Origin of the sequence: Burkholderia sp. A2, assembly GCF_001729305.1 — a bacterium.
Taxonomy (GTDB): domain Bacteria; phylum Pseudomonadota; class Gammaproteobacteria; order Burkholderiales; family Burkholderiaceae; genus Burkholderia; species Burkholderia sola.
In genome coordinates this window covers 1-56,417 of record NZ_LZXX01000126.1, presented here as the reverse complement: position 1 = coordinate 56,417, position 56,417 = coordinate 1, and the positions used below count along the sequence as shown (strand labels likewise).

53 protein-coding genes are annotated in these 56,417 nt (G+C 68.5%); 18 read left to right on the top strand and 35 right to left on the bottom strand.

Annotation, left to right across the window (positions count from 1 at the left end):
- Positions 1-426 precede the first annotated feature (426 nt).
- The 13 genes from A9Z05_RS28375 to flgB all read right to left on the bottom strand — a co-directional run bounded on the left by A9Z05_RS28375 (position 427) and on the right by flgB (position 14,253).
- Positions 427-1,734 carry a solute carrier family 23 protein gene (locus A9Z05_RS28375; protein WP_069621012.1) on the bottom strand — a complete coding sequence of 436 codons (1,308 nt, stop codon included), beginning with the start codon at positions 1,732-1,734 and terminating at the stop codon, positions 427-429.
- 270 nt (positions 1,735-2,004) lie between these two features.
- Entirely contained in the window at positions 2,005-3,246 is a 1,242-nt protein-coding gene (gene flgL, locus A9Z05_RS28370) for a flagellar hook-associated protein FlgL (RefSeq protein ID WP_069621011.1), read from the bottom strand.
- 22 nt (positions 3,247-3,268) lie between these two features.
- A complete protein-coding gene (flgK, locus tag A9Z05_RS28365; protein ID WP_069621010.1) occupies positions 3,269-5,269 on the bottom strand; it encodes a flagellar hook-associated protein FlgK in 2,001 nt (666 codons plus the stop codon).
- A 192-nt stretch (positions 5,270-5,461) separates the two neighbouring features.
- Complete coding sequence (locus tag A9Z05_RS28360) at positions 5,462-6,217, bottom strand: flagellar brake protein (protein ID WP_069621009.1); 756 nt, start codon at positions 6,215-6,217, stop codon at positions 5,462-5,464.
- 220 nt (positions 6,218-6,437) lie between these two features.
- Positions 6,438-7,430 (bottom strand): flagellar assembly peptidoglycan hydrolase FlgJ, encoded by a 993-nt coding sequence (gene flgJ / locus A9Z05_RS28355; RefSeq protein ID WP_069621008.1) that lies wholly within the window; start codon positions 7,428-7,430, stop codon positions 6,438-6,440.
- On the bottom strand, positions 7,431-8,606 hold the full coding sequence (locus tag A9Z05_RS28350; protein WP_069621034.1) for a flagellar basal body P-ring protein FlgI: 1,176 nt from the start codon (positions 8,604-8,606) through the stop codon (positions 7,431-7,433). It lies immediately after the preceding gene.
- Positions 8,607-8,611: 5 nt separating this feature from the next.
- Entirely contained in the window at positions 8,612-9,301 is a 690-nt protein-coding gene (flgH, locus tag A9Z05_RS28345) for a flagellar basal body L-ring protein FlgH (RefSeq protein WP_069621007.1), read from the bottom strand.
- 21 nt (positions 9,302-9,322) lie between these two features.
- Entirely contained in the window at positions 9,323-10,111 is a 789-nt protein-coding gene (gene flgG, locus A9Z05_RS28340) for a flagellar basal-body rod protein FlgG (RefSeq protein ID WP_006477564.1), read from the bottom strand.
- Between the two features lie 317 nt (positions 10,112-10,428).
- The gene (gene flgF / locus A9Z05_RS28335; RefSeq protein ID WP_050014265.1) at positions 10,429-11,187 is read right to left on the bottom strand and encodes a flagellar basal-body rod protein FlgF; all 759 of its coding nucleotides are present in this window, start codon (positions 11,185-11,187) and stop codon (positions 10,429-10,431) included.
- Between the two features lie 19 nt (positions 11,188-11,206).
- Entirely contained in the window at positions 11,207-12,448 is a 1,242-nt protein-coding gene (gene flgE, locus A9Z05_RS28330) for a flagellar hook protein FlgE (protein ID WP_069621006.1), read from the bottom strand.
- Positions 12,449-12,475: 27 nt separating this feature from the next.
- Positions 12,476-13,222: a flagellar hook assembly protein FlgD gene (locus A9Z05_RS28325; protein ID WP_069621005.1), complete on the bottom strand. Its 747-nt coding sequence runs from the start codon at positions 13,220-13,222 to the stop codon at positions 12,476-12,478.
- A 65-nt stretch (positions 13,223-13,287) separates the two neighbouring features.
- A complete protein-coding gene (gene flgC / locus A9Z05_RS28320; protein WP_027785673.1) occupies positions 13,288-13,713 on the bottom strand; it encodes a flagellar basal body rod protein FlgC in 426 nt (141 codons plus the stop codon).
- Positions 13,714-13,764: 51 nt separating this feature from the next.
- Positions 13,765-14,253 (bottom strand): flagellar basal body rod protein FlgB, encoded by a 489-nt coding sequence (gene flgB / locus A9Z05_RS28315; RefSeq protein WP_069621004.1) that lies wholly within the window; start codon positions 14,251-14,253, stop codon positions 13,765-13,767.
- A gap of 204 nt (positions 14,254-14,457) precedes the next feature.
- Here flgB and flgA point away from each other — a divergent pair, with 204 nt between their 5' ends.
- The 3 genes from flgA to A9Z05_RS28300 all read left to right on the top strand — a co-directional run bounded on the left by flgA (position 14,458) and on the right by A9Z05_RS28300 (position 16,641).
- Positions 14,458-15,678, top strand: coding sequence for a flagellar basal body P-ring formation chaperone FlgA (gene flgA / locus A9Z05_RS28310; protein ID WP_069621033.1), 1,221 nt, complete (start codon positions 14,458-14,460; stop codon positions 15,676-15,678).
- Between the two features lie 117 nt (positions 15,679-15,795).
- Positions 15,796-16,122, top strand: a complete 327-nt coding sequence (gene flgM, locus A9Z05_RS28305) for a flagellar biosynthesis anti-sigma factor FlgM (RefSeq protein WP_069621003.1) — start codon at positions 15,796-15,798, stop codon at positions 16,120-16,122.
- Positions 16,123-16,200: 78 nt separating this feature from the next.
- Positions 16,201-16,641, top strand: coding sequence for a flagella synthesis protein FlgN (locus A9Z05_RS28300; protein WP_069621002.1), 441 nt, complete (start codon positions 16,201-16,203; stop codon positions 16,639-16,641).
- Between the two features lie 49 nt (positions 16,642-16,690).
- On the opposite strand, the gene A9Z05_RS28295 is transcribed toward A9Z05_RS28300, so the two are convergent.
- Complete coding sequence (locus A9Z05_RS28295) at positions 16,691-18,541, bottom strand: M24 family metallopeptidase (protein ID WP_069621001.1); 1,851 nt, start codon at positions 18,539-18,541, stop codon at positions 16,691-16,693.
- Positions 18,542-18,913: 372 nt separating this feature from the next.
- Here A9Z05_RS28295 and A9Z05_RS28290 point away from each other — a divergent pair, with 372 nt between their 5' ends.
- Complete coding sequence (locus A9Z05_RS28290) at positions 18,914-19,693, top strand: helix-turn-helix domain-containing protein (RefSeq protein ID WP_069621000.1); 780 nt, start codon at positions 18,914-18,916, stop codon at positions 19,691-19,693.
- A gap of 53 nt (positions 19,694-19,746) precedes the next feature.
- Here the strand turns inward: A9Z05_RS28290 and A9Z05_RS28285 are convergent, their stop codons facing one another.
- The 4 genes from A9Z05_RS28285 to A9Z05_RS28270 form a co-directional block, all read right to left on the bottom strand.
- Entirely contained in the window at positions 19,747-20,988 is a 1,242-nt protein-coding gene (locus tag A9Z05_RS28285) for a multifunctional CCA addition/repair protein (RefSeq protein WP_069620999.1), read from the bottom strand.
- Positions 20,988-21,632: a glutathione S-transferase family protein gene (locus A9Z05_RS28280; protein ID WP_069620998.1), complete on the bottom strand. Its 645-nt coding sequence runs from the start codon at positions 21,630-21,632 to the stop codon at positions 20,988-20,990. The genes A9Z05_RS28285 and A9Z05_RS28280 overlap by 1 nt, the downstream gene beginning before the upstream one ends.
- 65 nt (positions 21,633-21,697) lie before the next feature.
- Positions 21,698-22,657 (bottom strand): complex I NDUFA9 subunit family protein, encoded by a 960-nt coding sequence (locus A9Z05_RS28275; protein ID WP_069620997.1) that lies wholly within the window; start codon positions 22,655-22,657, stop codon positions 21,698-21,700.
- Between the two features lie 338 nt (positions 22,658-22,995).
- Positions 22,996-24,948, bottom strand: coding sequence for a lytic transglycosylase domain-containing protein (locus tag A9Z05_RS28270; RefSeq protein WP_069620996.1), 1,953 nt, complete (start codon positions 24,946-24,948; stop codon positions 22,996-22,998).
- 8 nt (positions 24,949-24,956) lie between these two features.
- On the opposite strand from A9Z05_RS28270, the gene A9Z05_RS28265 reads away from it, so the two are divergent.
- Entirely contained in the window at positions 24,957-25,565 is a 609-nt protein-coding gene (locus A9Z05_RS28265; RefSeq protein ID WP_069620995.1) for a 5-formyltetrahydrofolate cyclo-ligase, read from the top strand.
- Between the two features lie 75 nt (positions 25,566-25,640).
- On the opposite strand, the gene A9Z05_RS35440 is transcribed toward A9Z05_RS28265, so the two are convergent.
- Entirely contained in the window at positions 25,641-26,153 is a 513-nt protein-coding gene (locus A9Z05_RS35440) for a winged helix DNA-binding protein (protein WP_044847863.1), read from the bottom strand.
- A gap of 149 nt (positions 26,154-26,302) precedes the next feature.
- Between A9Z05_RS35440 and pxpB the strand changes: the two genes are divergently transcribed.
- Genes pxpB through pxpA form a run of 3 tightly spaced genes read left to right on the top strand, consistent with a single transcriptional unit; the run spans position 26,303 to position 28,844 of the window.
- Positions 26,303-26,959, top strand: coding sequence for a 5-oxoprolinase subunit PxpB (pxpB, locus tag A9Z05_RS28260; RefSeq protein WP_069620994.1), 657 nt, complete (start codon positions 26,303-26,305; stop codon positions 26,957-26,959).
- The gene (locus A9Z05_RS28255) at positions 26,956-28,023 is read left to right on the top strand and encodes a biotin-dependent carboxyltransferase family protein (RefSeq protein ID WP_069620993.1); all 1,068 of its coding nucleotides are present in this window, start codon (positions 26,956-26,958) and stop codon (positions 28,021-28,023) included. The genes pxpB and A9Z05_RS28255 overlap by 4 nt, the downstream gene beginning before the upstream one ends.
- A 56-nt stretch (positions 28,024-28,079) precedes the next feature.
- Positions 28,080-28,844 (top strand): 5-oxoprolinase subunit PxpA, encoded by a 765-nt coding sequence (gene pxpA, locus A9Z05_RS28250; protein ID WP_069620992.1) that lies wholly within the window; start codon positions 28,080-28,082, stop codon positions 28,842-28,844.
- A 561-nt stretch (positions 28,845-29,405) separates the two neighbouring features.
- Here pxpA and A9Z05_RS28245 read toward each other — a convergent pair.
- The 10 genes from A9Z05_RS28245 to A9Z05_RS28200 all read right to left on the bottom strand — a co-directional run bounded on the left by A9Z05_RS28245 (position 29,406) and on the right by A9Z05_RS28200 (position 40,831).
- Positions 29,406-30,551 carry a TraB/GumN family protein gene (locus A9Z05_RS28245; protein WP_069620991.1) on the bottom strand — a complete coding sequence of 382 codons (1,146 nt, stop codon included), beginning with the start codon at positions 30,549-30,551 and terminating at the stop codon, positions 29,406-29,408.
- Entirely contained in the window at positions 30,544-31,560 is a 1,017-nt protein-coding gene (locus tag A9Z05_RS28240; RefSeq protein WP_069620990.1) for a peptide ABC transporter ATP-binding protein, read from the bottom strand. The genes A9Z05_RS28245 and A9Z05_RS28240 overlap by 8 nt, the downstream gene beginning before the upstream one ends.
- Complete coding sequence (locus tag A9Z05_RS28235) at positions 31,557-32,603, bottom strand: ABC transporter ATP-binding protein (protein ID WP_069620989.1); 1,047 nt, start codon at positions 32,601-32,603, stop codon at positions 31,557-31,559. Before A9Z05_RS28235 ends, A9Z05_RS28240 begins: the two co-directional genes overlap by 4 nt.
- 1 nt (position 32,604) lies before the next feature.
- Entirely contained in the window at positions 32,605-33,522 is a 918-nt protein-coding gene (locus A9Z05_RS28230) for an ABC transporter permease subunit (protein WP_069620988.1), read from the bottom strand.
- A 4-nt stretch (positions 33,523-33,526) separates the two neighbouring features.
- Positions 33,527-34,537 carry an ABC transporter permease subunit gene (locus A9Z05_RS28225; RefSeq protein ID WP_069620987.1) on the bottom strand — a complete coding sequence of 337 codons (1,011 nt, stop codon included), beginning with the start codon at positions 34,535-34,537 and terminating at the stop codon, positions 33,527-33,529.
- Positions 34,538-34,655: 118 nt separating this feature from the next.
- Positions 34,656-36,284, bottom strand: coding sequence for an ABC transporter substrate-binding protein (locus tag A9Z05_RS28220; protein ID WP_069620986.1), 1,629 nt, complete (start codon positions 36,282-36,284; stop codon positions 34,656-34,658).
- 320 nt (positions 36,285-36,604) lie between these two features.
- Positions 36,605-37,912 carry an MFS transporter gene (locus A9Z05_RS28215; RefSeq protein WP_069620985.1) on the bottom strand — a complete coding sequence of 436 codons (1,308 nt, stop codon included), beginning with the start codon at positions 37,910-37,912 and terminating at the stop codon, positions 36,605-36,607.
- Between the two features lie 190 nt (positions 37,913-38,102).
- Positions 38,103-38,414: a high-potential iron-sulfur protein gene (locus tag A9Z05_RS28210; protein ID WP_021163765.1), complete on the bottom strand. Its 312-nt coding sequence runs from the start codon at positions 38,412-38,414 to the stop codon at positions 38,103-38,105.
- 157 nt (positions 38,415-38,571) lie between these two features.
- Positions 38,572-39,681, bottom strand: coding sequence for an NAD(P)/FAD-dependent oxidoreductase (locus A9Z05_RS28205; RefSeq protein ID WP_069620984.1), 1,110 nt, complete (start codon positions 39,679-39,681; stop codon positions 38,572-38,574).
- 169 nt (positions 39,682-39,850) lie between these two features.
- Entirely contained in the window at positions 39,851-40,831 is a 981-nt protein-coding gene (locus A9Z05_RS28200) for an AAA family ATPase (protein WP_069620983.1), read from the bottom strand.
- Between the two features lie 252 nt (positions 40,832-41,083).
- On the opposite strand from A9Z05_RS28200, the gene A9Z05_RS28195 reads away from it, so the two are divergent.
- The 8 genes from A9Z05_RS28195 (at position 41,084) to A9Z05_RS28160 (ending at position 49,163) form a co-directional block, all read left to right on the top strand.
- Positions 41,084-41,803, top strand: coding sequence for a nitroreductase (locus A9Z05_RS28195; RefSeq protein ID WP_069621032.1), 720 nt, complete (start codon positions 41,084-41,086; stop codon positions 41,801-41,803).
- Between the two features lie 146 nt (positions 41,804-41,949).
- Positions 41,950-42,438: a hypothetical protein gene (locus tag A9Z05_RS28190; RefSeq protein WP_069620982.1), complete on the top strand. Its 489-nt coding sequence runs from the start codon at positions 41,950-41,952 to the stop codon at positions 42,436-42,438.
- Positions 42,439-42,443: 5 nt separating this feature from the next.
- Positions 42,444-43,259, top strand: a complete 816-nt coding sequence (locus A9Z05_RS28185) for an endonuclease/exonuclease/phosphatase family protein (RefSeq protein WP_069620981.1) — start codon at positions 42,444-42,446, stop codon at positions 43,257-43,259.
- A gap of 306 nt (positions 43,260-43,565) precedes the next feature.
- A complete protein-coding gene (locus A9Z05_RS28180) occupies positions 43,566-44,336 on the top strand; it encodes a ferredoxin--NADP reductase (protein ID WP_050014236.1) in 771 nt (256 codons plus the stop codon).
- 443 nt (positions 44,337-44,779) lie between these two features.
- Positions 44,780-45,595, top strand: a complete 816-nt coding sequence (rqpS, locus tag A9Z05_RS28175) for a quorum system sensor histidine kinase RqpS (RefSeq protein WP_069620980.1) — start codon at positions 44,780-44,782, stop codon at positions 45,593-45,595.
- A gap of 7 nt (positions 45,596-45,602) precedes the next feature.
- Positions 45,603-46,259, top strand: coding sequence for a response regulator transcription factor RqpR (rqpR, locus tag A9Z05_RS28170; RefSeq protein WP_069620979.1), 657 nt, complete (start codon positions 45,603-45,605; stop codon positions 46,257-46,259).
- Positions 46,260-46,474: 215 nt separating this feature from the next.
- Positions 46,475-47,881 (top strand): amino acid permease, encoded by a 1,407-nt coding sequence (locus A9Z05_RS28165; RefSeq protein ID WP_069620978.1) that lies wholly within the window; start codon positions 46,475-46,477, stop codon positions 47,879-47,881.
- A gap of 256 nt (positions 47,882-48,137) precedes the next feature.
- On the top strand, positions 48,138-49,163 hold the full coding sequence (locus A9Z05_RS28160; protein ID WP_069620977.1) for an XdhC family protein: 1,026 nt from the start codon (positions 48,138-48,140) through the stop codon (positions 49,161-49,163).
- Positions 49,164-49,220: 57 nt separating this feature from the next.
- Here A9Z05_RS28160 and A9Z05_RS28155 read toward each other — a convergent pair whose 3' ends face one another.
- The 6 genes from A9Z05_RS28155 to fliE form a co-directional block, all read right to left on the bottom strand.
- Positions 49,221-49,955, bottom strand: a complete 735-nt coding sequence (locus A9Z05_RS28155) for a PepSY-associated TM helix domain-containing protein (protein ID WP_069620976.1) — start codon at positions 49,953-49,955, stop codon at positions 49,221-49,223.
- Positions 49,956-50,225: 270 nt separating this feature from the next.
- A complete protein-coding gene (locus A9Z05_RS28150; RefSeq protein ID WP_069620975.1) occupies positions 50,226-50,543 on the bottom strand; it encodes an EscU/YscU/HrcU family type III secretion system export apparatus switch protein in 318 nt (105 codons plus the stop codon).
- On the bottom strand, positions 50,540-51,889 hold the full coding sequence (locus A9Z05_RS28145) for a flagellar hook-length control protein FliK (protein ID WP_069620974.1): 1,350 nt from the start codon (positions 51,887-51,889) through the stop codon (positions 50,540-50,542). Before A9Z05_RS28145 ends, A9Z05_RS28150 begins: the two co-directional genes overlap by 4 nt.
- A 132-nt stretch (positions 51,890-52,021) precedes the next feature.
- Positions 52,022-52,354, bottom strand: a complete 333-nt coding sequence (locus A9Z05_RS28140; RefSeq protein WP_069620973.1) for a flagellar protein FliT — start codon at positions 52,352-52,354, stop codon at positions 52,022-52,024.
- Positions 52,351-52,785 carry a flagellar export chaperone FliS gene (gene fliS, locus A9Z05_RS28135; RefSeq protein WP_069620972.1) on the bottom strand — a complete coding sequence of 145 codons (435 nt, stop codon included), beginning with the start codon at positions 52,783-52,785 and terminating at the stop codon, positions 52,351-52,353. The genes A9Z05_RS28140 and fliS overlap by 4 nt, the downstream gene beginning before the upstream one ends.
- 239 nt (positions 52,786-53,024) lie before the next feature.
- Positions 53,025-53,369, bottom strand: coding sequence for a flagellar hook-basal body complex protein FliE (gene fliE / locus A9Z05_RS28130; RefSeq protein ID WP_006486991.1), 345 nt, complete (start codon positions 53,367-53,369; stop codon positions 53,025-53,027).
- A 248-nt stretch (positions 53,370-53,617) separates the two neighbouring features.
- Between fliE and fliF the strand changes: the two genes are divergently transcribed.
- Together fliF and fliG are read left to right on the top strand one after the other, a co-directional pair.
- On the top strand, positions 53,618-55,381 hold the full coding sequence (fliF, locus tag A9Z05_RS28125) for a flagellar basal-body MS-ring/collar protein FliF (protein WP_069620971.1): 1,764 nt from the start codon (positions 53,618-53,620) through the stop codon (positions 55,379-55,381).
- Positions 55,371-56,366 carry a flagellar motor switch protein FliG gene (gene fliG, locus A9Z05_RS28120; protein ID WP_050014223.1) on the top strand — a complete coding sequence of 332 codons (996 nt, stop codon included), beginning with the start codon at positions 55,371-55,373 and terminating at the stop codon, positions 56,364-56,366. Before fliF ends, fliG begins: the two co-directional genes overlap by 11 nt.
- Positions 56,367-56,417: the final 51 nt, after the last annotated feature.

Genomic DNA, 56,417 nt, shown 5'->3' with positions numbered 1-56,417 from the left:
GCGATAAGCTCAGACGTATACCACAAAGCCTCGCGGAGGCGCACGGGGAAAACTGTCAGGAATATTGAACGGACGGCGGTCGCGTACAGTGCAAGCGAACGCCATATGAGCCGACATCGGATCCTTTATTGAGGTAAGGCCCGACGACCGTGCCTCCGGCACGGTTACTAATTGTGAAGTTGCACACGGGGCTCACGAGAGCCGCTGAAGTATTTTCAGCCGACCTGACAGCATACGAAACGTCGCGAGGCCAAATCGATTCCAACCCAATGGCGCCCTCAAGAGCCGCTGCGTCCGTTTGCAGCGAATCAGGGGCATCTATTTCGAGATACCGGGCTATGGGTGTCCCGGCGAACGCCCGCACTCCCCACGGGTTTACCGTTCACACGTGCGCCCGCAGGCGGCATCGCACCGCCCGCTCCCGCATCACACCACCGGCCCCGGCTCCTTCTCCTTGCGCAGGATCGCATACAGGATGATCGCGCCGAACGTCGCCGTGCCGATCCCGCCGAGCCCGAAGCCGCCGATCTTCAGCGAGAAGTCGCCGGCGCCGAGCACCAGCGTGACAGCCGCGACGATCAGATTGCGGTTGTCGGAGAAGTCGACCTTGTTGACGACCCAGATTCGCGCGCCCGTCACCGCAATCAGCCCGAACACGACGATCGACACGCCGCCGAGCACCGGCCCCGGGATCGTCTGGATCACCGCGCCGAACTTCGGCGAGAAACCGAGCCCGATCGCGATCAGCGCGGCGATCGCGAATACCAGCGTCGAATAGATCCGCGTGACGGCCATCACGCCGATGTTCTCCGCGTAGGTGGTCACGCCCGTGCCGCCGACGCTGCCCGACACGATCGTCGCGAGCCCGTCGCCGATGAACGCGCGGCCGACGTAGCGGTCGAGGTTGGTCCCCGTCATCGCGCTGACGGCCTTGATGTGGCCGAGGTTCTCCGCGACCAGGATCACCGCGATCGGCGCGAGCATCAGCATCGCGTGCGGATCGAACACCGGCGCGCGGAAGCTCGGCACACCGAACCAAGCGGCATGCGCGACGATCGCGAAATCGATCGGCTTGCCGAGGCCCATCCCGTTGGTCGCGATCGCATAGATTACGTATGCGATCACGAGCCCGACGAGGATCAAGAGGCGCTGCATCATCCCGCGCGCGAACACCGCGACGCCGCCGACGCACAGCACCGTGACGAGCGCCATCACCGATTCGAAGGTCGAGCCCGACACGCCCTTGACCGCGATCGGCGCAAGATTCAGCCCGATCACCGCGACCACCGCGCCGGTCACGACGGGCGGCATCAGCGTCTCGATCCAGCGCGTGCCGACCGCCTGCACCAGCGCGCCGAGCGCGACGTACACGACGCCGCACGCGACGATCCCGCCGAGCGCGACCGGAATGTTCGGGTTCGGGCCGCTGCCGCCGTAGCCCGTCACCGCGATCACGAGGCCGATGAACGCGAAGCTCGAGCCGAGATAGCTCGGCACGCGCCCGCCGACCAGCACGAAGAACAGCAGCGTGCCGATGCCCGACATGAAGATGCACAGGTTCGGGTCGAAGCCCATCAGCAGCGGCGCGAGCACGGTCGAACCGAACATCGCGACGACGTGCTGCACGCCCATCGCGACCATTTGCGGCCACGCGAGGCGCTCGTCGGGGCCGACCACGCGCGAGGCCGCGCCGGTCGGTTGGACCCGCCAGCGCGGGAAGTAGGAATCGGACATGGGAAAAGCGCTCCTGTCGGTCGTCGGTCGCCGGCTGCGAAGGATGCGCCGGTCTGGAATCTGGCGCGAGTTTACGGAGCGGAAATGGGGCTGGCAAGCGAACCGGCAGGCAGGGTCGGCCAAACGAGAACGCGGCAGGCCGCGCGCGAGAACCGGTGCGCGACCGCGCGGCCCGGCGAAGCGCCCGTCCGCGCATGATGTGCGGCTGGCGGCGGCACGCGCCGGCCGCGAAGTAAGCATGCGCTCACATCGCGGCCGGCGCGTCGTGCATCACGGATTGATGTACTGGAACAGCGACAGGTTCTGCAGTTGCACGTACGCCTTCTGCGCGCCGGTCAGCGCGTTCTGCACCTGCAGGTACTGGCTGATCGTCGTGACCATGTTGGTACTGGTCAGGTCCGTCAGGTTGCTGGTCGTCTGCAGCGACGCGGTCTGCGTGACGGCCTGCATCGCCTTCACTTCCTGCTCGCGGCCGCCGACGGATGCCTGGATCGTCGTCACGTTGCGCATCGTGTTGCCGACCTTGATCGACCCGGTCATCAGCGCGTTCTTCAGCGACACGGCCGCGACAGGGTTGCCGGTCACCGGCGTCTTCAGCGCCGCGATCATCGAGTCGAGCGTCGAGAAGATGTCGGCGCCGCCGCTCGCCTGCGGGCCGGGCGTCACGGCGAACGTATCGCCGGTGCTCGGCGTGCCCGATACGGCCACCGTCATCCCGCTACCGAGCGCGATCGACGCACCCGACGTGTAGGCCTGCGCGGGCGTCGTGGTCGGCGGCTTGGCCGAGCTGTCGGTCACCGTGTAGGTCGGCGCGGCGGGCGTGCCGCCGAACGTGATCGTGAAATGGTGATCGTTGGTCGCGGCGGACGGGTCCGTCACCGTCACCGCGCTGATCGCGCCGGTGCCGACGTTGCCGGCGCCGGCCGACGGAACCTGCGCGCTGCCGAGCGACGGCACGGACATGAACACCGCCGAACCGGCGTCGCCCTGCGACACGCTGCTCGAATCGGCGATCTGCACCTGGCGCGTGCCCGAGTCGCCGACGTAGCTGATGCTGCCGTTCGGGCTGGCCGTAAACGGCGCCGTCGAATTGTTCAGGCCGGCGAACAGGTAATTGCCGGCACCGTCGTTCGAGTTCGCGAGCGTCACCAGCTGGTCGCGATAGCCTTGCAGCTGCGTCGCGAGCGCCGAGCGGTCGCTGTCGGCCAGCGAGCCGTCGCCGGCACGCACGACCAGCGTCTGCACGCCGGTCAGCACGCTGCTCACGCTCTGCAGCGCCTGGTCCTCGGCCTGCAGCGACGCGAGCGCGGTGGTCTGGTTGGTCGCGTACTGCGACAGCGTCGCCGAGGTCATCGACAGCTGCACGGCCTGCGCCGCGCCGACCGGGTTGTCGGCCGGCGTCTGCAGGCTCGTGCCGCTCGAAATCTGCTGATACAGCTGCGCGAGCTGCGCCTGCTGATCGTTCATCTGTGAAACGTTCAGCTGGAAGAACTGGGCGCTGGAAATTCGCATCGCTTCTATCCCTCGAATCCGGTCAGTTGAACAGGCCGAGCACGGTCTGGAACAGCGTCGCCGCCGTCTGGATTACTTTCGCGTTCGCCTGGTAAAGCTGCTGGTACTGCATCAGGTTCGCCGCTTCCTCGTTCTGGTTCACGCCCGACACCGACTGCTGCGCGGTCGTGATCTGGCCGACGAGCGAAGTCTGCGCGGCGCTCGACGACTTCAGCTGGCTCGCCGTGTTGCCGATCGCGTTCACGTAGTTGGCATACGCGCCGGTCAGCGTCGTCGTGCCGCCGCCGAGCGCCTTCGCGGTGACGAGCTGCGACAACGCTTGTGCGTTGGAGCCGTCGCTCGTGCCGCCCGCGTACGGTCCGATCGTGAACGTGTCGCCATCCGACGGCGCGCCGGACAGCGTGACGGTCACGCCGTTCATCACGCCCGCCGGAGCCGGCTGCGTGGTGCTGTTGATCGTCAGCTTCGCGCCGGCCGTCGCGTTGTACGGCACGCTGTCGGTCGGGCTCGTGATCGTCACCGAGGTCGGCGGGGTGCCCGCGATCGTCACCGTGGTCCCGGCCGGGAAGCCCGACAGCGACTGCGACGCCGCGTCGTAGGTCAGCTTGGTCGGCGTCGTCGGCACCTGGTAGCCGGCGCTCACCGCGCCCTGCGTGATCTTTGCCGTGCCGATGTTGGTTTTCGATGCCGCAGCGACCACCGGCGACGCGGCCGCGATCGCCGAGCCGCTCGTGGTCGCGAGGCCGAAGCCGGTCAGCGCGCCGCGCGTCGGCAGCACGGTGAACTGGTCGCCGGCATTCATCGCGCCGGACGAGAACGAGAAGTTCAGCCCGCCGAGCGAGACCGGCATCGGACCCGCCTTCTGGTCGACCACCGACCCGCTCGCGCGGTCGGTCAGCGTGTAGTTCGTGCCGTCGTACGACAGCGTGTAGTCGCTCGTCGTCGGCTGCGACGCACTGGCGAACGACACGGACAGCGACGCGTTGCCGGTGTTGCCCTGATTCGAATAGACGGTCGGGTTCGCCACCGTGAACAGGTTGCCGCCCGGCTTGCCCGCCAGATCGACGCCGAGCGCGTTCTGCGCGTTGACCTGCGCGGCGAAGCTGGTCGCGAGCGCGCCGAGCTGCGCCTGCGCCGGGTCGAGCGTCTGACGGCGGAACGCGAGCAGGCCGCCGAGCGCGCCGCCCGACAGCGACGCATCCGGCAGCGCCTGGTTCGGCCCCTGCGGATTCGCGCCGGCGATGCCCTGCGACACGACGGTCAGCTCGCTCGGATCGGACGACGACGTGACGGTCGCAAGCTGGTAGCTCTTGTCGGCGACGACGAGCGGCTGGCCGCCCGCGAGGAATACGCTGTAGCCGCTGTCATTGCGCACGACCTGCACGCCGGCGAGGCTCGACAGGTTCGACACCGCGAGGTCGCGCTGGTCCATCAGCTGGTTCGGCGGCTGCCCCTGGCTGCTCGCCGCCGAGATCTGCTGGTTCAGCTGCGCGATCTGCGCGGTGTACGTGTTGATCTGCGACACGGTGCTGGTGAGCTGCGTGTTCACGCTCTGGCGCAACGCGTCGTATTGCTGGCCCGCCGCCTTCAGCTGGTCGCCGAGAATCTGCGCGTTGCTGATCGCGGTCTGCCGCACCGACGGATCGGACGCATTGTTCGCGACGTTCTGCAGCCCGGTGAAATAGCTCGTGATCGCGGTCGAGATGCCGGCCGTCGGGCTGCCGACGTAGTTGTTCAGCTGCGCGACGAGCGAGTACCACGTCGACAGCGCGCCGCCCTGCGTCTGCGCGCCGTTCAGCTGGTCGCTCAGGTACTGGCTGTACTGCCGCTGGACGGTGACGGTGTTCACGCCCTGCGGCATGTAGCCGCTGCTGGTGTACTGCCCGCTCGCCTCGGCATAGACGGGGCGTTCGACCGAATAGCCGGGCGTCGCGGCGTTGCTGATGTTCTGGCCGGTCGTCGTGAGGCCCCAGAGCGCGGCATTCAGGCCGCTGACGCCGAGGTTCATGAGTGTGTTGGACATGCGCGATCCTGATGAGCGGGCCGCGCTGCGGCCGCCGGGTTGCGTGACTCCCGGTATAACGGCCGCGGATCGAAAAAATTGAGGAAAAAATGCACGCGCGGCGCACGGGCGTGCGTCGCCGCTGAACGCGGCCGACCGAGTGCGCCGGAAGCGCTGCGCGGGCGGCCCGCGGGGCCTCCCGCCGGATGCGCGTCAGGCCCGCGCGAGCGAGCGGCGCTTCATTTCGAGCTGCGTGATCAACCGCTGCAGCGTGTTCTCCGCGCTGCCCGGCAGCGACATGTAGCGAAAACCGAGCTGGTAGCGGCGCGACCCGTTCGGCATCTGCGTCGAGCGCTGCGACACCAGTTGCAGGTCGAGCGACAGCTTGCCGTGGCCGGTCAGCTCGAGCTCGACGTCCGGCAGCAGCGTGCCGACCTCGAGCGCCTCGACGCGCTCGTCGGCCGTGCGCAGCCCCACGCCGCCGAGCGACAGGTTGTGCACCTCGAACAGGAAGCTTTCGCCGTCCGGCAGCTTGCCGCGGCACAGAAACGGATCGACGATCGGCGCGTCGACGCGGAAATATTCGCGGCGCTGGATGCACACCAGCACGTCGGGGAAATCGGCGACGAACGCGGGCAGCCCCTCGTAGCGCGTCTCGCGCGGCGTGCCCGTGGTGAATTCGACGCGCACGCCCTCCGGCGCGGCCGCGAACGTGCAGTGCGACGCGCCGAGGATGCCGGCGTTCTGCTCGGACAGCGCGCCCCAGTCGAACGTGAACGTCCGCGCGCCGACATCGACCTCCAGCAGACGCGTGACGAGCTGGCCGCCCGGATACTGGACGGTCAGGAAATCGCCGCGGTTCACCAGGTTGCGCAGCTGCACGCCGATTTCCAGCGGATTGCGGCGGGCATAGTCGGGCCCGGAGTGGCCTGCATCCAGGCTGGGGTCCGTCGACGTTTCGATATTCATGGCTAGCCGGTCTTTCTTGTCATGGGCGCCCGGGGCAACCGGTGCGCAATAAAACCGGGCCAGAACGGGGGCCCGGTCGCAGGTCTCTCACACTTAGCGGCAGTGCTGACCGAAAGTTTAGATCGAAACGGCGATTTATTTCTCGCAAACGTTGAAACCGCGCGCGGCAAGGTGCCGGGCGCGGTCCGAAAGGGGGGCGAACCGGGAGCGGGCGGGCCCGTCAGCCGATCTGCTGCATGATCGAGATCAGCTTCTTCGCGTAATTCGGGTCGGTGGCATAGCCGGCCTTCTGCATCCCGTGCGCGAAGCCTTCGACGCTGCGGCTCGCGCTCAGCACGCCCGCATAGCGCGGGTTGTTCTTCAGCAGGTTCGCGTAATCGGTCATCGCGTGCTCGTACGAGTCGTACGCACGGAACTTCGCGACCACGCGGCGCGGCGCGCCGTTCACGTATTCGGTGGTCAGCGCCGACACGGTGCGGCCGGTCCAGCCCTTGTTCGCCTTGATGCCGAACACGTTGTAGCTGGTCGAGCCGTCCGTCGCGCGGATCTCGCGCTTGCCCCAGCCCGATTCGAGCGCGGCCTGGCCGACGATGAAACGCGCCGGGATGCCGGTCGTCGCGCTGGCCGCCTGCGCGGGGGCCGCGAGCCGGTCGACGAACGCGTCCGCGTCCTGCACGCCGCTCGCGCCCTTGAGCGGCGGCGTCAGCGCGCTGCCGGCCGAGTAGCCGCGCGCGCCGGCGAGCCCGCCGTTGTTCGCCGCGTTCGCATAGGCCTTCGCCATCGCGTTCATCGCGGCGAGGCTGCCTTCGTTGCCGGCCGTGCCGAGGCCGCCGGCACCCATGCCGCCCAGGCCGCGCGCACCGACGTCGGCCGCCGTGTCGCCGCCCGCGCCGGCGCCCGCATTGCGCAGCAACTGCTTCATCAGCGCGTCGGCGACGCCGATGCCGCGCGTCGACATCTGCTGCGCGAGCTGCTGGTCGAGCATCGACGTGTACATCTTCGACGTGTGCGAATCGAACAGGCCGCCGTCGGGCGACGCGTCGCGCATGCTCTTGAGCATCATCTGCGTGAACATCGCGTCGAACTGGCCGGCGACCGCCTTCGCGCCGGCCTGCGGCGACTGCTTCGCCTGCGCGCGCAGCGCGTCGAAACCCTGCACGTCGAGCGCGAAGCGCTGCGTGAGGTCGTTTGCGTTGGGGAGCGTGGCTGCCATTTAGATCACCTCCAGGTCGGCGCGCAGCGCGCCGGCCGCCTTCATCGCCTGCAGGATCGACATCAGGTCCGCGGGCGTCGCGCCGAGCGTGTTCAGCGCCTTCACGACGTCGGCGAGATTCGCGCCGGCCGTCACCATCTTCAGCGCGCCGTTGTCCTGCTTCAGCTGGATCTGCGACTGCTGCGCGACCACCGTCTGCCCGTTCGAGAACGGCCCCGGCTGCGACACCACCGGCTGCGTGTTGACGACCACCGACAGGTTGCCGTGCGCGACCGCGCAGCTTTGCAGCGTGACCATCTGGTTCATCACGATCGAGCCGGTGCGCGCGTTCAGGATCACCTTCGCGGCGGCCTTGTCCGGACTCACGTCGAGGTTCTGCAGGCGCGCCATGAACGCGACCTGCTGCGCGGAATCCGCCGGCGCGGCGAGCTGGATCGTGCGGCCGTCGAGCGCCGTCGCGGTGCCCGGGCCGAAGCTCGCGTTGACCGCGGACACGATCCGCTGCGCGGTGCCGTAATCCATGTCGTTCAGTTGCAGCTGCAGCACGCCGTTCATCTGCGCGACCGCGTTCGGCACCGCGCGCTCGACGATCGCGCCGCCGACGATCCGGCCGGCCGCGAGCTGGTTCACCTGCACGCGGCTGCCGTTCGCGCTGGCGCCCGCGCCGCCGACCGCCATGTTGCCCTGCGCGAGCGCGTACACCTGCCCGTCCGCGCCCTTCAGCGGCGTGAGCAGCAGCGTGCCGCCGCGCAGGCTCTTCGCGTTGCCGAGCGACGACACGGTCACGTCGAGCGCCTCGCCGGGCCGTGCGAACGGCGGCAGCGTGGCCGTCACCATCACGGCCGCGACGTTCTTCAGCTGCATGTTGTTCAGCGACGACGGGCCGCCGTTGGCCGAACCATTGTTGATCGAGATGCCGAGGTTCGCGAGCATGTTCGCGAGCGTCTGCGTCGTGAACGGCGTCTGCATCGTCTGGTCGCCCGTGCCGTCGAGGCCGACGACGAGGCCATAGCCGATCAGCGGGTTGTCGCGCACGCCCTGGATCTGCGCGAGGTCCTTCAGGCGCTCCGCGTGCGCGGGCGCGGCGCCGAGCACGCACGCGGCCAGCACGAAGGCGGCAAACCGCGCGACGGCGAGTGCACGGAACGACAGGCGGCGGGAAAGAGGCAGCTGCATCGTCATCACCACGGCGCGATGTTGAGGAAGAAGCGCTGCAGCCAGCCCATCGTCTCGGCTTCGTTGATGTAGCCCTTCGACGAGTATTCGATCTTCGCGTCGGCGACCTGCGTCGAATAGACGGAGTTCGCGCCCGAGATCGTGTTCGGGTTGACGACCCCCGAGAAGCGCACGTATTCGTTGCCCTGGTTGATCAGCATCTGCTTCTCGCCGCTGACCACGAGGTTGCCGTTCGGCAGCACGCTGGTGACGGTCACCGTGATCGTGCCGTTGAACGTGTTCGCCGCGCTCGCGCCGCCGGTGGCCGCGAACTTGTTCGCGCCGGTCGCCGACAGGTTCGCCTTCGCGAACAGCCCGCCGAGGAACGCGGCCGTCGGCACGTTGAAGTCGGTGTTGCCCTGCCGGTTGGTGTTCGCGCCGGACGACTTGGTCGCGTTGATGTTCTCCGCGATCATGATCGTCAGGATGTCGCCGACGTTGCGCGGGCGCTGATCCTCGAACAGCGGCCGCCCCGCGTAGCCGGGGTTGTAGATCGAGCCGGGCGCCTGCATCGACATCGGCATCGGCGGCTGCGCCGTCATCGGCTGCTGGATGATCGGATCGCGCGGAATCTGCGCGCAACCGGCGAGCGCCGCCACCGCGACCGCGCATACGGCGCGGACGGTGGCTGACGAGGGGAGGCGAACCTGCTTCATGGCTGCGACGGGACGTTCCGGTTAGCTCTTCATCTGCGTGACGGTCTGCAGCATCTGGTCGGACGTCGTCACGGCCTTGCTGTTGATCTCGTAGGCACGCTGCGTCTGGATCATGTTGACGAGTTCCTGCACGACGTTCACGTTCGACGCCTCGACGTAGCCCTGGTTGAGCACGCCCGCGCCGTTCAGCCCCGGCTGCGACACGTTCGGCGCGCCCGACGACGTCGTTTCCGCGAACAGGTTCTCGCCCTTCGCCTCGAGGCCGGTCGGGTTGATGAAGGTCGCGATCTGCAGCGAGCCGATCTGCACCGCGTTGCTCGAGCCCGGCTGCGTGACCGACACGACGCCGTCCTTGCCGATCGTCAGCGACTGCGCGTTCTGCGGCACGGTGATCGCCGGCAGCACCTGGTAGCCGCTCGACGTGACGAGCTGGCCCTGCGCGTTGGTCTGGAACGAGCCGTCGCGCGTGTACGCGTTGGTGCCGTCCGGCATCAGCACCTGGAAGAAGCCCGCGCCGTTGATCGCGACGTCCTTCGAGTTGCCGGTCTGCGTGAGGCCGCCCTGCGTGTACAGGCGCTCGGTCGCGACCTGCTGCACGCCGGTGCCGAGCTGCAGGCCCGACGGCAGTTCGGTCTGCTGCGTCGAGTTCGCGCCGGGCTGGCGGATGGTCTGGTACAGCAGATCCTCGAACACCGCGCGCGACGCCTTGAAGCCGTTCGTGCTGGTGTTCGCCAGGTTGTTCGAAATCACGTCCATCTGCGCCTGCTGCGCATTCATGCCGGTCGCGGCGATGTAGAGCGAACGATTCATTTGTCAGGTCTCCTGCGTAGGGTGGCATAGGGTCTGTTTACCTATGGAACGCGCATGCGTTGCCACGAGAACGGCCGCTCGCGAGGCGCGCGACGCCGCGAATACTGGACGTATTCGCAAGGAGCGCAACGCGGCGAGCGGCCGTTCTCGTGGCAACCCCAAATTAAAAATCATGTCACGGGAATGCCCGAAATCGCCCGTATGGCGGCGTCGCTCGTCGCTTGTTTGGCGCGGCCAAACGGCGCTCCTCACTTCTTGCCCTACGAGCGATTTCGGGCATTCGCATGTGCGTTCCATAGGTAAACAGACCCTATCGCTCAGCTGAAGTTGAGCAGCTGGTTCGCCGTCTGCTCGTTCTGGTCGGCCGTCTGGATCAGCTTCGACTGCAGCTGGAACGCCCGCGCGTTGTCGATCATCGCGACCATCGCGGTCACCGGGTTCACGTTGCTGCCTTCGATCGAATTCGGCGTGACGACCACGTTCGGGTCGGCGTCGGCCGGATTGCCGTCGGCGGTGCGGAACAGCCCGTCGTTGCCGCGCGTGAGCGTGGCCGGATCGGGATTGACGAGCTTCATCTGGTCGACGATCGCGACCGCGGTCGGCGGGTCGCCCGGCATCAGCGCGGACACCGTGCCGTCCTTGCCGATCGTCACTTCCGCGTTCGGCGGGACCGAGATCGGGCCGCCGTTGCCGACCACCGGCAGGTTGCTCGCGTTGACGAGCTGGCCGTTCTCGTCGACGTGCAGGTTGCCGGCGCGCGTGTACGCCTCGCCGCCGTCGGCCGTCTGCACCGACAGCCAGCCCGCGCCCTGCACCGCGACGTCGAGCGGATTGCCGGTGCGCGTGATCGGACCCGGCGCGTAATCGGCGCCGGGCGTCGACGCGAGCACGTAGGTGCGCGTCGTCGTCGGGTCGATGTTGCTGCCGTCGCCGAAATTCATCGGCACCGCGCGATACGTCGCGAGCTGCGCGCGAAAACCCGTCGTCGACGCGTTCGCGAGGTTGTTCGCGACGATCGCCTGCTGGTCGAGCGACTGCGACGCGCCCGTCATCGCCGTATAGATCAGTCGGTCCATGGCTGCCGGTTGTCCGCGCTTACAGGTTGATGAGCGTCTGGTCGACGGTCTGCTGCGTCTTGATCGTCTGCGCGTTCGCCTGGTAGTTGCGCTGCGCGGTGATCAGGTTGACGAGCTGCGAGGTCAGGTCGACGTTCGAGTTCTCGAGCGCGCTGCCCTGCAGCGTGCCGTGGTTCGTGCTGCCCGGCGCCGACACCTGCGGCACGCCCGACGCCGACGATTCGGCGTACTGGTTGCCGCCGAGGTTCACCAGCCCGTTCGGGTTGTTGAAGTTCGCGAGCGCGATCTGGCCGAGCACGGCGGTCTGGCCGTTCGAGTAGTTGCCGGTCAGCTTGCCGTCGGCGCCGATCGAGTAAGTGGTGAGCCTGCCGCTCGCGTAGCCGTCCTGCGCGAGATTGTTCACGCCGTCCTTGCCGCCGTACTGCGTCGTGCCGGTCAGGTCGAGCGTCAGCGCCTGCGGCGTCGCCGAGCCGTCGGTGTTCGGCACGGTGAACTGGAACTGGCCGAGCGACGCGGTCGGCGCGGCCGGCGTGCCCGTCGTCGTGCTCTTGATCGCGCCCGACGTATCGAACGTGATCGTGCCGAGATCGGTCGTCGCGCCGCCCTGGACGCCCGCGTACGCTTCCCACGTGCCGGCCGCCGACTTCACGAAGTACATGTTGACCGCCTGCGAGCCGCCGAGCGAGTCGTACACCTGGATCGCGGTCGAGTAGTTGTACGTCGTGTTGTCGGTCGCGCTGAACGGCGTCTTGGTCGGCACCGTGTCCTGCGAGTTCAGGTTGAACTGGCCGATGATCTTGGTCGTCGCGGTCGGCGCAATGTTGTTGGTCGGCGCCTGCAGCGGCACGGTCTGCGCGGTGTTGATCACGCCGCCCGCGTTGGCCGCGTAGCCCATCAGGTTACGGCCCTGCGCGTCGACGATGAAGCCGTTCTTGTCGCGCTGGAACGTGCCGTCGCGCGAGTACGTCGTCACGCCGTTGTTCGACATCTGGAAGAAGCCGTTGCCGTTGATCGCGACGTCGAGCGACGAGTTCGTCGTATTGATCGTGCCCTGCCCGAAGTTCTGCTGCACCGAGTTCAGCGACGTGCCGATGCCGATCTGCGTGTTGACCGACGTCGCGACCGAGTTCGCGTACATGTCGGCGAACTGCGCGGTGCTCGACTTGAAGCCGACCGTGTTCGCGTTCGCGATGTTGTTGCCGATCACGTCCAGCGCGTTCGATGCGCCGGCGAGGCCGCTCAGACCCTGTTGATAACCCATTTCGTTCTCCGTGACGAGAAAGCTCGATCAGTTGGTGGTGGTGTCGCCGGACGACGACGACTTCGTGTTCGGGAAGATCGACGCAACCTGGGTGAGCCCCACCGTCGTGCCGTTCGACAACACGAGCCCCGCGGTGCCGTCCGCCTGCTTGACCACGCTCTGCACCGTCGCGGCCGCGAGCGTCGTGGCCGCGTGCGGCGTGCCGGTGCTGTCGGTGTACGACGCACTGACCGTGTACTTGCCGTCCGGCAGCGCGTTGCCGGCCGCGTCGGTCGGCGTCCAGTTGAACGGCACCGTGCCGGCCGACTGCGCGCCCGCGTTGATCGTGTTCACGACGGCGCCCGCCGAGTTCTTCACGGTGATCGTCAGGTTCGACACCGAGCTCGCGAGCGACACGCCGAACGGCGACGCCGCGCCGCTCTTCACCGCGACCGCATTGCCCGGCGCGAGCACGTTCGTGCCGATCAGCAGCGCGGCCTGCGTCTGCTGGCCGGCCGCGAGCTGCGTCGACAGCGACGTGAGCGACGTGTTCAGCTGCGCGATGCCGCTCACCGTGTTGATCTGCGCGAGCTGCGACGTCATCTGCGAGCTGTCCACCGGGCTGGTCGGATCCTGGTTCTGCAACTGCGTGACGAGCAGCTTCAGGAACGTCGCCTGGAGGTCGCTCGCCGACGTGCCGTTGGTCGACGACACGTTGTTGGTGTTCATCGTGTCGGTCGGCAGCGTCGACACGTTGGTGCCGTTGCCGCCGATCGTCGTGTTGGAGGAAGTCATCCTGTTGGCCTTCTGTCGGAACTGTCGGTTCGGGTCTCGGTAGGGAAAGGCGGGCGGCGCGCGGCTTACGAGCCGATCGTCAGCGTCTTGAGCATCAGCGTCTTCGCGGTGTTCAGCGTCTCGACGTTGGCCTGGTACGAGCGCGACGCCGAGATCATGTTCACCATCTCCTGCACTGGGTCGACGTTCGGCATCTGCACGTAGCCGTTCGCGTCGGCGGCCGGGTTCGCCGGGTCGTAGGTCGATTTCATCGGCGACGGGTCGTCCATCACCTTGGTCACGCGCACGCCGCCCACGCCCTGGCCGGACGCACTGCGCGCGCCGCCGAGCGGATCGGTCGCGAACACGACCTGCTTGGCCTTGTACGGCTTGCCGTCGGGGCCGGTCGCGCTGTCGGCGTTCGCGAGGTTCGACGCGGTCACGTTCAGGCGCTGCGATTGTGCGGACAGCGCCGAACCGGCGACGCCGAAGATGTTCATCAACGAAGGCATGGAGGCTCCTTGTGCTGGGTTCCGGATTCGGAAGCGGCGCTTACGAGTTCGTTACGAGTTCGTCGTGATCGCGGCGATCATCGCCTTGATCTGCTGGGTCATCACGGTCATCCCGGTTTCGTAGTGCAGCGCGTTGTTCGCGAACTGCACGCGCTCGACGTCGAGATCGACCGTGTTGCCGTCGAGCGACGGCTGCAGCGGCATCCGGTATTGCGCGCGGCCGTAGTCGTCCGACGGGCCGCCGGTCGGGATCAGCTTCGCGGTGCCGGCCATGTGGCCCGCCGCCGTCGACACCATCGACATGCCGCTCGTCACGCCGGCCGGCTGCGCCATCGGCAATTGCGCGGCGTTGCTGGGCGCGAGGGCGCCGCTCGTCTGCTTCAGCGAGCGCGCGAGCGTCGACGCGAAATCGACGTCGCGGGCCTGGTAGCCGGGCGTGTCGGCGTTCGCGATGTTCGACGACAGCAGTTCCTGCCGATAGGCGCGCACGTCGAGCGCCTGTCGGCCGAACGCGAATTCCGCATCGAGTTTGTCCAGCATGTGTGCGTCTCTCCGTATGAAGCGCTGCACGCCCCTCGCACCGGATGGCGACCCGAGAGGCTTTTTTCCATGACAGCGATGGTAGGCGCGGGACGCAACCGGCAATCGGGCGAATAACGCGGCAAAGGCCCCCTCTATTCATCGTTTGCGCGACGCCCCGGCTCCCTAGAATGCGAAGCGGAACAACGGATCGGGGGCATGGCGATGACGGGCGGCGCACTTCGCGACAGGAACGGGCGGCTCACGCACGTCCGGCGTGCGTTCGCGCTCGCCGCGGCGCTGTGGATCGCCGCGCCCGCCGTGCGCGCCGACGACGGGATGATCGTGATTCCCGGGCGCGGCGAGACGGCCGAAACCGCGCTCGCGCACGCCAATGCGGCGAGCGGCGGGCAGTTCGGCGGGAATGCGGGGATCGCGTCGACTTCGGGTGCGCCGCGTGCGGCCGGCGCGACGAGCGCCGCGGTCGGCGGCGGCTACACAGCGCAATCGACCGGCGCGATGGTCGTGACGAGCGTCCCGCCGCCGGCTTCCGCGCCGCTGCCCGTCTACGCAGCCGCTCGCGCGAACGCCGGGTACGGCGCGCTGCCGCGCGCGGCGGACCCCGCCGCCGTCGCGACGGTCGTCGCCGGCACGGCCGAGCCTGCATCGGCTTTCGCGCGGCCGGCGCCGCAATCGGCAGCCTCGGCCCGCCTCGCGGCGGCCCGTGCCGCGTCGGTCGCCGCGGCGGCACGCACGGCGGCCGCTTCCGCCAACCCGACGCCGGCCCCGGCTGCCGCCTCGCCCCAGCCCGTGACGCCGCCCGGCCAGCAAGACCCCGAAACGATCCGGCGCGCGGCGCTCGCGTTCCTGCAGCAGCAGATCGCCGGGCTGCCCGGCAAGAGCACCGCGACGGTCACGACCGCCTTTCCGCGCGGGCTCGCCGCCTGCACGACGCTCGAACCGTTCTTGCCGACCGGCGCACGCCTGTGGGGCCGCACGACGGTCGGCGTGCGCTGCGCGGGCGAGCGGCCGTGGACCGTCTACCTGCAGGCGAAGGTCGCCGTGCAGGCCACTTATTACGTCGCCGCGCGCCAGATCGCGCCCGGCGAGCCGCTCTCCGCCGCCGACCTGGTCGCCCGCGACGGCGACCTGACGGTGCTGCCGCTCGCGGTGATCACCGATCCGGCGCAGGCCGTCGGCGCGACCGCGCTCGCGCGCATCTCGGCCGGGCTGCCGCTGCGGCAGGACATGCTGAAGAGCGCGGCGTCGGTGTCGGCCGGCCAGACCGTGCGGGTCGTCGCGGCCGGCCCCGGCTTCACGATTTCGGCCGAGGGCAGCGTGCTCGCGAATGCGGCGCCCGGCCAGTCGGTACGGGTGCGGATGGCGGCCGGGCAGATCGTCACGGCGATCGTCAAGGACGCCGGCACCGTCGAAATTCCGCTGTAGGGACGGATCTGCCGCAAAAATGTAAAGAATTGTTTATTCGGAGCATTTCGGGCTCGCGATGCTAAAGTTCGGGCCGACCCGGCCGTTATCTGGGTCAAACCGTACAGGAAACCCATCGTGAAGATCGATTCCACTCCGAAACCGAGCCCCCTCGCGCCGACCGGCAACGGCGCGGCCCGTGCGCCGTCCGGCACGGCCCAGTCGTCCGCGCAGGCCGCCGACGCAGGATCGACCGGCGGCGACACGAACGTGAACCTGTCGGGTCTGTCCGGCCAGTTGCGGTCGGTATCCGCGTCGGGCGACGCCGATATCGACACGGGTCTCGTCCAGTCGATCAAGGACGCGCTGAAGGACGGCACGCTGACGATCGACGCGAACAAGATTGCCGACGGCGTATTGAACACCGCCCGCGAACTGCTGCAGCAGCAGCGCCCGCAGGGCTAAGCCCCGGCCTCGTGGCCGGGTCACCCGGTTTGCCGGCGCGCGCGACACCGCACGCACCGGCGCGACGAGCATGACGCGATGAGAGAAGAGCTGCTGGCCACGGTCAACGACGAACACGCGACGATCGAGGCGTTCGCGTCCCTGCTCGTCTACGAGGAAAAGGCGCTGACGACGGCCGAGCCGCTCGAGATGCTGCCCGGCATCGTCGAGAAGAAAAGCGAACTGATCGACCGGCTCGCGCAACTCGAACGCACGCGCGACACGCAGCTTTCCGCGCTCGGCTTCCCGGCCGGCAAGAAAGGCATGGATCAGGCGGCCGAGCGCGATGCGCGCCTCGCGAGCCGCTGGCAACTGCTGCAACAGGCCGCCGAACGCGCGCGCCAGGCCAATGCGAACAACGGGATGCTGATCCGGATCCGGATGGACTACAACGAGCGCGCGCTCGCGGTGCTGCGCTCGGCGCCCGCGCCGGCCGGCGTGTACGGCCCCGACGGACGCGTGTCGGCGCTCGCGCGCTGACGTCGCGCCGCGCGGCCGCCCGGCGGCCGCGCCCCTTTCCTTCCCTTCGTTACAGCAGCGGACACGCGGTGACCTGCGTGCCGCGCTCCACGCACAGCCGCTCGTAGTCGCGCAGGTACGCGCGCTCGGCGTCGTCCAGCAGATCCAGATCGATCAGGTCCCAGTCGTAGCCGACCGTCACGATGTTCTCGAACGTCACGGTGTCGGGCTGCGCGTCGTCCGGCCGCACGATCACGATGTTCTCGATCCGCACGCCGCCCTTGCCCGGCAGGTAGATGCCCGGCTCGACCGAAATCACCGCATTCGGCACCAGCCCGTACCGCGCGCCCGGCGCGAACCGCACGCCGCCCTCGTGCACGTGAATCCCGACGCCGTGCCCGGTGCCGTGGCCGAAATCGTGGCCATGATCGCGGCACACCTGCCGCACCAGCGCATCGACGTCGCCGCCCGTCGCGGTCGCCGGAAAGCGCGTGACGAGCCCCTTGATACAGGCCTTCAGCGCGACCGTGTAGATCTCGCGCTGCCACGGCTGCGCGACCGTGTCCGGCTGCGTGCGGCGCAGCACGACGCGCGTGCAGTCCGTCGCGAAGCCCGCTTCGTAGTACGCGCCGCTGTCGAGCAGCACGAGTTCGCCTTCGGTCAACTCGACGTCGGCGCTCGCCGCCGTGTAATGCGCGAATGCGCTGTTCGCGCCGTTCGCCGCGATCGACGGAAACGACAGCGCGACCGCCGAACGGGCGCCGTATGCGTCGTTGATCGTGCGCGCGAGGTCGTACTCGGTGTGGCGCACGCCCGGTTCACCGGTCTTCGCCCAGCGCATCGTCTCGGCGATCGCCGCGGAGCTGCGCGCGAACGCGTGGCGGAACTGGTCGAGCACCGCCGGCGTCTTGCTCGCCCGCATCGCCTCGACCGGGTTGAAATCGGCATGCCGCGCGTGCGGCCACACGCGGCTCACCGCGTCGACGAGCGCGCAATTCACCGATTCGAAGCCGTAGCACACGTGCTCGATCGCGAACTGCGCGAGGAAGCGCTCGAGCGCCGCGACGTCGCGCCGGATCACGTGCAGCGCCGGATACGAATCGAGCGCGACCTCGCAGCGATCGCAGCCTTCCGGCAAGAACAACACCACCTGAGCGCCGATCGCGAACAGGAAGCCGAGGTGCGACGACGCATTCGGGATGTGATAGCCGCGGCTGTTCAGCAGATACGCGAGATCGTCCGACGCGCAGGTGAAGAACGCGGTCTTGCCGTCGGCCGCGCCGGTATGCGCGGCGAGCCGGCGGTTCAGCGCGTCGAGGTTCTGCGCGACGCTCAGGCCGGTCATCGTTGCCGGAATCTCGAAGATCGGCCGCTCGACGTTCCAGCCCGGCAGCGCGAGCGCGCGGTCGATCTCGCGATCGGCGAGGCTCGCCCAGTCGAGCGTCGCGGCCTGCGTCCGCTCGAACAGCCGGTTGCGCTGCGCGACGCTGATCCGCCGCGCGTCGTAGCCGACCCGCGCGAGCCGGCTCGCGTGCGCGACCAGCCAGTCGGCCATCGCCTGCCAGATCGTCACGTCGATGCCGAGCTTCTCGACGCGCACACGCGCCGGATCGCACTGCTCGTCGGCCTGGAAGTGATAGCGGCCGTCGACGAACAGCACGAACGGCGGCACGCCGAGCGCCTGCGCGGTCGCCGCGCTCAGGAAGATCCCGCAGCCGGCCGAACCGTCGAAGCCGGACACCGCGTAGCGCGGGTTGTTGCCGCGCGGCAGGTACTCGGTCACGTACTCGTCCTGCGACGTGATCACCACCGCGTCGAGTCGCGCGGCATCGAGCAGGCGCGACAGGCCGGCCTGGGTCTCGGCGACGGACGCGTCGTACGGGGGAAGGCCGGAGAAGCTGTATTTCAGTCGATCGATCATCGGATGCCCGTTATTCATTGTTGTCGGCGGCTAGCGGCGTGTCGCGGCATCGCGCCGGCCGATACCACACGTCGCCGCGGCGCAGGTCGCACATGGCGCGACGCGCGGCCGGGCCGCGCCGCGGTTTCAGCGGCCGCCCTCGGGAAATTTTCGTCTCACTTAACTTTGTTTGATGCGCGACAGAATCTAGAGCAGGCCGAAATCGAGGTCAAGCCAAAATTTTCGTAGGACTAAAATCGGCACGCGGCCTGCGGATCCCGGCACAGCGCCGATTCGTCCGGCGATGCTGCGCGGTACAATGCGCCGGCCTCCGCCCCGGCGACCGCACCGCCGTTGCGCCCGCGCCCCGACTCGTTGCCACGAAAGAGATTCATGGATTCAGACCTCATGCGTATCGGCCAGCGCATTCGCCGCCTGCGCCGGGAAGCGAAGAAGACGCTGCTGGAAGTGGCGACCGAAGCGAAACTGTCGGTCGGATTCCTGTCGCAGGTCGAGCGTCATCTGACGGGCATCTCGCTGTCGTCGCTCGTCAACGTCGCGAAGGCGCTGGGCGTGCCGCTCGGCACGCTGATCGAGCAGCCGCGCCAGCCGCAGCCCGATTCGCACGAGGGCAGCCGCAAGCCGTATGCGCTCGACGCCGCGTCGCAGTGGTACGAGCGGCTGTCCACCACGTTCGACGGTAGCCAGATCAACGCGCTGAAGGTGCAGATGATGGGAGGCTACCGGTCGGAATGGGTCGCGCACGGCGGCGACGAGTTCGTGTACGTGCTGGCCGGCCGCGTCTGCTACACGGTCGGCAAGAAGAATTACCCGCTGGCGCCGGGCGACTCGCTGCACTTCGACGCGCGCAAGCGGCATCGCGTGGTCAATGTCGGCGACGGGCCGGCCGAGCTGATCACCGTCAGCACGCTGCCGCTGTTCGACGACAGTTCGGCGGAGTTCGCGCCCGCGACGACGGAAATCAGGCCGTCGAAGCCCGCCGGGCCGCGCGTGAGCCGCCGCGCGCCGCGGCCCGAACGGGATGGTCGCGACGCCGCCGCGACGCGGCCGTCGAAGGGTGACGCAGCCGAAAAGAAGGATTCGGCGAAACCGCGCGCCGCCGCCGGCAAACGCCCGGCGACCGCGACTCCGGCACGCAAGAAGAAACCGTAACGGCCGACGGGCGCACATGCCGCGCGCCCGGTTCCGTGCCGACTACTCGCCGACTATTCGCCGATCGCGAGCGCCTGCGCGACGGCCTGGATCCGCGCGCGATGCACGGCTTCCTTGATCTTCTCCGTGTCGTTGCCGATGCCGCGCGCGATTGCGCCGGCATCGACGCTGCGCGCGGCCGCGAGTGCGACGCGCAGCCGCTCGGCCTGCGGATACGGCTGCGCATCGAGCCCGAGCCGGCCGCGCGCGTCCGACTCGCACGCCTGCAGCAACTCGGCGAAGCGCGCCGGCTTGCGCAGCGCGTCGCTGCGCTCGAAGAGCCGCACCAGCGCGGCCGCGCCCATCTCCATCACGCGATGCAGGTTGCCGTGCTCGCGCGCGACCACCAGCGCGAGATCGCGGCATTCGTTCGGCACGCGCAGCCGCTCGCACAACGGCTTGAGCAGTTCGACGCTGCGGCTTTCGTGGCCGACGTGGCGCGGCAGCACGTCCGCGGGCGTGGTCCCCTTGCCGAGATCGTGCGTGAGCGCCGCGAAGCGCACCGCCAGCGAATAGCCCTGCTTCGCCGCGTAGTCGACGACCATCATCACGTGCACGCCGGTATCGACTTCCGGGTGGTAATCGGCGCGCTGCGGCACGCCCCACAGCGCATCGACCTCGGGCAGGATGCGCGCGAGCGCGCCGCAATCGCGCAGCACCGCGAACATCCGCGACGGCTTCGCCTCCATCAGTCCGCGCGCGATTTCCTGCCACACGCGCTCGGGCACGAGCGCGTCGACCTCGCCCGCGTCGACCATCCGCCGCATCAGCGCGAGCGTGTCGTCCGCGACCGTGAAATCCGCGAACCGTGCGGCGAAGCGCGCGATGCGCAGGATCCGCACCGGATCCTCGACGAACGCGTCGCTCACGTGCCGGAACACGCGCGCGCGCAGGTCGGCCTGCCCGTCGAACGGATCGATCACCGGGCCGACCAGCGCGCCTTCCGGGCTCACCTCGCGCGCCATCGCGTTGATCGTCAGGTCGCGCCGCGCGAGATCCTCGTCGAGCGTCACGTCCGGCGCGTAATGGAACTGGAAGCCGTGATAGCCGGCCGCCGTCTTGCGTTCGGTGCGCGCGAGCGCGTATTCCTCCTGCGTCTGCGGATGCAGGAACACCGGGAAATCCTTGCCCACCGGCCGGAAGCCCTGCGCGATCATCTGCTCCGGCGTCGCACCCACCACCACGTAGTCGCGGTCCTGCACCGGCACGCCGAGCAATTCGTCGCGGATCGCTCCGCCTACTGCGTAGATGTTCATCACTGCGGCTCGTATTCGGCGATCACGTTGGTTTCGCGGCGCGCGGCATCGATCCACCGCTGCACGGCCGGCAGCGCCGTCACGCGCGCCGCATAGCCGGCCGCCTCCGGCGACAGCGCCGGCGCATACGTGTTGAAGCGCATCACGACGGGCGCATACATCGCATCGGCGATCCCGAATTCGCCGAACAGGAACGGCCCGCCCGAGGCCTCGATGCATTCGCTCCACAGCGCGTCGATGCGCGCGACGTCGGCGAGCGCCTCGGGCGTCGCGCCGCGCCCCGGCATCGATGCGCGGATGCTCATGCCCATCTGCGTGCGCAGCGCCATGAAGCCCGAATGCATCTCGGCGGACACGCAGCGCGCATGCGCACGCGCGAGCGGGTCGGCCGGCCACATCGGGAATTGCGGATAGCGCTCGGCGAGCGTCTCGGCGATCGCGAGCGAATCCCAGATCGCCGCGCCGTGATCGTCGACCAGACACGGCACCTTGCCGGTCGGCGAGTATTCGCGGATGCGCGCGGCCGTGTCGTCGCGGCGCAGCTCGACCACGATCTCGTCGAACGGGATGCCGAAATGCGCGAGCAGCAGCCACGGCCGCATCGACCACGACGAGTAGTTCTTGTCTCCAATGACGAGTTTCATGACAGGGTTCCGGAAAACGCGAAACAGGAAAAGAACGGGGGCCGGCCGGCGGCGCCCCGCGGGTATTAGCGACGCGAGCGGAACCAGTCGAACCGCGAGCGCGTCGCCGCTTCGCCGAGATAAGCGGGCGCAATGCTTTCGAGACTCGCGGGCGAGAGTCCGAGTTCCGGCGCGAGCGGCCCTGACAGCACGTTCGGCACCGACATCGTCGCGAGATTGTCGCGCGTGAGCACCGGCTCGCCCGGCAAGCATTCGAACACGCTCGCCTGCAGCCGCGCAAGCGCGTCGGGCAGCCGCACGATGCGTGCCTGCCGGCCGACCAGCGTGCCGCAGTAGCGCACCAGTTGCTCGAGCGTGTAGACGGTCGGGCCGCCGAGTTCGTAGGTCTTGCCGTGCGCGCCGACGAGATCGAGCGTGTTGACGAACGCGCGCACGACGTCGCCGACGAACACCGGCTGGAAGCGCGCGTCGGGCATCGCGAGCGGCAGCACGGGCACCGTGCGCTGCAGGTTCGCGAACGTATTGAGGAACGCGTCGCCGGGGCCGAACACGACCGACGGACGGAAGATCGTCAGCGCGAGCGAATCGGTGGCCGCGATCGCATGCAGCGCGGCTTCGCCGTCGCCCTTCGAGCGCTGGTACATGCTCGCGCCGTGCGAATCGGCGCCGAGCGCGCTCATGTGCAGTAGGCGCCGCACGCCGACCTCGGTGCAGGCGGTTGCGAGCGCAGCCGGCAGCGCGACGTGCGCGCGCTCGAAGCCGGGCCCGTACGGCGTGCCGCGGCCGCCGTGCAGCACGCCGATCAGGTTGATCGCCGCGTGCGCGCCGGCGACGAAGCGCGCGAGCGTGCGCGTATCGAGCGCGTCGAGTTCGACGATGTCGACCGGCAGCATCTGCAGGTGGCGCGCGTGGTCGCGCCGCCGCGTGCCGATCCGCACCTGCTTGCCGGCGTCGATCAGCGCATTGACGAGCCGGCTGCCGATGAAGCCGGTGCCGCCCAGCAGCGCGACGGTCTGGCGATCCATGTTCGGAACCTCTAAGGGGCTGTTCACGCTAATAACGGGCTTGCGCTGGCCGCCAGAAGGGCCGAGCGCAAGGATTGCGACGCAGCGAATACTCGGCGTATTCGCAAGGAGCATGACGCAGCGATCGGTCCTTCCGGCGGCCAGCCCCATTCATGATTTTTTCCAGTCAGGGGAACGAGGCTGGCCGGCCGCATTGCGGCGTCGCGCGTCGCTTGTTCGGCTCGGCCAAACGGCGCTCCTTGCTTCTTGCACTGCAGCCGGCCAGCCTCGTTCGCAAGCCCGTTATTAGCGTGAACAGCCCCTTAAACACTGCCGCGTCTCGCGTGGCAGTTCGTGTATCAGGGCGAGATCATGCCTAGACGTTTCTTCAACGACTGCGGTTTGCCCTCGAAGAGCGCCGCATAGTAGACGGTGTTCGACAGCACGTTCTTCACGTAGTCGCGCGTCTCGTTGAACGGAATCGTCTCCGCGAAGATCGCGCCTTCGACCGGCTGCGTCAACACCTGGCGCCACTGGCGCGGCCGGCCCGGGCCCGCGTTGTAGCCGGCGGTGGCGAGCACCGGCGAGCTGTCGAAGTTGTTGTAGATGTCCGCGAGATACCAGGTGCCGAGCTGGATGTTGGTGTCGATGTCGTGCATCTGCGCGCGCGAGATCGCGCCCATGCCGAGCTTCTTCGCGACCATCTGGGCCGTCGCCGGCATCAGCTGCATCAGGCCGCCCGCGCCCACCGACGAACGCGCGCTGATGATGAAGCGCGATTCCTGGCGGATCAGCCCGTACGCCCACTCGACGTCGAGGCCCGTCGATTGCGCATAGCGCTCGACGGTCGTGCGGTACGGCGACGGATAGCGCAGCGTGAAGTCGTGCTCGGCTTTCGTGCGGTCGGCCGTGTTGACCGTGCGGTCGAGCAGCTCGACGCGCTTGCCGTATTCGGCGGCCGCGAGCAACTGGCGATCGGTCATCCCGCGCAGCGGCCAGTTCCATTCGCGATTGCCTTCGAGACGCAGGTTCAGCGCGTAGAAGCGTTGCGCGAGCGCGAAGCCCGGAATCTTGCCCATCGCGTCGACCTCTGCGTCGCTCACCTTCGTGCGCGGCGGAATCGTCGTGCGCTGGCCGAGTTCTTCGCCGGCCAGCTGACCGTAGAAGTTGAACTGGCCGGCGACCTGCTCGAATTCCTGGTTCGCCTGCAGCGTGTCGCCGCTCTGCTTGAGCGCGCGCGCATGCCAGTAGATCCACGCCGGATCGTTGCGCAGCGACGGCGGCATCTGCTCGATCGACCAGCGCACCATCGGCCAGTTGCCGGCGAGCAGCGCGGCGCGCGTGCGCCATTCGTAGCCCGGGTTCGACAGCGGCGCGTTCGCCGATTTCGCATACCAGACCGATGCCATCGGCGAGCGCTTGATCGCGCCCTGGTAGCCGATCGCGCCCCACGCGATCGCCTGCTCCTGCTTGGTCAGCGAAGGCGCGACCGTCGTCAGCATCCCGGCGGCGGCGTCCGGATCGTTGCGCGCCATGCGGCTGAGCGCGATCAGCGCGATCTGATGCGACGCGGCGTCGGCGCCGACCCCGCGCGCGAGGTACAGCGGCGGCGCGCTCGTCGCCTGGTCGAAGCCAACGGGGCGCGGGCCGAGCGCGTCGACGATCTTGCCGCCGAGCGTCGTGTAGTTCTGCTCGTACGCGAGGCGCGCCTGCTGCCACACGTCGTCGCTCGTGAACTGCTGGTTGACGGTGAGCGCGGTGATCAGGTCGACGCACGCATCGCCGTAGTTCTTCGGCTCGACGAGCAGCGCGCGCGCCGCGTCGGCGACGTTCTCGTTGCGCGCCGCGCGCGATTCGAGCGCATAGCACTTGACCTGCGTGTCGTCGTCGAGCACGAAGCGCTTGTACTGGTCGTCGAAATTGCGCCAGTCGTGGCGCGCGCCGAGCACGAGCAGGTAGTCGTTGCGCAGGCGATCGGCGATCGCCTGGCCATCGTAGCGCTGCAGGAACGACTGCACGGGCGCGTCCGGCGCATCGACGCGCGCGCGGCCCGTCGAATCGAACAGCTGCGGCTTGATCTGGAAATACTCGACGTAGGACGGCACCGGATAGTTCGGGATCATCGACGCGAGCTGCGCGGCCTTCGCGGCGTCGTTGCGGCGTGCGGCTTCGCGAAGCTGCACGAAGATCTGGTCGTCCCCGGCGAGCGTGTCGTCGTTCGGTGCGGCGCAGGCGGCCGTGCTCGCGACGAGCGCGGCGGCCGAAAGCGCGAGCGCGACCGCGCGATATACTCGGAAAAGGCTGTTCGACATCGTTTTGAATGGAGCACGAAGTGACCGAAAGCATAGCACGCAACCCTGTGCCGAACCCGAAGGTTGCACTGCGCAAAACGCTGTCCGGCGCCCGTCGCGACGCCGCGTCGCAACCCGCCGCGAACGCCGCGCTCGACGCGCGGCTACGCACGCTGCTCGACCGTCTGGCGCCGCGCACGGTCGGGTTCTACTGGCCGCTGCCGGGCGAATTCGATGCGCGCGAGGCGGTGCTCGCATGGTGCGCGGCGGGGCCGGGCCGGTGCGCCGCGTTGCCGGTGATCGGCGAGCGTCACACGCCGCTCGCGTTCCACGCGTGGGACACGCACACGCCGATGCGTGAAGGCCATCACCGGATTCCCGAACCGGCGTCGGGAATCGTCGTCGTACCCGATCTTTTGCTGATTCCGTGCGTGGGATTCGATCCGCAGCGCTACCGGCTCGGCTACGGCGGCGGCTACTACGATCGCACGCTCGCCGCATGGCCGGGCGACACGCTGCCCGTGACGGTCGGCATCGCGTACGAAGCGTGCCGCGTCGATGCGCTGCCGGCCGAAGCGCACGATCTCGCGCTGCGCTGGATCGTCACCGACGGTGCGCTTTATCCGGCCGCCGGATGATGGCGCGAGTGGCGCCGAGACCGTCGCCGGCCGTCGGCGCGGCGCCGCGCCCCGACCGTTTCCGCCATCGTCTTTTTACAGCGACGCCGCCGCGCGCGCGGCCGTGTCGTAGAGGCCCGATGCGTGGCGCAGCAACTGCGCCGCGTCGCCGATCTGCTCGTTGGTGAGGCCGCTGTCCTTCAGCGTCTCGATCAGGCAATGCTCGCGCACCTCGCGATACTTCAGGCACAGCTCGCGGCCCGCGTCGGTCGCGAAGAAGAACACTTCCTTGCCGCTCTTTTCGCTTTTCACATAGCCGCGGGCGATCAGTTTTTTCAGCGCATAGGTCGCGACGTGCGTATCCTCGATATTGAGCACGAAGCAGATGTCGGCGAGCTTCTTCTTGCGTTCGCGATGGCTGACGTGATGCAGCAGCGAAACCTCGACCGCCGTCATGTCCTTCGCGCCCGCCGCCGACATGCAGCGCACCATCCAGCGATTGAACGCGTTGCCGGCCATGATGAGCCCGTATTCGAGCTCCGACAGCTCCGCGCTCGAATCGGAAACGAGGTGTTCGGATGACACGATCTTGGTCGCAGGACGCTTCATGGAAAGGCGGCGCAAGCCGGATGACAGGATGTGCCCGAGTGTACGCCAGAAGCCCCGGCCTACGAGCTAGGCGAAAACGCTTATTGAGAAGTTGTCGATATTTTATTGACAATGTGCGCTAACATTGCCGTCCGAACCGTGCCAGTCCGATGACGCCACCCCGCATTTATCCGCTCGGCGATGCCGCCCTCGTCTGCGAGGTGCCGCCGCCCGCCACGCTCGATTGCCAGCGCCGCGTCTGGGCCGTGGCGGAGGCCGCGCGCGCGTGGCCCGACGTGGTCGACGTCGTCCCCGGCATGAACAACCTGACCATCGTGTTCGACCCGCTCGCCGCGACGGCCGATTCGCTCACGCCCGCGTTGCGCGATGCGTGGGAGACGGCCGACGTCGAGCACGCGGACGGCCGCGAGGTCGAGATCCCGGTCGAGTACGGCGGGGCCGCCGGCCCCGACCTGGCCGCCGTCGCCGCGCACACGGGCCTGTCGGCCGACGAGGTCGTCGCGCGCCACGCGGCCGGCGCCTATGTCGTGTTCTTCGTCGGATTCCAGCCGGGCTTCGCGTATCTGGGCGGCCTCGACGCGTCGCTGCATACGCCGCGCCGCGCGGCGCCGCGCCTCGAGGTGCCGGCCGGCTCGGTCGGCATCGGCGGCGCGCAGACGGGCATCTACCCGGCCACGTCGCCCGGCGGCTGGCAACTAATCGGCCGCACGTCGCAGCAGCTGTTCGATCCGGCGCGGCCGCAGCCGACGCTGCTGCTGCCCGGCGACCGCGTACGCTTCACCATTGCGGGAGTCGACGCACGATGACCCAGAGCAACGCACCGGGCACCGTCGAGGTCGTGCGGGCCGGCCCGCTGTCGACCGTGCAGGATCTCGGGCGCCGCGGCACGCGCCATCTCGGCGTCGCGCAAGGCGGCGCGCTCGACGGTCTCGCGCTCGAAGTCGGCAACCGGCTGGTCGGCAACCGCCCCGACGCGGCGGCCGTCGAAATCACGATCGGCCCCGCCACGTTCCGCTTCACGCGCGCCACGCGCATCGCGATCACCGGCACCGAGTTCGGCGCGACGCTCGACGGCAAGCCCGTGTATTCGTGGTGGAGCCTGCCGGTCGACGCCGGCCAGACGCTCGTGCTGCCGGCCGCGAAGCGCGGCATGCGCGGCTACCTGTGCATCGCGGGCGGCATCGACGTGCTGCCGATGCTCGGCTCGCGCAGCACCGATCTCGCGTCGCGCTTCGGCGGCCTCGGCGGCCGCACGCTGCGCGACGGCGACCGGCTGCCGGTCGGCGCGCCGCCGGCCGGCGCCGGCTGCCTCGCGGCCGACGCGCCCGAATTCGGCGTGAAGGCGCCGGCGTGGTGCGCGTTCGTGCGCGTCGACGAGCCGCCGCGCCGTCACCGCCCCGCGCATGCGCCGTGGGCGATGCCCGTGCGCGTGCTGCCGGGCCCCGACTACGCGTCGTTCGCGGCCGATTCGCAGCAAGCGTTCTGGGACGAGGAATGGCTCGTCACCGCGAACAGCAACCGGATGGGCTATCGCCTCGCCGGCGCCGAGCTCGTGCGCGAGCGGCCGGTCGAGCTGCTGTCGCACGCGGTGCTGCCCGGCACGATCCAGGTGCCGCCGAATGGCCAGCCGATCGTGCTGATGCACGACGCGCAGACCACCGGCGGCTACCCGAAGATCGGCACGGTGATCCGCGCCGACCTGTGGAAGCTCGCGCAGGCGCGGCTCAACCTGCCGATCCGCTTCGTGCGCACGACGCCCGACGCCGCGCGCGCCGCGCTCGTCGCGGAACGGGCGTACCTCCGGCAAATCGACGTCGCGATCGAGATGCGCGAGGAAGCGCGCCGCCGCGCCCAATCGCGCGCGGCGTGACAATGGCGGAAGCAGCAGCGAAAGACGCGCCACGCAACCAGTGGACGAGGAACATCATGGAAATCGATCTGAATGCCGATCTCGGCGAAGGATGCGGATCGGACGAGGCGTTGCTCGACCTCGTCACGTCGGCAAATATCGCATGCGGCTGGCATGCAGGCGGCGCGAATGCGATGCGCGACTGCGTGCGCTGGGCCGTGCAGAAAGGCGTGTCGATCGGCGCGCACCCGAGCTTTCACGATCCGGAGAATTTCGGCCGCAAGGAAATGCAGCTGCCGGCGGGCGACATCTATGCGGGCGTGCTGTACCAGCTCGGCGCGCTGTCGGCGATCGCGCAGGCCGAGGGCGGGCGCATCGCGCACGTGAAACCGCACGGCGCGCTGTACAACCAGGCCGCGCGCGACCCGATGATCGCCGACGCGGTGGTGTCCGCGATCCACGACTTCGATCCGTCGCTCGCGGTGTTCGGGCTTGCGAACAGCGTATTCGTCGCGGCCGCGCGGCATGCGGGACTCGCGGCGGTGGAGGAAGTGTTCGCCGATCGCGGCTACCGCGCGGACGGCTCGCTGGTGCCGCGCAGCCAGCCCGGCGCGTTGATCGACGATGAAGACGCGGTGCTCGCGCGCACGCTCGACATGGTGCGCAACCGGCAGGTGCGCGCGCTGAGCGGCGAATGGGTGCCGCTCAATGCGCAGACCGTCTGCCTGCATGGGGACGGGCCGCATGCGCTGGCGTTCGCGAAGCGGATCCGCGCGGCGCTCGAGGCCGCCGGCGTCGACGTGGTTGCGCCCGGGACGGTGCAGGCCGACGAGGGCGCGTAACGAAGCAGTCGGCACCTTGCGTGCGCGCGCCGCACGTTTTCGTCGCACCAAAAGAAAAAAGCGCCCTCGTGGCGCTTTTCCGTTGGCGCAATCGCTGCGGCTTCGCCGTCTGTCGATTCACCCCCCGAAACCGTCTTTCGACGGTGACCGGAAAAATATTCCGGATTAAAAAACGTCCGCCGCCGCCCGATCACTGCCTTCCCCGGTCAGACGACGGAACGTCGCTTATGTGCAAGTCGACCTGCATGCATGTGTTGTTCGACGATGATTGGCCCCGCCGTGCATGCAGACTCTCCGCGGCCGGCACGTGCTTCACGTGCCGGCGACGCTCACCCCGCGCTTTATTTCTGCTACCCCGTAGAACTTATCTATTCTTTTCATTTTTTCAACTTGTGGGATGAAGAATAGATATCGGCCGATCGGGATGTCAATCGTTTTAAACGCTATTTTCCGACGATTCGAGGGTTTTCCTTATCGAACGACGCCCGCGCGCAAGCGCTTCGCGCGGGGCACGCGACGTCGATCAAACAGGGGAAGATCGGTGCGGGCAGCCTGGCGCGATCAGTTCGCGTCGACCCGGTATCCTTGCTGGCGCAACAATTCGAGCACGCCGCGCGAGCCGCCCAGATGCAGCGCGCCGATCGCGACGAACAGCGGCCGGTTCGGCGCGGCGATTGCCGTCATCCGTGCAACGAAGCGCCGGTTGCGCTCGTACACGATCTTGTTGTCGAGCGACGCCGACAACGCCTTCGAACGCGCGAGCCGCTCGCTCTTCGCGACGGCCCACGCGGCGATCGCATCGGCGTCGCCAATTCGCCACAGCCGGTGCAGCGCCTTGATGTCGTCGGCGTTCTGCGCGGGCGTCTGCACCATGTCCTGCGCGAGCATCTCGCGCTGCTCGGCGAGCGTCAGCCCGGTGAATGCGCGCATCTGTTCGGCGAGCGTCTCGAGCCCGATCACGCGGCCGCCCTTGCGCTTCAGGAACACGTTCTGCAGTTGCGCCTCGGTGCCGTATTCGGTCTGCAGGCCGGCCGACAGCGAATCGTAGGTCTCGACGACGAGCGCCGCGAGCCACGGCCGCATCTTGCGGATCTCGGCGAGCGCGGCCGGATTGCCGCGCAGGCGCGCCGCGAGCCGCTGCCACAGCGGCTCGGGCAGCAGGCGCTGCAGGCACGGGTAGCGGCACACGCCGTACTTCGACACGTCGTCCTGCGATTCGAGCAGATCGTCGGGCGACAGCTCGAGCGCGAGCGTCGGCGACGCGGCGAGCGCCGCGAGGATCTGCGGCCGGAACGGCTGCGCGCTCGGGTAATCGGACGGGTCGCCCGTGTGCAGCGTGCCGAGCACGTAGAGCGTGACCTTGCCCCGGGTCGCGACGTAGAACGGCATGCGCGCCGGCTGCACGCGCACGGTGCCGCGCGACACCGTGCCATCGGACACGGCCGGCGCATGGAAGCCCGGCAGGCTCATGCCGGACGGCCGCGCCTGCGACGGATGAATCGGCGAGGTCGCCGGCGCGCGCCCTTCGGCGCGCGCCGGTTCGACGGGGACCACGACGCTGGCCGCCACGCACGCGCCGGCCAGCGCCGCGCCCGTGACGGTACGCACGCTCCAGCGCCGCGCGCAGCGGTACGCGCGCATCGCGCGCGCGCCGCCGGCTCCCGCACGGCGCACGCCGGACGCGCGCGCCGCCAACGCTTCAGGCATTCTCCTCCCCGACCTCCTCGGCGCGGTGGCAGGCCACGCGCCGGCCGTCGACTTCGCGCAATGGCGGCTCCTCGACGCGGCACCGCTCGATCGCGTACGGGCAGCGCTGGTGGAACGCGCAGCCCGACGGCGGATTGAGCGGCGACGGCAACTCGCCCTGCAGCTTGATCTGCACGCGGCGATCTTCCTCGAAGATCGCCGGCGTCGCCGACATCAGCGCCCGCGTGTACGGATGGCGCGGCCGGGCGTAGATCGTCGCCTTGTCGCCGAGTTCGGCGACGCTGCCGAAGTACATCACCATCACGTCGTCCGCGACGTGCTCGACCACCGACAGGTTGTGCGAGATGAACACGTAGCTCGTCTTGAACTGCTCCTGCAGATCCATGAACAGGTTCAGGATCTGCGCCTGGATCGACACGTCGAGCGCGGACACCGGCTCGTCGGCGACGACGATGCGCGGATCGAGGATCATCGCGCGCGCGATCGCGACCCGCTGGCGCTGGCCGCCCGAGAACATGTGCGGATAGCGCTTCGCGTGCTCGGGGCGCAGGCCGACCGTGCGCATGATCTGCGCGATGCGCGCGGCGCGCTCGGCGGCCGTCAGGTTCGCGTTGATCTCGAGCGGCTCGGCGAGCGTCTGCTCGACGGTCTTGCGCGGGTTCAGCGAGGCGAACGGGTTCTGGAACACCATCTGCACGCGGCGGCGCAGGTCGGCGACCGTCTCGCGGTTCGCGCCGGCGACGTTCTTGCCGTCGATCACGAGGCTGCCCGCGGTGGGCGTCTCGATCATCGTCAGCTGGCGCGCGAGCGTCGACTTCCCGCAGCCCGACTCGCCGACGACGGCGAGCGTCTTGCCGCGCTTCAGCGAGAACGACACGCCGTTCAGCGCCTTCACCGTGCCCTGCCCGAACATCCCGCGTTTCACCGAATAGTGTTTCGCGAGGCCGTCGGCCACCAGTACCGCTTCCTCGTCGTGCGACGTGGCACGGACTTCTTGATCTGCATTCATCGTGAACTCCTGTCGACCGGAGTTTGCGCTTTAGCGCTTACTCCGGTCCCATGCAAAGCCGTCAGGTCGAGGTTGGAAACATTGAGCGGCTTGATGCAGCGCGCGCGCATCGCGTCGTTGCCCGACACCAGCGCGTCGAGCGCCGGTCGCGCCTTGCGGCAGTCGTCGACGACGTACTTGCAGCGCGGCGCGAACAGGCACCCGGACGGGCGATCATCGCGGCCCGGCACCATGCCCGGCAATGCGGCAAGGCGACGCGCCCCCTGATTGTGCTCGGGAATCGCCGCGAGCAGCGCTTCGGTGTACGGATGATGCGGCGCGCGGAAGATGTCGGGCACGCGGTTGGTCTCGATGATCTCGCCCGCGTACATCACCGCGACGCGATGCGCGACCTCCGACACCACGGCCAGATCGTGCGAGATCAGCACGAGCGCCATCCCGCGTTCCTTCTGCAGCTTCACGAGCAGATCCATGATCTGCGCCTGGATCGTCACGTCGAGCGCGGTGGTCGGCTCGTCGGCGATCAGCAGCTTCGGGTTGCACGCGACGGCCATCGCGATCATTACGCGCTGGTTCATCCCGCCCGACATCTGGTGCGGGAACGACGCGATGCGGTTCTTCGCATCGGGAATGCCGACCTGGTCGAGCAGTTCGAGCGCGCGCCGGTGCAGCGCGTCGCCGCGCAGCCCTTCGTGCAGCTTCAGCACTTCCTTGATCTGGTAACCGACGGTGTAGCTCGGGTTCAGGCTCGTCAGCGCGTCCTGGAACACCATCGCGATGTCCTTGCCGACGATCTTGCGGCGCGCCTTCGGCGACGCCTTCAGCAGGTCGACGCCGTTGAACGTGACCTCGTCGGCCGTCACCTTGCCGGGCGCGTCGATCAGGCCCATCAGCGCCATCATCGTCACGCTCTTGCCCGAGCCCGATTCGCCGACGACGCCCACCACCTCGCCCGGCGCGACCGACAGGTTGATCCGGTCGACCGCGGGCAGGCCGTTGAAGTTCACCGCGAGATTGCGGATGGTCAGTAGGTTCTCGCTCATGTCATGCCATCCGCTTCAGTTTGGGATCGAGCGCGTCGCGCAGCCCGTCGCCGAGCAGGTTGATCGCGAGCACCGAAATCAGGATCGACAGGCCGGGCATCGTCACGATCCACCATGCGTTGTCGATGTAGTCGCGCGCGGAAGCGAGCATCGCGCCCCACTCGGCGGTCGGCGGTTGCACGCCGAGGCCGAGGAAGCCGAGCGCGGCCGCGTCGAGGATCGCCGACGAGAAGCCGAGCGTCGCCTGCACGATCAGCGGCGCCGTGCAGTTCGGCAGCACCTGCGAGAACATCAGGCGCAGCGTGCCGGCGCCGGCCACGCGCGACGCGGTCACGTATTCCTTCTGCAGCTCGCCGAGCGCCGATGCGCGCGTGAGACGCACGTAGGCCGGCAGCGCGACGATCGCGATCGCGAACATCGTGTTGGTGAGGCCCGGGCCGATGATCGCGACGACCGCGACCGCGAGCAGCAGCGACGGCAGCGCGAGCAGCACGTCCATGATGCGCATCACCGGCGTGTCCGCCCACTTCTGGAAGAACGCGGCGACGAGCCCGAGCACGATGCCGGGGATCAGCGCGAGCACGACCGACACGAAGCCGATCCAGAACGACATCCGCGCGCCGAACATCAGCCGCGAAAGGATGTCGCGGCCCGCTTCGTCGGTGCCGAGGACGAATTGCCAGTTACCGCCGGCGAGCCACGCGGGCGGAATCTTCACGTAGTCGCGGTATTGCTCGACCGGGCTGTGCGGCGCGATCAGCGGCGCGAGCAGCGCGACTGCGATCAGCACGATCACGACGATGCCCGCGCCGACGGCGCCGCGGTTGCGCGAGAAGTTGGCCCAGAACTCGCGTAGCGCAAGCGCACGGCCGCCGGCCGGCGCGGATTCGGTCGGCAGGGTATTTTGCAGATTGCTCATGGAATTACCTCGTGTGGCGGATGCGCGGATTCAGCACGCCGTACAGCAGGTCGACGACCAGGTTCACGACGATCACGAGCGTCGCGATCAACAGGATGCCGCCCTGGACGACCGGATAGTCGCGGCGGCCGATCGCATCGATCAGCCACTTGCCGACGCCGGGCCACGAAAAGAGCGTCTCGGTCAGCACGGCGCCAGCAAGCAGCGTGCCGATCTGCAGGCCGATCACGGTGACGACCGGGATCAGCGCATTGCGCAGCGCATGCACGACGACCACGCGCACGGGCGACAGCCCTTTCGCGCGGGCGGTGCGGATGTAGTCCTCGCGCAGCACCTCGAGCATCGACGAGCGCGTCATCCGCGCGATCACCGCGAGCGGGATCGTGCCGAGCACGATCGCGGGCAGGATCAGGTGGCTCACCGCCGACTTGAACGAGCCTTCGTCCGGCGCGAGCAGCGCGTCGATCAGCATGAAGCCGGTCGGGTGCGGGAAATCGTATTCGACCGCGATGCGCCCCGACACGGGCGTCCAGCCCAGATACGACGAGAACACCATGATGAGGATCAGCCCCCACCAGAAGATCGGCATCGAATAGCCGGTGAGCGCAGTGCCCATCACGCCGTGATCGACGACCGAGCCGCGCCGCAGCGCGGCGATCACGCCGGCCGGCAGCCCGACCACGAGCGCGAACACGAGCGCGCACAGCGACAGTTCGACGGTCGCCGGGAAGCGCGCGAAGAACTCGCCCGCGACGCTCGTGTTGGTGATGATCGACATGCCGAGGTCACCATGCAGCGCCCGGCCGATGTAGTGGATGTACTGCAGGGGCAGCGGCTGGTCGAGCCCGAGGCGTTTCATCGCCTCTGCGTGCATCGCGGGATCGACGCCGCGCTCGCCCATCATCACTTCGATGGGGTCGCCCGGTATCAGGTGAATCAGCGCAAACGCCAGGATGGTGATGCCGATGAAAGTCGGGATCACCATCCCCACGCGGCGCAACACGAATCTGAACATGATGCGTCTCGTATTTTCTTGTGGGAAATGTGCGACCGGCGACGAAGGGCTTTTGGCCCCTCGCCGCCGGATGATTTCAAGCCGGTTTTCTCAATGACGACAGCTTACGCCAGCCCGGTTACTTCACGCTGACACCGTCGAAACGCGCATAGCCGAGCGGTTCGATCCGCATGTCGACCACGTTCTTGCGCACCGGCTGGTAGACGGTCGAGTTCGCGATCGGCGAGAACGGCAGCTGTTGCGCGAAGATCTGCTGCGCCTGCGTGTAGAGCTTCGTGCGCGCGTCCTGGCCCGTCGTCGTGCGGCCCTTCTGGACCAGCTCGTCGAACGGCTTGTAGCACCAGTGCGAGAAGTTGTTGCCCTTGATCGCCTCGCAGCCGAGCAGCGTGCCGAGCCAGTTGTCGGGGTCGCCGTTGTCGCCCGTCCAGCCGATCAGCATCGTGTCCTGCTCGCCCGAGTGCGCGCGCTTGATGTACTCGCCCCATTCATACGTGACGATCTTCGCCTTCACGCCGATCTTCGCCCAGTCGGCCTGGATCATCTCGGCCATCAGGCGCGCGTTCGGGTTGTACGCGCGCTGCACGGGCATCGCCCACAGCGTGATCTCGAAACCGTTCGGGAAGCCTGCCTTCGCGAGCAGCGCCTTCGCCTTCGCTGTGTCGTAGGCCGGCAGCTTCAGGTTCTTGTCGTACGACCATTGGGTCGGCGGCATCGGCGCGTTCGCGGCCTGGCCGGCGCCCTGGTAGACGGATTCCAGGATCGCCTTCTTGTTGATCGCCATGTCGAGCGCCTGACGCACTTCGAGCTTGTCGACCGGCTTGTGCTCGACGTTGTACGCGAGGTAGCCGAGGTTGAAGCCGGCCTGCGACGGCATGTCGACGTTCGAATCGGCCTTCAGCGTCGCGATGTCGGCCGGGCGCGGATAGCTCATCACCTGGCATTCGTTGCGCTTGATCTTCTGCACGCGCACGCCCGGATCCGGCGTGATCGAGAAGATCAGCTTCGACAGCTTCACTTCGCCCTTCTTCCAGTAATCAGGATTGCCGTCGAAGCGGATCGTCGCATCCTTCGTGTAGCTGCGGAAGATGAACGGGCCCGTGCCGACCGGCTTCTGGTTGATGTCGGCGGCCTTGCCGGCCTTCATCAGCTGGTCGCCGTATTCGGCCGACAGGATCGACGCGAATTCCATCGCCATGTTCTGGATGAACGGCGCGTTCGGCTCGGCCAGCGTGAACTTCACGGTGTACGGATCGACCTTCTCGATCTTCGTGATCAGCTTGTCGAGGCCCATGTCGGTGAAGTACGGGAACGACACCGGGTACGCCTTGCGGAACGCATTGTTCGGGTCGAGCATGCGCTGGAACGAGAACAGCACGTCGTCCGCGTTGAATTCACGCGTCGGCTTGAAGAAGTCGGTCGTGTGGAACTTCACGCCGTGGCGCAGGTGGAACGTGTACACCTTGCCGTCGGACGACACGTCCCACTTCTCGGCGAGGCCGGGCTCGACCTTCGTGCCGCCGCGCTCGAATTCGACGAGGCGGTTGTAGACGGTGAACGTGGCGGCGGTGAAATCGACGCCGGTCGTAAATTGCGCGGAATCGAAACCCGCCGGGCTGCCTTCTGAGCAGTAGACGAGCGTTTTGTTCGGGATCTGTGCGAATGCAGAGCCCGCGACGCCGAGCGATGCCGCTGCCACGCCTGCCATGGCGGTAACACGCAGGGTGTGCAACAGACGGTTGTATTCCATGTTTCCTCCAGGTCTCCAGATCGGAACCGGTCCCGCCAGGGTCCGGCGTACGCGGATATTACTTGAGCTAACGATGCGGCAACAAGCTGGAGAAAAAACTCTTCTAGATGCCCGCCGGGTTTTTGCCGATTTTTAGTGGGGGTAAAAAATGCGACAACGCGCGCGAGCGACAATTTCGTGCATTTCGCGCATGTTTCGTTCGACGACTAAACAATTCGGGTGCGAACACGAACGGGGCGCCGCACCGTTTCCCCGCGTTGCGCAGCACATCATTGCGCTTTGCGAAACGATTCGATGACCGTCTTCAAATCGTCATGCCGTCACGCCGGCGCGTCGAGGTCGGCGTTGCGCGCGGGCACGAACGCGACCGCGACGATCGACAGCGCGATTCCCGCCATCACGTAGTAGGTCGGCGCGAGCGGCGTGCCGGTCACCTTGATCAGCCACGTGACGATGAACTGGCCGAAGCCGCCGAACAGCATCACCGCGACGTTGTACGCGATCGACAGCCCGGTCGAGCGCACGTTGGCCGGGAACAGCTCGGCGATCATCGCGCCGAACGGCCCGTAGTAGCCCGCGAGCGTCACCGACAGCACGGCCTGCACCGCAATCAGCCGCCCGATGCTCGGCGCCGCGTCGAGCCACGCGAACAGCGGATACATCAGCGCGAGCGTCAGCACGAGCGACCACAGCGACAGCCCCTTGCGGCCGATGCGATCCGACCACGCGCCCGCGACCGGCGACAGCACCATCAGCAGCAGGTTGCCGACGATCACCGCGTAGAACGATTCCGCATAGGGCAGCTTCAGCTGCTTCACCGCAAAGGTCGGCAGATAGCTGATCAGCACGTAGATCGTCACGGTGAGCGCGATCACCGAGCCGAGCCCGCACAGCACCTCGCGCGGATGGCGCGTGAACACTTCGCCGAGCGTCGCGCGGCGCGCGCTCTGCTGCGCATGCAGGAATGCTTCGGAATCCGCGAGATGACGGCGGATGTAGAAGCCGATCGGGCCGATCACGAGCCCGAGGACGAACGGCACGCGCCAGCCCCAGCTGCGCAGCGCGTCGTGCGACAGCCCGCGCGTGACGGCCGCGCCGACGAGCGCGCCGATCAACAGTGCGCCCGCCTGGCTCGCCATCTGCCAGCTGCCATAGAAACCGCGTTTCGAGAATGGCGCCGCTTCGATCAGCAGCGCCGTCGCGCTGCCGAATTCGCCGCCCGCGGAGAAGCCCTGCAGCAGGCGGCCGAGCACGATCAGCAGCGGGCCGCCGATGCCGATCGCCGCATAGGGCGGCGCGATCGCGAGCAGGAAGATGCCGGCCGTCATCAGCAGGATCACGAGCGACAGCGCGGCCTTGCGGCCCGCACGGTCCGCGTACAGCCCGAACACGATCCCGCCGATCGGGCGCATGAAGAACGCGACGCCGAACGTCGCGGTGGTCAGCAGCAGCGACGAGTATTCGCTGGAGGTGGGAAAGAACAGCTCGGCGATCACGACCGTCATGAAGCCGAACACCGTGAAGTCGTACCACTCGAGCGCATTGCCGATCACGGCGGCCACGACGGCGCGCCGGTTCAGCGCGCGCTCGGGCCGGGCCGTTTTCGTTGAATTCGCAATCGTCGCCATGCGTGCCTCGTCCTCGTGGATTCGCCGTATCGGGCGGTTCGGCGCGCGGGGTACCGCGGCGCGCTGGTGTGCAGCGAGTGTAGAAAGCGACGGAACCGTTTTCAAGCATAAAAAAACGCCCGCCATCGAACGACAGCGAGCGTGTTGCGGTTTTCGCCGCATTGCGGCATCGCACGATGCCGCACGGGCCTCAACCCATCTTCGAGAAAGCGCTGCACCAGCCCTTCGCCGACACCTGCTTGCCGGGGAACGCGCCGCACGGGCCCGAAGCCGAGCCCTTCTTGCCCTGGTACAGCATGCAGGCCGCGCAATCCTGGCCCGCTGCGTATTTCGGGTACTTCGTCTTGTCGACCTTCGTGGCATCGGCCTTGTAGCCGAGCGCCACCGCGGTCGGATCGGTTTCCGACAGCATCGGCGCATCGGCCAGCGCTTCGCGCGACAGCGCCAGCGCGGAGACCGCGCCAATGCTCGTAATCAGGAAACTCCGACGGGATGTTTTCATGGGGGACTCGCTCCAACGTTATCGGTTTGAAAGCCGTTCTGGCGACGGCGTCCAACAGAATAACGCTCAAGCGAATAAATGTGCGCGCCGAAATGCCGGAGATAAGGGATTTCACACGGGTTCCATCCGGCCGGCCCGCACGGCGGCGGGCCGTGCGTCACGCGCGCGACACCATGTCGCCCACCCGCTGCGCGAGCGCGAGCGACGCGGTGAGCCCCGGCGACTCGATGCCGAACAGGTTCACGAGCCCGCGCACGCCGTGCTGCGCGGCGCCCTGCACGATGAAGTCGGCCGGCGGCTCGCCGGGCCCCGCGACCTTCGGCCGGATGCCCGCGTACGCCGGCTGCAGCGCGTCGTCGGGGAGGCCCGGCCAGAATGCGCGGATCGACGCGTAGAACGCGCCCGCGCGCGCCGGATCGACTTCGTAGCGCAGCGCATCGCACCACTCGACGTCCGGGCCGAAGCGCGCCTGCCCGCCGAGATCGAACGTCAGGTGCACGCCGAGCCCCGCACGATCGGGCATCGGGTAGATCAGGTGCGAGAACGGCGCACGGCCCGACAGACTGAAATAATTGCCGCGCGCGAGATAGAGCGGCGGCACCCAGCGCGGATCGAGGCCGCGCGTGCGGTGCGCGAGCGCCTGCGCGCCGAGCCCCGCGCTGTTGATCACGCACGACGCGTCGATCTCGGTCGGCGCGCCGCCGCCGGTGCGCACGATGAAGCGCCCGCCGCGCAGCACGTCGATCGACTCGACCGGAGATTGCAGCGCGCACACGGCGCCGTCGCGTTCGGCATCGCCGAGCAGCGCGAGCATCAGCTGATGGCTGTCGACGATGCCGGTCGACGGCGAGAACAGCGCCTCCACGCATTCGAGCGCGGGCTCGAGCGTCTGCGCTTCGGCGCGCGTGAGCGGCAGCAGGTCGAGCACGCCGTTTTCGGCCGCGCGCGCGCCGATCGCCTTCAACTGCTTCACTTGCGCGGCGCTCGTCGCGACCAGCAGCTTGCCGGTGCGCCGGTGCGGCACGTGATGCGTGTCGCAGAATTCGTACAGCAGGTCGCGCCCGTGCACGCACGACGTCGCCTTCAGCGACCCGCGCGGATAGTAGAGCCCCGCGTGAATCACCTCGCTGTTGCGCGAACTCGTGCCCGTGCCGATCGCGTCGGCCGCCTCGAGCACGATCGTTTCACGCCCGCGCGCGGCCAGCTCGCGCGCAATCGCCAGACCGACGACACCCGCGCCGATCACGACACAATCCGTCTGCTCCATGGCTTTTCGCGCTGCCCGCGCGTCGAAGGGAGAGAGAAGAATTGTACGTCCCGGTTCGCCCGCTTGCCGAACGCGTGCGCATCGTGTCGCGACGGTGCGAACAACGATGCGGCCGGGCGCGCAACGAACACCCCGCGCGCGCGCCGCAGCCGGACCGCGCGAGGCGGCGTCAGAAGCCGATCGGCCGGCGCTTCGCCGCGCCTTCGTCGGCGCGGATGTCGGCCGGCCCGATCGCGTCGCGGCCGTCGAGCCGCGCGGCGCCGAACGCGTGCAGCAGCGCGCGGCGCATCGTGCGCGGCGGCGTCGCGGCCAGCACGTCGAGCGCATCGTCGCCGAGCGTCTCGGGGAAACGCCGCCCCCACGCATGCGACGTGCGGATCTCGTCGTAGATCGTCTGCGCGATCCGGCGCGCGCCGGCCGCGTCGGGCGCCGCGATCTCGTACACGTTCATCCGGTTGAGCAGCGGCTCCGGAATCGCCTGCGCGTCGTTCGCGGTCGCGATCCAGATCACGTTGCCCGCGTTGATCGGCACTTCCGCGAATTCGTCGACGAACGCGCGCGCGGTGTCGTGCTCGAGCAACGCATACAGCGCGCCGAGCGGATCGTATTGCGCATCGCTGCCGGCCTTGTCGATCTCGTCGACCGCGATCACCGGGTTCGCGTAGCTGCCGTTCACGAGCGCGTCGAACACCTTGCCGGGCTTCGCGTTCTTCCATTGCGACGACGCGCCCGACAGGATCCAGCCGGCCGTCAGCGAACTCATCGGCACGTAGTGGTACGCGGTGCCGAGCAACTGCGCGAGCGCCTTCGCGAAATGCGTCTTGCCGATCCCGGGCGGCCCGAGCAGCAGGATCGGCATCAGTTCGAGCCGATCCTCCGTTTCGAGACACAGTGCGATCTGCTTGCGCACGTCGTCGAGCGGCTCGCCGAAATTCGGCAACGCTTCGCCGAGCGCGTCGAACGACGGCATCCGGTTCGGCTTCACGCAGAAGCGCAGATTCCCCGTCTTGAGCATCCGCTCGTAGGTCGAGCGCAGTGCGTCGCTCGCGCTCTCGTTCAGGTCGCTCAGCGCCGTCTCGACCTGCTCGAGGTCGTACACCGTGCTGAAGGACGCCACCGCCAGTTCCTGTTTCACCATCGCCGTCGTCATACCCACCTCGCTGCACTTGCCGTCATACACTCATCAGACCCTTACGATTTCAGTGTAACGATCCCGCATCGCCGTGCAAGCAAGCAGCCGGGGGAGTCTGCTGCTAACAGCGCGCGCACGCTGCACGGCCGGGCGCCGCGGCGTATGATCGAACGTTCACGACGCTCGCGGCGGGCTCGCCGATCGCGCCCGCGCGCCGCTCGCACACCGCCCCGCACTTCGCCTGACGCCTCGCCGCCCGAAGGTATGCCGATGCCCGTCCCCCCCGCTTCGCCGCGCGTCGATTCCGACGCGATCCGTTCCGTCGACGCCGCGCTCAAGTCGCGTCGCGCGGTCCGCGCGTTCCTGCCGACGCCGGTGCCGCGCGACACGATCGAGGCGATCCTCGAAGCCGCGAGCCGCGCGCCGTCCGGCACCAACATCCAGCCGTGGCGCGTGTACGTCGCGACGGGCGCCACGCGCGACGCGCTCGCCGCCGCGCTCACCGCGGCCTACGACGATCCGGCGCGCGACGAGAAATACGTCGCCGAATACGACTACTACCCGCGCGAATGGGTGTCGCCGTATATCGACCGGCGCCGCAAGGTCGGCTGGGACCTGTACGGCCTGTTGAACATCCGCCGCGACGAGAAGGCGCGCATGCACGCGCAGCACGCGCGCAATTTCCGTTTCTTCGATGCGCCGGTCGCGCTGTTCTTCACGCTGGACCGGGTCATGACGCACGGCGCATGGCTCGACTGCGGGATGTTCCTGCAAGGCGTGATGACGGCCGCGCGCGCCCGCGGCCTCGATACGTGCCCGCAGGCCGCATTCGTGCCGTTTCACCGGATCGTCGCCGAACATCTCGACATCCCCGCCAACGAGCTGCTCGTCTGCGGGATGTCGCTCGGCCATGCGGATCCCGACGCGATCGAGAACCGCCTCGTCACCGAGCGCGCGAGCGTCGCCGAGTTCACGCGTTTTTTCGCTTGAAAACGCATGACGCGGCCCTACCTGTCGAGCAGGACCGCATCGTGCTGCGAACCTGTCGCGGCACGTCCCGTCACATCGCGACCGAAATCGATCGGGCGTAAGATGGGCGTCCGTTCCCCGCTATCCCGCGTTTCCGGAGACGTTTCATGCTGAAACACGGCCTGGCCGTCCTGCTTGCGAGCGTCGTGCTCGCCGCCCATGCGCAGAGCCCCGCGCCGGCCGTCGTCGCATGGGAAATCCAGGTGGTGCGCGACGGTCAGACGATCGACACGTTCCAGCAAAACACCACCGTGGGCCAGTCCCGCACCGATACCCATCGCTATCCGTCGTCCGTGCCGGTCGGCTGCGGCACTGCCGCGCGCGTCGTGCCGACCGAGCGCGCGCGCTCGGTGACGGTCGCGCCGCTCGCCGTCGACGCCGGCGCGAATACCGTGTCGCTCGGGCTCGACGTGCAGGAAACGCTCGACGACGAAAACGCGACGCGCGGCGATCCGTGCGTGCCGGCGTCGCCGCGGCAAATCGTCGCGAGCCACCCCGGCCTCGCGGTCGGCGGCGACGCGTGGACCGACTGGACGCTCGTCGAGCAGCATCCGCATCTCGTGTACCGCGTGCGTGCGCACGTCGCGAAGGATTGAACGTCATGTCCGCCGACGCCCTCTCCTTGCCGTTCGCCGAGCCGCACACCGCGCCCGACGAAATCACCGCCGTCAGCTGGAACCTGCACAAAGGGCGCTCGCCGCTCGGCTTCACCGCGTGGAACGCGATGCGCGACTGGATGCAGTCGACCCACGCCGACGTGTATTTCCTGCAGGAAGCGATGGCGCGCCGCATGCCGCGCCCGATGCTCGCACCGGGCTTCGGCGCGCCAATGGACGACACGGTCGACGACGTGTGGCATTGCCAGGCCACCGAGATCGCGCAGGCGCTCGACTGGCAGATCGCGCTCGGGCCGAACGTGTTCAAGCCGTCGTGGCGGCACGGCAACGCGATCCTGTCGCCGCATCCGCTCGACCTCGGCGGCCGCTGGGACATCTCCGCGCACCGCTTCGAGCGGCGCGGGCTGCTGGTCGCGCGCGCGACGCTCGCCGGCGCGCGCCCGGTGACGCTGCTGTGCGCGCACCTCGCGCTCACGCGCGCCGCGCGGCTGCGCCAGATGCACTGGATCGCGCACTGGATCGAGCGCAACGCGGGCGACGACCCGTTGATGCTCGCCGGCGACTTCAACGACTGGCGCAACGATTCGGTCGCGCTGTTCGGCGAGATCGGGCTGTCCGAGGTCGCGACGCTGCTCGGCGAATCGGGCCGCACGTTCCCCGCGTTCTCGCCGGCGCTCGCGCTCGACAAGATGTTCGTTCGCGGCCTGACGCCGCTCGAATGGCGCGCGCCGTCCGGCGAAGCCGCGTGGCTGTCGGACCACCTGCCGTACATCGCGCGCCTGCGCCTCGATCCGCGGTAACGCGCGCCGCCGGCCGCGGCCCGGTCACGGCGCCGCCGGAGCGCGCCGCATGGGCCGCGAATCACGCGGCCGACCACCGAAAGCATGTTGAAAGGATATGTTGCGCCAAATCCGCGCAGCCGCGGGGGTCAAGCCCGCGATCCGCGTCGACAGGGTAAAATAACGAGTTCCTCAAACGTCTGTCATCGAGAAGGCGCGTGTCCGACGCGCCAGCCGGCCGATCCGCGATCGGGCCGTCGCACTCGGTTTTTGCCCATTTTTTGGGCCCGTTACACGCGTTCGCCACGCGCGTCCGTTTTCAAAGCCATGAGCAAATACGACACCGCCACCGTCCAATCCGTCCATCACTGGACCGACACGCTTTTCAGCTTCACCTGCACCCGTGAGGCGAGCCTGCGCTTCAACAACGGCGAATTCACGATGGTCGGCCTCGAAGTCGACGGCAAGCCGCTCGCGCGCGCCTACTCGATCGTCAGCCCGAACTACGAAGAGCATCTCGAATTCTTCAGCATCAAGGTGCAGGACGGCCCGCTGACGTCGCGCCTGCAACACCTGAAGGTGGGCGACACGGTGCTGATCGGCAAGAAGCCGACGGGCACGCTGGTCGCCGACAACCTGCTGCCGGGCAAGACGCTGTGGATGCTGTCGACGGGCACGGGCCTCGCGCCGTTCATGTCGATCATCCGCGATCCGGACATCTACGACCGCTTCGACAAGGTGATCCTGACCCACACGTGCCGCCTGAAGGGCGAGCTCGCGTACATGGACTACATCAAGCACGACCTGCCGGGCCACGAGTACCTGGGCGACATCATCAAGGAAAAGCTCGTCTACTACCCGACGGTCACGCGCGAAGCGTTCGACAACGAGGGCCGGATCACTGACCTGATCGCGACGGGCAAGCTGTTCACGGATCTCGGCGTGCCGGCGTTCTCGCCGGAAAACGACCGCGTGATGCTGTGCGGCAGCACCGCGATGCTGAAGGACACGACCGAGCTGCTGAAGCAGGCCGGCCTCGTCGAAGGCAAGAACAGCGCACCGGGTCATTACGTGATCGAGCGCGCGTTCGTGGACTGATCGATCCCTTGGGGCTTGTTCCCGCCAATAACGGGCCCTCGTTGCGCGTCATCAACAACCGGAGCAAAAGCTCCGGTTTTTTTTCGTCCGGACTTGGCGAATTCGTAACAAACTGGGACCATTCCATCTCAAATAGTTACATTTTGATACGTCATCCTCGGGCGCTCGGGTGTCAGTGTTTTTCCTACAACACCTTCATTCCGATTATTCACATTTACCCTTAAATGTCCGCCCGACATGACCTTTTCAGAATTTTTGAGATATTATTCGGCGCGCGTGGTTGCCGTTTGGATGAGCTTGAAAGGGTCGGATGCAAGTGTTACAAGACGTAACTTTTGTTACCTCGGCATGGAGCGATTCTCCGGCGGCGACCGTCATCGAAACGGCAGCCAGCCCACGCAGCCAGCCGGTGTCTGAACCGCTTTCTGACAGCAGGGAGAGTCATGGATACGTCGCTTAACGCGCCCTCGGGCGCCCACGCCCCGTTCCCGTCGCGGCAGCGCATGCCTGGCTGCGCTGCTACTCCGCCGGTGGCCGACGCCGCGTCGAAACGCGACGCGTCCGCCGCACGGATCGCGGCACTTTCCGCCCAGCTTCTCGCCGCCGACGAAGCGGCCCGCCGCCATCTGGCCGGCGAGCTGCACGACGGGCTCGGCGCCGAATTGACCGCCGCCCGCTTCGCGCTCGCAAACGTTCAAACGTGGCTGCCGGCCGATGCGCCGGAAGGCTGCCTGCGCGCGCTGGCGCTGGCGCAGCAGGCGCTCGACGCCGCGACCGACGCGAATCGCCGGCTCATCGACGAGCGCGACACGCCGGCGCTGGACGCCGGCATGGTCGGCGCGCTGGCGTCGTGGATCGATACCCATGCGGCACGCACGGGCCTGCGCACGAGCTTCGTATGCGCGGCCGACGCCCGCCTGACGCAGCTCGCCGGCGCGAGCGCGCTCGCGGTGTTCCGCGTCGCGCAGGAAGCGCTGTCGAACGTCGCGAAACACGCCCGCGCGACGTCGGTCGACGTCCGGATCGCCACCGACGGCACGCACCTGTCGCTCAGTGTCGCCGACGATGGGACCGGTTTCGCCCGGCACCGCCGCAGCGGCTACGGCCTGGCCGGCATGCGCGCCCGCTGTGAGGCGTTCGGCGGCAGCTTCGAGGCGGCCGCGCCGGCCACCGGCCGCGGCACGCGCGTCACCGCACGCTTCGCGTGGGATTCGCTGCTCGCGGTGCCTGCCGCGGCACGCCGCACGTCGCTTTCGTGAGGTCGCGATGAGCCTGAACATCCTGCTCGTGGACGATCACGCGATCGTCCGGCAAGGGATCCGCCAGTTGCTGATCGACCGCGGCGTCGCGCGCGACGTGACCGAGGCCGAAAACGGCGGCGACGCGATGGCCGCCGTCGACAAGCAGGAATTCGACGTGATCCTGCTCGACATCTCGCTGCCCGACACGAACGGCATCGAGGTGCTCAAGCGCCTCAAGCGCAAGCTGACGCGCACGCCGGTGCTGATGTTCTCGATGTACCGCGAGGATCAGTACGCGGTGCGTGCGCTGAAGGCCGGCGCGTCCGGCTACCTGTCGAAGACGGTCAACGCCGCGCAGATGATCGGCGCGATCCAGCAGGTCGCGGCCGGCCGCAAGTACGTGAGCCCCGCGATGGCCGAGGCGCTCGCCGAATACGTGTCGTTCGAGAACGAGCCGCTGCCGCACGAGAAGCTGTCCGATCGCGAATACCAGACGCTCTGCATGCTCGCGTCGGGCAAGCGGCTCACCGATATCGCGAACACGCTGTCGCTGTCGGTGAAGACGGTCAGCGTGTACCGGTCGCGGCTGCTCGAGAAGATGCGGCTGTCGAACAACGCGGAACTCACGTTCTACGTGATGAGCAACCGGCTCGTCGACATGGCGCCCACGGCCGGCGCCTGATTGCCCGGCCGGCCCCGAATTCGTCCGATCCGGCGACGCGGCGAACGCCGCGCGGCGCCCGAGCGCGCCCGTGTCGCGCGCAAACGCTTGTTTTTTCGGACGATTCCGCGGCGCGCCGCTGCACCGCAACGGGGCTTGCACGCCAAATCAGCTAAAATTATCGGTTTTCACTCAGTCGGCGCGCCGTGCCTGCGCGTGCTGGCGATTCATCCGCAATGTCTCTCTTCCGCAAGAAAAACGTCGATCGCATGATCGCCGGCGCGCAAGCCGCCGGGCTCAAGAAAGCGCTCGGCGCGATCGACCTCACGTTCCTCGGCATCGGCGCGATCATCGGCACCGGCATTTTCGTGCTGACCGGCACCGGCGCCGTCCAGGCCGGCCCCGCCCTGATGCTGTCGTTCGTGATCGCCGCGATCGCGTGCGGCTTGGCCGCCTTGTCGTATGCGGAGTTCGCGTCGTCGATCCCCGTCGCCGGCTCGATCTACACGTATTCGTACGCGACGCTCGGCGAGCTCGTCGCGTGGATCATCGGCTGGGACCTGATGCTCGAGTACGGCCTCGCGTCGTCGGCCGTGTCGGTCGGCTGGTCGGGCTACCTGCAATCGCTGCTGCAGGGCTTCGGGCTGTCGCTGCCCACCGTGCTGACGGCCGCGCCCGGCGCGGTGCCCGGCGTCGCCACGTGGTTCAACCTGCCCGCGTTCCTCGTGATGATCGTGATCACGACGCTGCTGTCGATCGGCGTCCGCGAATCGACCCGCATCAACAACATCATGGTGTTCATCAAGGTGTCGGTCGTGCTGCTCGTGATCGCGGTCGGCCTGTTCCACGTGACGCCCGCGAACTGGAAGCCGTTCATGCCGCACGGCTGGAACGGCGTGTTCGGCGCGGCCGCCGTGATGTTCTTCGCGTTCATCGGCTTCGATGCGGTGTCGTCGGCGGCCGAGGAAGTGAAGAACCCGAAGCGCGATCTGCCGATCGGCATCATCGCGTCGCTCGCGGTATGCGCGGTGCTGTACGTGACGGTCGCCGCGGTCGCGACCGGCATCGTGCCGTCGGCCCAGTACGCGAACATCTCGCACCCGATCTCGTACGCGCTGCAGGTCGCCGGCGAGAAGTGGGTCGCGGGCTTCATCGATCTCGGCGCGGTGCTCGGCATGCTGACCGTGATCCTCGTGATGAGCTACGGCCAGACGCGCGTGATCTTCGCGATGTCGCGCGACGGGCTGCTGCCGGCTGCGCTGTCGCGCGTGCATCCGCGTTTTGCGACGCCGTTCCTGACCACCTGGCTGGTCGGCCTGTTCTTCGGGCTGATCGCCGCGCTCGTGCCGCTCAACGTGCTCGCCGAGCTGATCAACATCGGCACGCTCGCGGCGTTCTCGATGGTGTCGATCGCCGTGCTCGTGCTGCGCCGCACGCACCCCGAGCTGCCGCGCGCGTTCCGCTGCCCGGGCGTGCCCGTGGTGCCGATCCTCGCGGTCGCGTCGTGCCTGTTCCTGATGCTGAACCTGCAGCCCGTCACGTGGGCCGCGTTCGGCATCTGGCTCGTGATCGGCCTCGTGATCTACTTCCTGTACTCGCGGCACCACTCGAAGCTCGCGCACGGCCATCCCGACGCGCACTGAGCGCCGTTCATGGCGCGCCTTCCGCGGTGCGCCATGACAAATCGCACGCGGGGCCCGTAGCGGCCCCGCACGCGTCCTTTCCCCGAACCGTCCGCCCGCGCGCGATCACTGTCCGATCGTCGCGATCTCTTGCCCGATCCTCCGGATTTGCCGGCGCCGGCCAGCGCGCCGCCTGCACGCGCGCGCCGGCCGGTTCATAATCCCGCCATCGAACGACGGCGCCGCGCGGCGCGCCGTCCGGCAACAGGAAAACACGATGGAAAGCGTCGATCTCGATGTACTGAAATCCAGCGCGCGCTGGCTCGAAGAAGGGCGCCGCGTGCTGCTCGTGACGGTCGTGAAGACGTGGGGCTCGTCGCCGCGCCCCGAAGGCGCGATGCTCGCGGTGCGCGAGGACGGCCTGGTGGTCGGGTCCGTGTCCGGCGGATGCATCGAGGACGACCTGATCGCCCGCGTGCATGCGAGCGGCATCGCGGCCGATGCGCGGCCGGAAGCGCTCAAGTACGGCGTGACGGCCGAGGAGGCGCACCGCTTCGGGCTGCCGTGCGGCGGCACGATCCAGCTCGTGCTCGAACCGCTCACGCGCGACAGCGGGATCGCCGCGCTGTGCGCCGAAGTCGAGGCCGGCCGCCTCGTCACGCGCACGATGACGCTCGCGACCGGCCGCGCGTCGCTGTCGCCCGCGCAGGCGACCGACGGGCTCGCGTTCGACGGCGAACGGCTCGTGACGATCCACGGGCCGCGCTACCGGATGCTCGTGATCGGCGCCGGCCAGTTGTCGCGCTATCTGTGCCAGATCGCGGTCGGGCTCGACTATCAGGTGACGGTATGCGATCCGCGCGACGAATACACGGATGCGTGGGACGTGCCGCTCACGCGCGTCGTGCATACGATGCCCGACGATACGGTGCTCGACATGAAGCTCGATGCGCGTTCGGCCGTGATCGCGCTCACGCACGACCCGAAGCTCGACGATCTCGCGCTGATGGAGGCGCTGAAGACGCCCGCGTTCTACGTGGGCGCGCTCGGCTCGCGACGCAACAACGCGGCGCGGCGCGAGCGGCTGCGCGAATTCGATCTGAGCGAAGGAGAACTGGCCCGTCTGCACGGGCCGGCGGGCATTTACATCGGCAGCCGGACGCCGCCGGAAATCGCGATCTCGATTCTCGCGGAGATCACCGCCGCGAAGAACAACGTGTCGCTGCCGACGATCCTGCAGGTCGAAGGCGCGAAGGCCGCGCGCGAAATCGCGGCGAACAGCGGCGCGGCCTGCGGGCTCTGACCCGCGGCGGCGGGCGGCCGCGCGTGCGGGCGCTGGCCCGGCCGGCGCGACCGTCGGTCAGGTCAGGCCGGCAGCCAGCGCGGCGGCGACCGAACCCACCACCAGCACGACGCCGACCGTGCGGCGCTTGTTCAGCTCGGTCCACAGCAGCACGCCCGTCAGCGACAGCAGGATCAGCGAGCCCGCGATCGTATCCATCAGCAGCACCCAGCCGAGATTCATCCCGACGCCGCGATGCAGGTTGTTCAGCGTCGTCAGGAACGTGTTGCCCGTGCGCTTCACCGACACGTAGCCGTTGCCGACCCAGTATTCGCCCTGCAGGTTCTGGTGCGGCCCGAATACGCCGAATTGCCAGTGCTCGGGCTGCATCACGCGCTTGTCGCCCCACGCGACGGCCTGCGCGGGCTCCTTGCGCATGCGTCCCGGCTTGCCGTCGAAATGCAGCTCCTGCTGGAGCCACTTCGTCATCGCGGCGGGCGTCTTCGGCACCGGATCCGGCAGCGCGATCTGCATCTCCTCGACCTGCGGCTCGCCGGTCGAGATCTTCAGCGGCGGCGCGCGGTGGTTCAGCACCACGCCCGTCACGCCGAACAGCAGCCCGAGCACCGCGCCCCACAGCCCGACCCAGCCGTGCACCTTGCGCAGCCACTTGATGAAGGTCGCGCGGCGCGAGCGCTGACGGCGTGCGGCCAGCTCGTCGGCGTTCAGCGGGCGGCCCGCCGGGTGCAGCACGGTGACGCCGGCGCGCGGCATGCCCGTCTTGGGCGGGTCGATCGTTTCAGGCGCGTTCACGCGAAGGTATCCATTCGTTCAAAACGACGGGCGGCGCGCAGGGAATGCGCGCCGCCCGGGCAACATGAAAATGAGAATGGATATCATTACATAAATCGGAAGGCGGCTCAATCCGTGCGCGTACGGAGCGGCAGGTTCAGTGCGCGCGCGAACGCGCAAGAAAAGGCATGCGTTGCGACACGATGCCGGTCGATAGACGCAAAATGCCGGCGGAATGATCCCGCTGACCACGGACAGCCATCCGTCAGAAGCCGCCCGACGGCAGGCCGTTCAGCGCAGCGGCGGCAACGGGAAACGCGGCGCGGCGTCGTTCGGCGCAGGCTCGGTGCGATCGAGCGCGTACAGCCACGCGAGCAGGTCGGCGACTGCCTGATAGAGCTGCGGCGGAATCCGGTCGTCGAGATCGACCTGCATCAGCAGCGACACCATCTCCGGCGCCGTGTGCACGTACAGCCCCGCATCGTGCGCGCGCGCGACGATCATCTCGGCGAGCACGCCATAGCCCTTGGCGACCACGCGCGGCGCCGCGTCGCCGCCTTTCGGGTCGTAGACGAGCGCGGCCGCGCGCTTGCGGGACGTCATGCTCATCGCAGCGCCTCGTCATCGTCGCCCGGCACCCGCAGGCCGGGGCCGCCGGCCGCGCCGCGCGCATACGCGGCGGCGGCTGCCTGGGCGGCGAACAGGTCGAAGCCGTCCGGCCCGTCGTCGACCGCGCGGATCGACAACCCGCCCACCTTGAGCCCCGAGCCTTCGAGCCGCTGCCGCAGCGCGGCTTCGTGGCGTGTGAGACGGTCGGCGCCCGTCTGGTTCGCGCGCAGCCGGGCGACGAGCTGCGCGCCGTTCAGCACCAGTTCGGCATCGACCGTGCCGAGCGACGGCAGCGTCAACGTGAGGCGCGTGCGCCACGCGATGCCGTCGCCGGCGTCGCCGCCGCCGCGAGGCGCGCGGTGGCCCGGCTCGTCGGGTTCGATCGTCCAGTCGAGCCGCGCGCCGGGCCACGCCTCGCCGGTCCAGCGAAACTGGTCGGTCGCGAGCGCATCGAGTTGCTGCCGAACGAGCGGCACGGCGGCCGGATGCACGGTCGCGAGCGGCTGCGCCTGCGGATCGGACGAGGCGGCGGCCGGCTCGGCGCGCGCGAGCGGCCAGCGCGTATCGGCGTGCGCAGCCAGCGGATCGGCGGTATCGGGCGGCAACGACGCGCCCGCCCGGGTCGATGCCGGTGCGGCCTGCGCGGGGTCGCGCGCCGGTGCGCCGCCCGGGACCGGCGATGGCGCACTGGCCCGCGCGGCGGCCGGCGGCGGCGGGCGCTGCGCGAGCAGTTCGTCGAGCACGTCGGTCGATTCGTGCGGGACGGCTGCCGGGTCGGCCGGCGCGAGCGCGGTCGCGAGACGTGCCTGCGGCTCGCGCATCAGCGCCGCGAGCGGACGCTGGCCGGCCAGCCATTGCGCGAGATGGGATTCGTAGAAGAGGCCGCTTTCGCTCACGGCCTGCGCCAACGCCGCACGCAACGTCGCGACCGGCGGCGGCGCGGCCGCGCCGCGCACTGCCGTGGCGGACGACGCAGGATCGGCAGCCGGCGTGGAAGACGCTGCGGGACCGGGCGCAGCGGGCGCGCGCGCCGGCACCGGCGTATCGGTGAGCAGCACGGCGGGATCGGCAAGCAGCGGGAGCCGGCCGACGATCGCCGGCGTTGCATCGCCGCCCGAGCGCGAGATCGCGTCGAGCACGCGTCCGACATCGGACAGCGCGGTCTGCGTGGAAGCCGGCGGCGCGGCGGGCGGGCTGCCGGCCGGCAGCGGGGACGACGCGCCGGCGCCCGGCGTGCCGACCTGCGCGGTCGCGCCGCCGCCGGCGGGCGCCGATACGGTGTCGGTCAGCAGGCTGTCGAGGCGGCTCGCCAGCAGCGCGGCCGCAACGGAGTCGATACCGGTCATGATCGGAGCCTGCTCACCTCAGCCAGCTGGTTGCGAATCCGGGCACGGCACGCCGGTGCCGCCCACGGGAACAGCGCGCGCCGCGTGCGGCGCCGGCCCGGGCGCCTTGCGCCGGTCGCCCGGCACGCGGCCCTACCCGCGCGCGCGATAGAGATCGGTCAATACCTGGGTCGAGCGCCGCGCCTCGAACAGCGCGGACAGCCGCGCGACGTCCGGGCTCGCGAGATCGCGGATCGCGGCGTCGTCGGCGAGGATGCGGCGGATCAGGTCGAGCTTGCGGCCGAGATCCGATTCGTCGAGCACGACGCCGGGATCGGCCTCCTTCAACCCGTCGACGAGCTGCATGAATTCGGCCTGCAACTCCGGCAACGCGTTCCAGTCGGCGCCGCGCGCGGCGCACAGCATCCGGCCCGACACGGCGGCGAGCGCCTCGTAACGCGCGAAGTATTCGGCCTTGTGATTCATCGTGATGCTTCCGCTACCTGTTGCGCGGCCATCCGCGCGACTTCCGGGGCGATGCCCGTCCATGCTTCCTCGAGCGTCGCGAGCAGGCCGTCGACCTCGACCAGCATCGCGTCGTTCGCCTGCGCATTCGCTTCCAGCAGGCGCCGGCCGATATACGCGTACAGCGCATTGAGCCGTTCGGCGATCTCGCCGCCCGCGTCGCGGTTCAGCGACGCCTGCAGGCCGCTCTCGACGATCCGGATCGCCTTGCCGATCGCTTCGCCGCGCCCGGCGACGTTGTCCTGCTGCAAATGCATGCGCGCCAGCGCGATCGCCTGCCGCGCGCCCTGGTACAGCATCGCGATCAGCCGGTGCGGGGAGGCGCCCATCACCCCGGTCTCGACGCCGACACGCGCGTACGCACTGGCTCCAGCGTGTCCTGGGGAAAACATGCGCTTCTCCTCGTTATTTGCGTTGGCTAGTCGGGAACCGCCGCCGTGTGTCGCACGGTGCGGCTTTCACCGGAGTTATCGGAAGGGATTTGAAAAGCTTTAGGCGCGCGGGGCTGCCGCCGGGCGTCCGATGCCGGCTCGCCGGCCCCGTTGCGCAAGCCCGGAACTGTCCCTGGATGCCCGTCGCCGGTTAGCCGTCCCCGAATGCCCGCCCCGGATGCCCGTCGCGTGACGGCCCCTCACACGGACATCTGCATGATGTCGTTGTAAGCGCTCACTAGCTTGTTGCGGACCTGGAGCCCGAACTGGAAGCCGATATTGGCTTTCTGCATGTCGACCATCACGTCGTTCAGCGAGATGTTCGGCGCGCCGACCTCGAACGCCTTCGCCTCGCCGAGCGCGTGCTGCTGGTCGCCGCTGATCTTGTCGAGCGACGCCTTCATCGCGCTCGCGAACGTGCCGGCCGTCGCCGCGCCCGAGCCGGCCAGCGCCGCCGTCGGGCTCGCGACGCCGCCGGACGCCTGCGCGGCCATCGACTGCATCTGTTGCAACACCGAACCGATTCCGCTGACGTTCGCAGTCATGCTGTCCCCAGACATAGAGAAGAGACCCGGACGCACCGGGCGACCCGCCGGCGCCGCACCACGCGCACCATGCCGGATCGCGAAAAAGGATAGCAGCGCGGCGCGCGTCAAAGCCGCGAAAGTACGGGGGAAACCCCGCTCTTTTCGGACGATCGGAGTGCGCCGCGGGTCACGATAATCGCATCGTGTCATTGTCCGCCCGCTCGTCCGAGCGAGCTCAGTCGTCCCGCTCCGGAGAAACTCGACGCATGGATTCGCAGGCCAACTCGCTGATCAACCCAGACGCCCGCGCGGGCCTCAGCCCGGCGCCAGGCGCCGCCGCGGCCGCCGCGTTGCCGGGCGCGGGCGGCGCAGGCGCGGACTTCGGGCTTGGCGGCTTCGCCGAACGCATTCCCGGCATCTCGCGGATGAAGGGCAACCCGAAGCTGCCGTTCGTGATCGCCGTCGCGTTCGCGATCGCCGCGATCACCGCGCTCGTGCTGTGGAGCCGGGCCCCCGACTACCGCGTGCTGTACAGCAACCTGTCGGACCGCGACGGCGGCGCGATCATCGCCGCGCTCCAGCAGGCAAACGTCCCCTACAAGTTCGCCGATGCCGGCGGCGCGATCCTCGTGCCGTCGAACCAGGTGCACGAGACGCGCCTGAAGCTCGCCGCGATGGGGCTGCCGAAGGGCGGCTCGGTCGGCTTCGAGCTGATGGACAACCAGAAATTCGGCATCAGCCAGTTCGCCGAGCAGATCAACTACCAGCGCGCGCTCGAAGGCGAGCTGCAGCGCACCATCGAATCGATCAATGCCGTGCGCGGCGCGCGCGTGCATCTCGCGATCCCGAAGCCGTCGGTGTTCGTGCGCGACAAGGAAGCGCCGAGCGCGTCGGTGTTCGTCGACCTCTACCCGGGCCGCGTGCTCGACGACGGCCAGGTGCAGGCGATCACGCGGATGGTGTCGTCCGGCGTGCCCGACATGCCGGCCAAGAACGTGACGATCGTCGACCAGGACGGCAACCTGCTGACCCAGACCGCGTCCGCGTCCGGCCTCGACGCAAGCCAGCTCAAGTACGTGCAGCAGGTCGAGCACAACACGCAGAAGCGCATCGACGCGATCCTCGCGCCGATCTTCGGCGCCGGCAACGCGCGCTCGCAGGTCAGCGCGGATCTCGATTTCTCGAAGATCGAGCAGACGTCCGAAAGCTACGGCCCGAACGGCAATCCGCAGCAATCCGCGATCCGCAGCCAGCAGACCAGCAGCTCGACCGAGCTCGCGCAGGGCGGCGCGTCGGGCGTGCCGGGCGCGCTGTCGAACACGCCGCCGCAGCCGGCTTCCGCGCCGATCGTCGCCGGCAACGGCCAGAACGCGCCGCAGACCACGCCGGTCAGCGACCGCAAGGACCAGACGACCAACTACGAGCTCGACAAGACGATCCGCCATACCGAACAGCCGATGGGCAGCGTGAAGCGGCTGTCGGTCGCGGTCGTCGTCAACTACCAGCCGGTCGCCGACGCGAAGGGCCACGTCACGATGCAGCCGCTGCCGCCCGCGAAGCTCGCGCAGGTCGAACAGCTCGTGAAGGATGCGATGGGCTACGACGCGAAGCGCGGCGACTCGGTGAACGTCGTGAACAGCGCGTTCTCGACCGCGAGCGACCCGTATGCCGACCTGCCGTGGTGGCGCCAGCCCGACGTGATCGCGATGGCGAAGGAAGCCGCGAAGTGGCTCGGCATCGCGGCGGCCGCGGCGGCGCTCTACTTCATGTTCGTGCGCCCGGCGATGCGGCGCGCGTTCCCGCCGCCCGAGCCGGCCGCGCCGGCGCTCGCGGCGCCGGAAGACACGGTCGCGCTCGACGGCCTGCCCGCGCTGGAGAAGGCGGCCGACGAACCCGATCCGCTGCTGCTGGGCTTCGAAAACGAGAAGAACCGCTACGAACGCAACCTCGACTACGCGCGCACGATCGCCCGCCAGGATCCGAAGATCGTCGCCACCGTCGTGAAGAACTGGGTGTCCGATGAACGCTGAAGGCTTGACCAAGAGCGCGCTGCTGCTGATGTCGATCGGCGAGGAAGAGGCCGCGCAGGTATTCAAGTTCCTCGCGCCGCGCGAGGTCCAGAAGATCGGCGTGGCGATGGCCGCGCTGAAGAACGTCACGCGCGAGCAGGTCGAGGACGTGCTGCAGGAGTTCGTGAAGGAGGCCGAGCAGCACACCGCGCTGTCGCTCGATTCCAACGAGTACATCCGCTCGGTGCTGACGAAGGCGCTCGGCGAGGACAAGGCCGGCGTGCTGATCGACCGCATCCTGCAGGGCAGCGACACGAGCGGCATCGAGGGCCTCAAATGGATGGATTCGGCCGCGGTGGCCGAACTGATCAAGAACGAGCATCCGCAGATCATCGCGACGATCCTCGTGCACCTCGACCGCGACCAGGCCTCCGAAATCGCGTCGTGCTTCACCGAACGGCTGCGTAACGACGTGCTGCTGCGGATCGCGACGCTCGACGGCATCCAGCCGGCCGCGCTGCGCGAGCTCGACGACGTGCTGACGGGCCTGCTGTCCGGCAGCGACAACCTGAAGCGCAGCCCGATGGGCGGCATCCGCACCGCGGCCGAGATCCTGAACTTCATGACGAGCGTGCACGAGGAAGGCGTGCTCGAAAGCGTGCGCCAGTACGACGCCGATCTCGCGCAGAAGATCATCGACCAGATGTTCGTGTTCGAGAACCTGCTCGACCTCGAGGATCGCGCGATCCAGATGATCCTCAAGGAAGTCGAGTCGGAAACGCTGATCATCGCGCTGAAGGGTGCGCCGCCCGCGCTGCGCCAGAAGTTCCTCGCGAACATGTCGCAGCGCGCGGCCGAGCTGCTCGCCGAGGATCTCGACGCGCGCGGCCCGGTACGCGTGTCCGACGTCGAGACGCAGCAGCGCCGCATCCTGCAGATCGTGCGCAACCTGGCCGAGAGCGGCGCGATCGCGATCGGCGGCAAGGCGGAAGACGCGTATGTCTGATTCGGCGAGCGATCGCGTGGGCACCCTCACCGCGTACCAGCGGTGGGAGAT

Coding starts and splice junctions, on each gene's coding strand:
- flgE (WP_069621006.1), bottom strand. CDS start 12,448: ATGGGTTATCAACAGGGTCTGAGCGGCCTCGCCGGCGCATCGAACGCG.
- fliE (WP_006486991.1), bottom strand. CDS start 53,369: ATGACTGCGAACGTCAGCGGAATCGGTTCGGTGTTGCAACAGATGCAG.
- A9Z05_RS28145 (WP_069620974.1), bottom strand. CDS start 51,889: ATGACCGGTATCGACTCCGTTGCGGCCGCGCTGCTGGCGAGCCGCCTC.
- A9Z05_RS28185 (WP_069620981.1), top strand. CDS start 42,444: ATGTCCGCCGACGCCCTCTCCTTGCCGTTCGCCGAGCCGCACACCGCG.
- flgB (WP_069621004.1), bottom strand. CDS start 14,253: ATGCTGGACAAACTCGATGCGGAATTCGCGTTCGGCCGACAGGCGCTC.
- rqpR (WP_069620979.1), top strand. CDS start 45,603: ATGAGCCTGAACATCCTGCTCGTGGACGATCACGCGATCGTCCGGCAA.
- A9Z05_RS28230 (WP_069620988.1), bottom strand. CDS start 33,522: ATGAGCAATCTGCAAAATACCCTGCCGACCGAATCCGCGCCGGCCGGC.
- flgL (WP_069621011.1), bottom strand. CDS start 3,246: ATGCGAATTTCCAGCGCCCAGTTCTTCCAGCTGAACGTTTCACAGATG.
- fliS (WP_069620972.1), bottom strand. CDS start 52,785: ATGTTTTCCCCAGGACACGCTGGAGCCAGTGCGTACGCGCGTGTCGGC.
- A9Z05_RS28245 (WP_069620991.1), bottom strand. CDS start 30,551: ATGCCTGAAGCGTTGGCGGCGCGCGCGTCCGGCGTGCGCCGTGCGGGA.
- A9Z05_RS28325 (WP_069621005.1), bottom strand. CDS start 13,222: ATGACTTCCTCCAACACGACGATCGGCGGCAACGGCACCAACGTGTCG.
- flgF (WP_050014265.1), bottom strand. CDS start 11,187: ATGGACCGACTGATCTATACGGCGATGACGGGCGCGTCGCAGTCGCTC.
- fliF (WP_069620971.1), top strand. CDS start 53,618: ATGGATTCGCAGGCCAACTCGCTGATCAACCCAGACGCCCGCGCGGGC.
- flgA (WP_069621033.1), top strand. CDS start 14,458: ATGACGGGCGGCGCACTTCGCGACAGGAACGGGCGGCTCACGCACGTC.
- A9Z05_RS28160 (WP_069620977.1), top strand. CDS start 48,138: ATGGAAAGCGTCGATCTCGATGTACTGAAATCCAGCGCGCGCTGGCTC.
- A9Z05_RS28215 (WP_069620985.1), bottom strand. CDS start 37,912: ATGGCGACGATTGCGAATTCAACGAAAACGGCCCGGCCCGAGCGCGCG.
- A9Z05_RS28220 (WP_069620986.1), bottom strand. CDS start 36,284: ATGGAATACAACCGTCTGTTGCACACCCTGCGTGTTACCGCCATGGCA.
- A9Z05_RS28200 (WP_069620983.1), bottom strand. CDS start 40,831: ATGACGACGGCGATGGTGAAACAGGAACTGGCGGTGGCGTCCTTCAGC.
- pxpA (WP_069620992.1), top strand. CDS start 28,080: ATGGAAATCGATCTGAATGCCGATCTCGGCGAAGGATGCGGATCGGAC.
- A9Z05_RS28375 (WP_069621012.1), bottom strand. CDS start 1,734: ATGTCCGATTCCTACTTCCCGCGCTGGCGGGTCCAACCGACCGGCGCG.
- pxpB (WP_069620994.1), top strand. CDS start 26,303: ATGACGCCACCCCGCATTTATCCGCTCGGCGATGCCGCCCTCGTCTGC.
- flgK (WP_069621010.1), bottom strand. CDS start 5,269: ATGTCCAACACACTCATGAACCTCGGCGTCAGCGGCCTGAATGCCGCG.
- A9Z05_RS28205 (WP_069620984.1), bottom strand. CDS start 39,681: ATGGAGCAGACGGATTGTGTCGTGATCGGCGCGGGTGTCGTCGGTCTG.
- A9Z05_RS28270 (WP_069620996.1), bottom strand. CDS start 24,948: ATGTCGAACAGCCTTTTCCGAGTATATCGCGCGGTCGCGCTCGCGCTT.
- rqpS (WP_069620980.1), top strand. CDS start 44,780: ATGGATACGTCGCTTAACGCGCCCTCGGGCGCCCACGCCCCGTTCCCG.
- A9Z05_RS28165 (WP_069620978.1), top strand. CDS start 46,475: ATGTCTCTCTTCCGCAAGAAAAACGTCGATCGCATGATCGCCGGCGCG.
- A9Z05_RS28300 (WP_069621002.1), top strand. CDS start 16,201: ATGAGAGAAGAGCTGCTGGCCACGGTCAACGACGAACACGCGACGATC.
- A9Z05_RS28225 (WP_069620987.1), bottom strand. CDS start 34,537: ATGTTCAGATTCGTGTTGCGCCGCGTGGGGATGGTGATCCCGACTTTC.
- A9Z05_RS28240 (WP_069620990.1), bottom strand. CDS start 31,560: ATGAATGCAGATCAAGAAGTCCGTGCCACGTCGCACGACGAGGAAGCG.
- A9Z05_RS28210 (WP_021163765.1), bottom strand. CDS start 38,414: ATGAAAACATCCCGTCGGAGTTTCCTGATTACGAGCATTGGCGCGGTC.
- flgH (WP_069621007.1), bottom strand. CDS start 9,301: ATGAAGCAGGTTCGCCTCCCCTCGTCAGCCACCGTCCGCGCCGTATGC.
- A9Z05_RS28180 (WP_050014236.1), top strand. CDS start 43,566: ATGAGCAAATACGACACCGCCACCGTCCAATCCGTCCATCACTGGACC.
- A9Z05_RS28285 (WP_069620999.1), bottom strand. CDS start 20,988: ATGAACATCTACGCAGTAGGCGGAGCGATCCGCGACGAATTGCTCGGC.
- flgC (WP_027785673.1), bottom strand. CDS start 13,713: ATGCCTTCGTTGATGAACATCTTCGGCGTCGCCGGTTCGGCGCTGTCC.
- A9Z05_RS28290 (WP_069621000.1), top strand. CDS start 18,914: ATGGATTCAGACCTCATGCGTATCGGCCAGCGCATTCGCCGCCTGCGC.
- A9Z05_RS28150 (WP_069620975.1), bottom strand. CDS start 50,543: ATGAGCATGACGTCCCGCAAGCGCGCGGCCGCGCTCGTCTACGACCCG.
- A9Z05_RS28350 (WP_069621034.1), bottom strand. CDS start 8,606: ATGCAGCTGCCTCTTTCCCGCCGCCTGTCGTTCCGTGCACTCGCCGTC.
- A9Z05_RS28275 (WP_069620997.1), bottom strand. CDS start 22,657: ATGGATCGCCAGACCGTCGCGCTGCTGGGCGGCACCGGCTTCATCGGC.
- A9Z05_RS28280 (WP_069620998.1), bottom strand. CDS start 21,632: ATGAAACTCGTCATTGGAGACAAGAACTACTCGTCGTGGTCGATGCGG.
- A9Z05_RS28255 (WP_069620993.1), top strand. CDS start 26,956: ATGACCCAGAGCAACGCACCGGGCACCGTCGAGGTCGTGCGGGCCGGC.
- flgJ (WP_069621008.1), bottom strand. CDS start 7,430: ATGGCAGCCACGCTCCCCAACGCAAACGACCTCACGCAGCGCTTCGCG.
- A9Z05_RS28360 (WP_069621009.1), bottom strand. CDS start 6,217: ATGAATATCGAAACGTCGACGGACCCCAGCCTGGATGCAGGCCACTCC.
- A9Z05_RS28190 (WP_069620982.1), top strand. CDS start 41,950: ATGCTGAAACACGGCCTGGCCGTCCTGCTTGCGAGCGTCGTGCTCGCC.
- A9Z05_RS28140 (WP_069620973.1), bottom strand. CDS start 52,354: ATGAATCACAAGGCCGAATACTTCGCGCGTTACGAGGCGCTCGCCGCC.
- A9Z05_RS28265 (WP_069620995.1), top strand. CDS start 24,957: ATGGAGCACGAAGTGACCGAAAGCATAGCACGCAACCCTGTGCCGAAC.
- A9Z05_RS28195 (WP_069621032.1), top strand. CDS start 41,084: ATGCCCGTCCCCCCCGCTTCGCCGCGCGTCGATTCCGACGCGATCCGT.
- flgG (WP_006477564.1), bottom strand. CDS start 10,111: ATGAATCGTTCGCTCTACATCGCCGCGACCGGCATGAATGCGCAGCAG.
- A9Z05_RS28295 (WP_069621001.1), bottom strand. CDS start 18,541: ATGATCGATCGACTGAAATACAGCTTCTCCGGCCTTCCCCCGTACGAC.
- A9Z05_RS28235 (WP_069620989.1), bottom strand. CDS start 32,603: ATGAGCGAGAACCTACTGACCATCCGCAATCTCGCGGTGAACTTCAAC.
- fliG (WP_050014223.1), top strand. CDS start 55,371: ATGAACGCTGAAGGCTTGACCAAGAGCGCGCTGCTGCTGATGTCGATC.
- A9Z05_RS35440 (WP_044847863.1), bottom strand. CDS start 26,153: ATGAAGCGTCCTGCGACCAAGATCGTGTCATCCGAACACCTCGTTTCC.